The organism is Paenibacillus sp. N3.4, assembly GCF_008017805.1.
Lineage (GTDB): Bacteria > Bacillota > Bacilli > Paenibacillales > NBRC-103111 > Paenibacillus_E.
In genome coordinates this window covers 1-49,923 of record NZ_VRTT01000055.1, presented here as the reverse complement: position 1 = coordinate 49,923, position 49,923 = coordinate 1, and the positions used below count along the sequence as shown (strand labels likewise).

Annotated in this window: 43 protein-coding genes and 1 pseudogene; 40 read left to right on the top strand and 4 right to left on the bottom strand. The window is 45.1% G+C overall.

Going from position 1 to position 49,923, the window contains the following annotated elements; translation table 11 throughout:
• The 3 genes from FU659_RS23955 to FU659_RS23945 form a co-directional block, all read left to right on the top strand.
• Nucleotides 1-377: InlB B-repeat-containing protein (locus FU659_RS23955; protein WP_147949859.1), on the top strand; the 377-nt coding region annotated here is incomplete at its 5' end.
• Entirely contained in the window at nucleotides 374-1,339 is a 966-nt protein-coding gene (locus tag FU659_RS37545; RefSeq protein ID WP_147949858.1) for an InlB B-repeat-containing protein, read from the top strand. The genes FU659_RS23955 and FU659_RS37545, both read left to right, overlap by 4 nt.
• Nucleotides 1,288-2,940, top strand: coding sequence for an S-layer homology domain-containing protein (locus tag FU659_RS23945; RefSeq protein WP_261808009.1), 1,653 nt, complete (start codon nucleotides 1,288-1,290; stop codon nucleotides 2,938-2,940). Before FU659_RS37545 ends, FU659_RS23945 begins: the two co-directional genes overlap by 52 nt.
• Nucleotides 2,941-3,138: 198 nt before the next feature.
• Here the strand turns inward: FU659_RS23945 and FU659_RS23940 are convergent.
• Nucleotides 3,139-3,630 (bottom strand): annotated as a pseudogene (locus tag FU659_RS23940) (IS256 family transposase); the annotation flags it as partial.
• Between the two features lie 4 nt (nucleotides 3,631-3,634).
• Between FU659_RS23940 and FU659_RS23935 the strand changes: the two are divergent.
• The 8 genes from FU659_RS23935 to FU659_RS37525 all read left to right on the top strand — a co-directional run bounded on the left by FU659_RS23935 (nucleotide 3,635) and on the right by FU659_RS37525 (nucleotide 11,075).
• The gene (locus FU659_RS23935; protein WP_147949857.1) at nucleotides 3,635-3,880 is read left to right on the top strand and encodes a LytR/AlgR family response regulator transcription factor; all 246 of its coding nucleotides are present in this window, start codon (nucleotides 3,635-3,637) and stop codon (nucleotides 3,878-3,880) included.
• Nucleotides 3,862-4,500 (top strand): AfsR/SARP family transcriptional regulator, encoded by a 639-nt coding sequence (locus tag FU659_RS23930; protein WP_187274358.1) that lies wholly within the window; start codon nucleotides 3,862-3,864, stop codon nucleotides 4,498-4,500. The genes FU659_RS23935 and FU659_RS23930 overlap by 19 nt, the downstream gene beginning before the upstream one ends.
• Nucleotides 4,501-4,514: 14 nt before the next feature.
• The gene (locus tag FU659_RS23925; protein WP_222708616.1) at nucleotides 4,515-4,724 is read left to right on the top strand and encodes a bacterial transcriptional activator domain-containing protein; all 210 of its coding nucleotides are present in this window, start codon (nucleotides 4,515-4,517) and stop codon (nucleotides 4,722-4,724) included.
• A 305-nt stretch (nucleotides 4,725-5,029) separates the two neighbouring features.
• Nucleotides 5,030-5,131 (top strand): hypothetical protein, encoded by a 102-nt coding sequence (locus FU659_RS23920; RefSeq protein ID WP_261808008.1) that lies wholly within the window; start codon nucleotides 5,030-5,032, stop codon nucleotides 5,129-5,131.
• 596 nt (nucleotides 5,132-5,727) lie between these two features.
• A complete protein-coding gene (locus FU659_RS37540) occupies nucleotides 5,728-5,856 on the top strand; it encodes a hypothetical protein (RefSeq protein WP_261808007.1) in 129 nt (42 codons plus the stop codon).
• A 9-nt stretch (nucleotides 5,857-5,865) separates the two neighbouring features.
• A complete protein-coding gene (locus tag FU659_RS37535; RefSeq protein WP_261808006.1) occupies nucleotides 5,866-10,194 on the top strand; it encodes a beta strand repeat-containing protein in 4,329 nt (1,442 codons plus the stop codon).
• Nucleotides 10,191-10,802 (top strand): S-layer homology domain-containing protein, encoded by a 612-nt coding sequence (locus tag FU659_RS37530; protein ID WP_261808005.1) that lies wholly within the window; start codon nucleotides 10,191-10,193, stop codon nucleotides 10,800-10,802. The genes FU659_RS37535 and FU659_RS37530 overlap by 4 nt, the downstream gene beginning before the upstream one ends.
• A 147-nt stretch (nucleotides 10,803-10,949) precedes the next feature.
• A complete protein-coding gene (locus tag FU659_RS37525) occupies nucleotides 10,950-11,075 on the top strand; it encodes a hypothetical protein (protein WP_261808004.1) in 126 nt (41 codons plus the stop codon).
• Nucleotides 11,076-11,608: 533 nt separating this feature from the next.
• Here FU659_RS37525 and FU659_RS23905 read toward each other — a convergent pair.
• Nucleotides 11,609-12,199, bottom strand: coding sequence for a TetR/AcrR family transcriptional regulator (locus FU659_RS23905; protein WP_187274356.1), 591 nt, complete (start codon nucleotides 12,197-12,199; stop codon nucleotides 11,609-11,611).
• Nucleotides 12,200-12,429: 230 nt separating this feature from the next.
• Here FU659_RS23905 and FU659_RS23900 point away from each other — a divergent pair, with 230 nt between their 5' ends.
• The 18 genes from FU659_RS23900 to FU659_RS23815 all read left to right on the top strand — a co-directional run bounded on the left by FU659_RS23900 (nucleotide 12,430) and on the right by FU659_RS23815 (nucleotide 37,271).
• Nucleotides 12,430-13,920 (top strand): DHA2 family efflux MFS transporter permease subunit, encoded by a 1,491-nt coding sequence (locus FU659_RS23900; protein WP_147949853.1) that lies wholly within the window; start codon nucleotides 12,430-12,432, stop codon nucleotides 13,918-13,920.
• Between the two features lie 190 nt (nucleotides 13,921-14,110).
• Entirely contained in the window at nucleotides 14,111-15,067 is a 957-nt protein-coding gene (locus FU659_RS23895; RefSeq protein ID WP_261808003.1) for an ABC transporter permease, read from the top strand.
• 15 nt (nucleotides 15,068-15,082) lie between these two features.
• Nucleotides 15,083-15,964, top strand: coding sequence for a carbohydrate ABC transporter permease (locus FU659_RS23890; protein WP_147949852.1), 882 nt, complete (start codon nucleotides 15,083-15,085; stop codon nucleotides 15,962-15,964).
• Nucleotides 15,965-16,087: 123 nt separating this feature from the next.
• Nucleotides 16,088-17,653: an extracellular solute-binding protein gene (locus FU659_RS23885; RefSeq protein WP_147949851.1), complete on the top strand. Its 1,566-nt coding sequence runs from the start codon at nucleotides 16,088-16,090 to the stop codon at nucleotides 17,651-17,653.
• Nucleotides 17,654-17,763: 110 nt separating this feature from the next.
• Entirely contained in the window at nucleotides 17,764-24,006 is a 6,243-nt protein-coding gene (locus tag FU659_RS23880; RefSeq protein WP_222708615.1) for a fibronectin type III domain-containing protein, read from the top strand.
• 185 nt (nucleotides 24,007-24,191) lie between these two features.
• Nucleotides 24,192-25,982, top strand: coding sequence for a sensor histidine kinase (locus FU659_RS23875; protein ID WP_147949849.1), 1,791 nt, complete (start codon nucleotides 24,192-24,194; stop codon nucleotides 25,980-25,982).
• Nucleotides 25,983-26,009: 27 nt separating this feature from the next.
• On the top strand, nucleotides 26,010-27,089 hold the full coding sequence (locus tag FU659_RS23870; RefSeq protein WP_261808010.1) for a response regulator: 1,080 nt from the start codon (nucleotides 26,010-26,012) through the stop codon (nucleotides 27,087-27,089).
• 132 nt (nucleotides 27,090-27,221) lie between these two features.
• Nucleotides 27,222-28,562: a glycoside hydrolase gene (locus FU659_RS23865; protein WP_147949847.1), complete on the top strand. Its 1,341-nt coding sequence runs from the start codon at nucleotides 27,222-27,224 to the stop codon at nucleotides 28,560-28,562.
• Nucleotides 28,563-28,972: 410 nt separating this feature from the next.
• Nucleotides 28,973-29,164 carry a helix-turn-helix domain-containing protein gene (locus FU659_RS23860; protein WP_147949846.1) on the top strand — a complete coding sequence of 64 codons (192 nt, stop codon included), beginning with the start codon at nucleotides 28,973-28,975 and terminating at the stop codon, nucleotides 29,162-29,164.
• Between the two features lie 209 nt (nucleotides 29,165-29,373).
• Entirely contained in the window at nucleotides 29,374-30,570 is a 1,197-nt protein-coding gene (locus FU659_RS23855) for a helix-turn-helix domain-containing protein (protein ID WP_147949845.1), read from the top strand.
• Nucleotides 30,462-30,977 carry an ABC transporter substrate-binding protein gene (locus FU659_RS23850; protein ID WP_147949844.1) on the top strand — a complete coding sequence of 172 codons (516 nt, stop codon included), beginning with the start codon at nucleotides 30,462-30,464 and terminating at the stop codon, nucleotides 30,975-30,977. Before FU659_RS23855 ends, FU659_RS23850 begins: the two co-directional genes overlap by 109 nt.
• A 149-nt stretch (nucleotides 30,978-31,126) precedes the next feature.
• Entirely contained in the window at nucleotides 31,127-32,122 is a 996-nt protein-coding gene (locus FU659_RS23845) for an ABC transporter substrate-binding protein (protein ID WP_147949843.1), read from the top strand.
• Nucleotides 32,123-32,145: 23 nt separating this feature from the next.
• The gene (locus FU659_RS23840; RefSeq protein ID WP_147949842.1) at nucleotides 32,146-33,165 is read left to right on the top strand and encodes a FecCD family ABC transporter permease; all 1,020 of its coding nucleotides are present in this window, start codon (nucleotides 32,146-32,148) and stop codon (nucleotides 33,163-33,165) included.
• Nucleotides 33,166-34,152 (top strand): FecCD family ABC transporter permease, encoded by a 987-nt coding sequence (locus tag FU659_RS23835; protein WP_147949841.1) that lies wholly within the window; start codon nucleotides 33,166-33,168, stop codon nucleotides 34,150-34,152.
• Nucleotides 34,153-34,405: 253 nt separating this feature from the next.
• Complete coding sequence (locus tag FU659_RS23830) at nucleotides 34,406-35,245, top strand: hypothetical protein (RefSeq protein WP_147949840.1); 840 nt, start codon at nucleotides 34,406-34,408, stop codon at nucleotides 35,243-35,245.
• A gap of 342 nt (nucleotides 35,246-35,587) precedes the next feature.
• Entirely contained in the window at nucleotides 35,588-36,151 is a 564-nt protein-coding gene (locus tag FU659_RS23825; RefSeq protein WP_147949839.1) for an LOG family protein, read from the top strand.
• Nucleotides 36,152-36,209: 58 nt separating this feature from the next.
• On the top strand, nucleotides 36,210-36,764 hold the full coding sequence (locus tag FU659_RS23820) for a hypothetical protein (RefSeq protein ID WP_147949838.1): 555 nt from the start codon (nucleotides 36,210-36,212) through the stop codon (nucleotides 36,762-36,764).
• Between the two features lie 48 nt (nucleotides 36,765-36,812).
• Nucleotides 36,813-37,271, top strand: a complete 459-nt coding sequence (locus FU659_RS23815) for a RidA family protein (RefSeq protein WP_147949837.1) — start codon at nucleotides 36,813-36,815, stop codon at nucleotides 37,269-37,271.
• 461 nt (nucleotides 37,272-37,732) lie between these two features.
• Here FU659_RS23815 and FU659_RS38965 read toward each other — a convergent pair whose 3' ends face one another.
• Nucleotides 37,733-37,963: a response regulator gene (locus FU659_RS38965; RefSeq protein WP_397356404.1), complete on the bottom strand. Its 231-nt coding sequence runs from the start codon at nucleotides 37,961-37,963 to the stop codon at nucleotides 37,733-37,735.
• 340 nt (nucleotides 37,964-38,303) lie between these two features.
• On the opposite strand from FU659_RS38965, the gene FU659_RS23805 reads away from it, so the two are divergent.
• From FU659_RS23805 to FU659_RS23770, 8 genes are all read left to right on the top strand, one after another.
• Nucleotides 38,304-38,978: a response regulator transcription factor gene (locus FU659_RS23805; RefSeq protein ID WP_147949836.1), complete on the top strand. Its 675-nt coding sequence runs from the start codon at nucleotides 38,304-38,306 to the stop codon at nucleotides 38,976-38,978.
• The gene (locus tag FU659_RS23800) at nucleotides 38,975-40,342 is read left to right on the top strand and encodes a sensor histidine kinase (protein ID WP_147949835.1); all 1,368 of its coding nucleotides are present in this window, start codon (nucleotides 38,975-38,977) and stop codon (nucleotides 40,340-40,342) included. The genes FU659_RS23805 and FU659_RS23800 overlap by 4 nt, the downstream gene beginning before the upstream one ends.
• A gap of 181 nt (nucleotides 40,343-40,523) precedes the next feature.
• Nucleotides 40,524-41,495, top strand: coding sequence for an alpha/beta fold hydrolase (locus FU659_RS23795; protein ID WP_397356391.1), 972 nt, complete (start codon nucleotides 40,524-40,526; stop codon nucleotides 41,493-41,495).
• A gap of 1,169 nt (nucleotides 41,496-42,664) precedes the next feature.
• Nucleotides 42,665-43,189, top strand: coding sequence for a GNAT family N-acetyltransferase (locus FU659_RS23790; RefSeq protein ID WP_147949833.1), 525 nt, complete (start codon nucleotides 42,665-42,667; stop codon nucleotides 43,187-43,189).
• Between the two features lie 182 nt (nucleotides 43,190-43,371).
• On the top strand, nucleotides 43,372-43,971 hold the full coding sequence (locus tag FU659_RS23785) for a hypothetical protein (protein WP_147949832.1): 600 nt from the start codon (nucleotides 43,372-43,374) through the stop codon (nucleotides 43,969-43,971).
• A gap of 403 nt (nucleotides 43,972-44,374) precedes the next feature.
• Entirely contained in the window at nucleotides 44,375-45,706 is a 1,332-nt protein-coding gene (gene murD / locus FU659_RS23780) for a UDP-N-acetylmuramoyl-L-alanine--D-glutamate ligase (RefSeq protein ID WP_147949831.1), read from the top strand.
• 630 nt (nucleotides 45,707-46,336) lie between these two features.
• Nucleotides 46,337-46,789, top strand: a complete 453-nt coding sequence (locus FU659_RS23775) for a YoqH family protein (RefSeq protein ID WP_147949830.1) — start codon at nucleotides 46,337-46,339, stop codon at nucleotides 46,787-46,789.
• A gap of 104 nt (nucleotides 46,790-46,893) precedes the next feature.
• The gene (locus tag FU659_RS23770) at nucleotides 46,894-47,190 is read left to right on the top strand and encodes an immunity 53 family protein (RefSeq protein WP_147949829.1); all 297 of its coding nucleotides are present in this window, start codon (nucleotides 46,894-46,896) and stop codon (nucleotides 47,188-47,190) included.
• Nucleotides 47,191-47,293: 103 nt separating this feature from the next.
• Here the strand turns inward: FU659_RS23770 and FU659_RS23765 are convergent, their stop codons facing one another.
• A complete protein-coding gene (locus FU659_RS23765; protein ID WP_147949828.1) occupies nucleotides 47,294-47,704 on the bottom strand; it encodes a hypothetical protein in 411 nt (136 codons plus the stop codon).
• A gap of 368 nt (nucleotides 47,705-48,072) precedes the next feature.
• Between FU659_RS23765 and FU659_RS23760 the strand changes: the two genes are divergently transcribed.
• The 3 genes from FU659_RS23760 to FU659_RS23750 all read left to right on the top strand — a co-directional run bounded on the left by FU659_RS23760 (nucleotide 48,073) and on the right by FU659_RS23750 (nucleotide 49,729).
• Complete coding sequence (locus FU659_RS23760; RefSeq protein ID WP_147949827.1) at nucleotides 48,073-48,477, top strand: GNAT family N-acetyltransferase; 405 nt, start codon at nucleotides 48,073-48,075, stop codon at nucleotides 48,475-48,477.
• A gap of 35 nt (nucleotides 48,478-48,512) precedes the next feature.
• The gene (locus FU659_RS38960; RefSeq protein WP_187274352.1) at nucleotides 48,513-48,758 is read left to right on the top strand and encodes a hypothetical protein; all 246 of its coding nucleotides are present in this window, start codon (nucleotides 48,513-48,515) and stop codon (nucleotides 48,756-48,758) included.
• Between the two features lie 617 nt (nucleotides 48,759-49,375).
• Nucleotides 49,376-49,729, top strand: a complete 354-nt coding sequence (locus FU659_RS23750; RefSeq protein ID WP_187274351.1) for a DUF2019 domain-containing protein — start codon at nucleotides 49,376-49,378, stop codon at nucleotides 49,727-49,729.
• Nucleotides 49,730-49,923 lie beyond the last annotated feature (194 nt).

The window sequence follows — 49,923 nt, the reverse complement described above, 5'->3', positions numbered from 1 at the left end:
TAACCCGCCTTCGTTGGGTATGTTGCCGGTTTAACGGCAATGTCGTTATACACCACCGTTTGGTTGGCTGGTATACGGATGTTACGTATGCCACACCTTATAACTTTGCAAGTCCTATTATTGGAATTACAACAATCTATGCCAAATGGAACGTGAACAGCTACACAGTTAGCTTTGATGTGGGTGATGGTTCGGCAGTGAGTGGCCAAACTATAGCGTATAACGGTAAAGCAGTTAAATCTGCACCGGACCCAACGAAGGCGGGTTACACGTTCGGTGGCTGGTACTGGTACGGGTATGATGGGGATTCTTATGCACCATTTGATTTACGAATACGATTATTCGAGATACAAAGATCTATGCCAAATGGAACATGAACAGCTACACGGTTAGCTTTAATGTGGGTGGCGGTTCGGCTGTAGCTGACCAAACGGTGGTGTATAACAGCAAGGCAGTTAAACCGGCACCGGACCCAACGAAGGCGGGTTACACGTTCGGTGGCTGGTATACGGATGGTACGTATGCTACAGCGTATAATTTTACGAGCGCTATTACTGGAAATACAACAGTTTATGGGAAATGGAACGTGAACAGCTACACGGTTAGCTTTGATGTGGGTAGCGGTTCAGAAGTCGCCAGTCAAAGTGTAGAGGAAAATGGCAAAGCAGTTAAACCGGCAACGAACCCAACGAAAGCGGGTCACATGTTCGAAGGCTGGTATACGGATGTTACGTATGCCACACCGTATAATTTTACGAGCGCCGCCATTACAGGAACTACAACGATCTATGCCAAATGGACGATGAACCCTCCTGGTGTGCCTGCAATTCAATCCGTCGTCGCGAGTGATTCGAGTGTAGCGATCAATTGGACAAGTAGTGTTAACTCAACTGGCTATCATATTTATCAAAGTACAACTGCCGGTTCATACGGCGATCCAATAACGACAGTGGATGGTTCTGTTTATCACTATCAGGCAACGGGTTTAACGAATGGAACACCATACTATTTTATCGTAAAAGCAGTTAACGCCGATGGAATGAATGCTCCTTCCAATGAAGTGAGCGTAACGCCACAAGTCCCTTCACCGGGTGTACCCGTTCTGCAGTCAGCATTAGCAGGCAATACACTAGTAAGCCTTGCTTGGAATGCAGTGGACGGTTCGACGGATTACAAAATATTCAAAAGCGTGACCTCTGCGACTTTTGGGGCTGAAGTAGCCACGGTGAGCGGTTCGGTATACAGCTACAATGTTACGGGACTGACCAATGGCAGACTTACTATTTTGTGGTTAAAGCCATTAATCCTGGAGGAAGCAGTGCTGCCTCCAATGAAGTGAGCGCGACACCGACGGCTCCAGCTACAGTTCCAGGTGTTCCAACAGGCGTAACGGCAGCAGCAGGCGATGGAAAAGCAACCATCAGCTTCACCCTCCCTATGGATAATGGAGGAAGCGCGATAACCCGGTACGAGGTTACGGCCTCGCCAGGCAATATCACGGTCCCGGGAGCAGCAAGCCCGATCACGGTAACGGGTTTGTCCAATGGAACGGCGTATACGTTTACGATGAAAGCTGTTAATAGCGTTGGCAAAAGTGCGGCTTCCACTGTATCCAACATCGTGACGCCGAGATCTTCATCCAGTGAAGACCCTACTCCGACGCAACCTGCACCACCGAGCACACCAAACGCGGGGGTAGAGGTGCTGGTCAATGGCAGGGCTGAGAGCGCAGGCACGGCAACAACAACCACATTGAATGGGCAAACGGTAACCACCGTTGCAGTCGATTCGAAAAAGCTGGAGGACAAGCTGGCGGCGGAAGGAAATCATGCCTTAATTACAATTCCAGTGAATACGAAATCCGATGTTGTGATCGGAGAGCTTGACGGCCAGATGGTCAAAAACATGGAACAAAAGCAGGCGGTCATTCAAATCCAAACGGGGAATGCAGCGTATGCGTTGCCCGCACAGCAGATCAACATTAGTGCACTTTCGGATCAGCTCGGCAAGAGTGTGCAGCTTCATGATATCAAGTTACGGATTGAAATTTCCAAACCAAACACGGACACGGTTAAGGTTGTGGAAAACTCGGCGGTTGAAGGAGAGTTCACCCTTGTCGTTCCGCCGCTTAACTTTACGGTAAAAGCCAATTATGGGGATACAACGATTGAAGTATCCAAGTTCAACGCCTACGTAGAAAGAACCATAGCAATTCCAGACGGTGTAGACACGAGCAAAATCACAACCGGGGTCGTTGTTGAACCGGACGGAACGGTACGTCACGTGCCGACCAAGATTGTCGTTATTAACGGTAAGTACTACGCGAAAGTGAACAGCTTGACGAACAGTACGTATTCTATCGTATGGCATCCTTTAGCGTTTACAGATGTCGCGCAGCACTGGGCTAAGGATGCAGTGAACGACATGGGATCGCGGATGGTCATCAGCGGAATTGGTAATGACATGTTCAATCCTGATCAAGATATTACACGCGCGGAGTTTGCAGCGATTATGGTTCGGGGATTGGGATTGAAGCTGGAGAACGGTTCAAGTTCATTTGCGGACGTGAAGACAACGGACTGGTTCAACAGTGCGATTAAAACTGCCTACGGTTACCAGTTGATCAGCGGGTTTGAAGATGGCAGCTTCCGCCCGATGGACAAAATCACACGGGAGCAGGCGATGACGATCATCGCGAAAGCGATGAAAATAACCGCTCTTAAGACAAGCCTTCCGGCCAAAGCAGCAGATGAGCTGCTGAAACCCTTCACTGATGCGAGCCATGCATCAGGGTGGGCGAAGAACAGTCTAGCCGACTGCTTGCAGGCAGGCATCGTTACCGGCAGAAACAGTACACAGCTTGCGCCAAAAGCATATATCTCCAGGGCAGAGGTTGCAGCCATCGTGCAGCGACTTCTACAAAAGTCGAAACTGATTTAATCGCTGTGAATCCAATTCCCCGCAGCTTGCTGAGAGGAAATTTAATACACGGGTATAAATTTATGGGTTATTGTGCAAGCAGTCAAGTGGACTGCTTGTGGAATAGCCCTTATTTCTCGTCTACATAGAGAAGAAGTCTATCCTCGGAAATGTTGTATACACAGGAGCACTTTGATGGGGTTGCCAAAGCCAGAGTGCCGTGTAAATGAGTTTGCCGATCTCTGGTGGATACTTAAAAAAAGTAGCCAGCTCATCCCAGTTACTACGCCAAGAGCGAAGGATCAACCAGGCTTCTTCGAATCGATCGAGTTCGATAAGAGCTATTTCTTCGGATGCGGCTTTGTAAATGGGCTTCAGATCCGCTGTTACCTTCTTCAAATCCTTGTAAGAGACATAGCGGGTGGTGGAATTACGTATTTGGTGAATGATGCATTTCTGGATTTCTGTCTTTGGATAGCAAGCAGTGATGGCTTGTGTGAAGCCGTTTAAATTGTCTACACAGGTGATGAGGATGTCCTGTACGCCACGATTCATCAGGTCGTTTAGGACGCTTAACCAGAACTTCGCGGACTCATTTTCACCGATCCACATCCCCAGTACATCCTTGCTTCCATCAAGGTCAATGCCGATCACCATATAGGCTGCTTTGTTCACAATGGCTCCATCTTGCTTGACTTTGAAGTGAATCGCATGTGTGATTCTGGTTGATGACGAAGAGCCTGTATTGGATCTAATGGAAAGAATGCTTAAGTCAAATGGAAATATCGAGATTGCTGGGAAGTTTACTCGGCCCGAAGAGGCGATCGGTAGGATTCAGACGGAACAGGTTGATGTCGTGTTTCTCGATATCCAGATGCCTGGGATGAACGGCATCGAAGCTGCAGAATACTTGATGGAGGCCGCTCCGGAAATAGATATTTGTTGCAGAGATGGGAAGTAAGGAATCAGGAAGGACGGAAGGATTGGAGGGAGTCAGGCGGGACTGGAAATCGCAAGGACAAAAAAACAAACGAAGAGTTAAATACGAGGATAGGCGCGGGATTCAACTGCTTCGGTCACTTTGAATGGATCATAGATGCGCAGACGGGGGAAGCGGTGAAATGGAGGAGACTCAAGGATCGTGAGTTGATGGCGTACCTGGTACATAAACGGAACCGATTTGTGTTGAAGGGAAGCATCCTTGAAGACCTTTGGCCGGGTGCAAATCCGGAACAAGCTACTGCTTTTTTGCATACATGTGTATATAACATCAGAAAAATGATGAACACCCTTAGCTGCAAGGAAAAGTTAGAGTACCGGGATAACAGCTACCGGCTGGAGCTGCTGGAGATGTGGTGCGACACGGACGAATTTGAACGAATAGCTAGTGGCATGGAGGTGGATGCCAGTAACATTGATAGGTGTGAAGTGGTAGCGAAATTGTACAAAGGTAATTATATGGATAAAGAGGGATTTATATGGGCTTATGAATCGGAGGAAGCGTTGAAAGAAATTTTTATCACTTTAATGCATCAAATGGCCGACTTCTATGTCTCCATACGAAATTATGAGTCGGCGTGAAATGCCTGCAAACTGTGCATAAGTTGCATCCATTTCACGACGAGATCAATGAATCGATCCTGTTAGGATATGCGCGGATGGGCGATCGGCAGTCCATGATCCGTCACTATGAACGATTTACAAGGTTGTTGAAAGAAGAATTGGGAATCGAACCGATGGAAACCACGGTTCGATTGTACCAGCGATTGTGCAGCGGCAGCGCCAAGGATATTTCCATGGCGTGAGCCGCTTTTTTTTATGGATTAAAAAGTGGTTAGAATTTGATCAGAGTCGTATGTTAGGGTGAATAATGTTGAAAATTGTGGTATTTACTCGAATTGGGGCGAATTAGACCTATAGCCTCTCGGCATTCGAAGGGGGATTAAAGTGGGGAATAGCTGAAAACTAGTTGGATTAAACTGTGCCTGCGCAGAAAGAACGATTGCGATAAGTGAACAGTTTGACGAACAGTACGTATTCCGTCGTATAGCATCCTTTAGCGTTTAAAGGTGACGCGCAGCACTGGGCGAAGAACAGTATTGTCGACTGCTTGCAGGCAGGAATCGTTGCCGGCAGAAACGGCACACAGCTTGCGCCAAAAGCGTCTTTCTCAAGAGCGGAGGTCGCAGCCATCATGCAGAGGCTTCTGTAAAAGTCTGAACTGATTTAAATTAAAAAATCCACCTATAAAAGTAGGAGTGTAGTAATTTTGATGGGGTGAGCAAAGCTTTGTCCCATCTACCACGGCGAAAGCCGAGGGGCTATTCACATATGAGGAGGAATTTGAATGCAAGGAAATGTAGAATCAATATTCATATATTCTTATCGATTATTATTGCTCTTGCGATATCCAGAACGTCAATGCATACCATGAGCGCTTCAAAAGCTTTCTAGGTCATTTTCGTGGCATTTCTGCGAAGTATCTAAATCACTATGTCGCGTGGCATCGGTTTATGGACAAAACGACGACGCTTCAGCCCTTACCTCGGGTGAAAGAACTCTTTGCTCAAGCACTTATGCAACCTATGAAAACCGATGGTACGGGTCTCTCGGCCTATTGTGAGGAACAGGTTCGAAAAATGATAAGCTAAGCAACAATTATTTTAAACTCAGCCTTCTTTTTTTGAAATAGCCTCTTAAAGTAGGACAAGCGTAGTAAAAATCTTCAAGTTAGGAGTGGAGAATTCCGATATTTGTCGTCAGTTGTAATCAAATGTCGCTACATCCGGCTATTAAGGGGGAATCCCTGTGAAGCTGTCGGATGCGGTGACCGTGAAGAGCCAATGGGTCAAAGGCTCCAATTCAGGGCTGAAAGAGCTGTCATTGTTCAGCGGATGCTTGAAGCGGCTAAATTCGAACTTTAGGAAAGGCGAGTGAAAGAAAACAATGATCAAACGTTGGATCTCGATGTTAACGGTATTATTTCTTATTGCGGTAAGTATCCCTCAGTATTCTTTTGCTGCCGCAATGAGCTGGCAGCTTGCAGGCAGTGCAGGCTTCTCAGCAGGCGCGGCTAATTATACATCCATAGCGATAGACAGCAGCGGAACCCCTTATGTTGTATATGAGGATTATGGGAACTCCTATAAAGCGACCGTGAAGAAATACAATGGGAGCAGTTGGGTGACCGTAGGCAGTGCAGGCTTCTCAGCAGGCACGGCTAATTTTACATCCATAGCGATAGACAGCAGCAGCGGAACCCCTTACCCTTATGTTGTATATCAGGATAGTGGGAACTCCAATAAAGCGACCGTGATGAAATACAATGGGAGCAGTTGGGTGACCGTAGGCAGTGCAGGCTTTTCGGCAGGTTCGGCTCATTATACATCGATAGCGATAGACAGCAGCGGAACCCCTTATGTTGTATCTCAGGATGCTGGGAACTCCTTTAAAGCGACCGTGATGAAATTGATATCGACATACACCGTAAGCTATAGCGGCAACGGCAGCACGGGAGGAAGCGTGCCGACCGACAGCGGCACGTATGAGCAGGGAACTTCGGTGACGGTACTGGGGAACACGGGAAGTTTGTCGAAGACGGGCTACACGTTCGCTGGATGGAACACAGCGTTGGACGGAAGCGGAACGAATTATGCGGCAAGCGCTGCGTTCAACATGGGAACGGCCAATGTGACGCTGTACGCGCAGTGGACGGCTCCTGCGCCAGCGCAGACCGTCAGCGCATCCGCTGCTTCGTTGACCCCTGGAGTCGGGGTGGACGATGCGATCACGCTGACCGTGAAGAACGCACTGGGGAACACGGATACGACGTTTACCGGGGCGCATAATGTGACCCTATCCGGCTACGCGCAAGCGCCGGATAATACTTACGGCAGCTTTAACGGGACTGCCTTGACGGCATCGCCGAACACGATCAGCGTCACGTTTGCGAGCGGCATAGCCACGGCGAACCTGAAGCTGAACAAAGCGGCGGCGCAGACGATTGGCTTGAGCATGGCGGATGTGGCTACGCCTGCGGCGAATACGCTGAGCATCACGCCAGCAGCGGGGGTCGCGGCTTCGCTTGCGCTGATCGCGAACATTACGGCGCCTGCCAGCAACGGAGGCGCGTTTGCGCAGCAGCCGGTCGTGACGCTTCGCGACGCTTATGGAAATACGAGCGTGAAGGACAGCGCCACCATCGTGACGGTATCGAAGAAGGATTCAGGTATGTGGACGCTGACAGGAACTTCGACTTCTACGGCAAGCTCGGGCGTGGCGACCTTTACCGATCTTGGCGCGACTAATGTGGCTGGGGTGACGGGAGCGCAACTGGCATTCGACGCGAGCGGCCTGACGCAGATTGCAAGCGCGAGCGTATCGCTTCCGGCTCCTGCGCCAGCGCAGACTGTTAGTGCATCTGCCGCCTCGTTGACCCCCGGAGCTGGGGTGGACGATGCGATCACGCTGACCGTGAAGAACGCACTGGGGAACACGGATACGACGTTTACCGGAGCGCATAATGTGACCCTATCCGGCTACGCGCAAGCGCCGGATAATACTTACGGCAGCTTTAACGGGACTGCCTTGACGGCATCGCCGAACACGATCAGCGTCACGTTTGCGAGCGGCATAGCCACGGCGAACCTGAAGCTGAACAAAGCGGCGGCGCAGACGATTGGCTTGAGCATGGCGGATGTGGCTACGCCTGCGGCGAATACGCTGAGCGTCACGCCAGCAGCAGGAAGCGCGGCAACGTTTGCGCTGAGCACGAACATTACGACTTCTGCCAGCAACGGAGGCGCGTTTGCGCAGCAGCCGGTCGTGACGCTTCATGATGCTTATGGAAATACGAGCGTGAATGACAGCACCACCGTCGTGACGGTATCGAAGAAGGATTCGGGTACGTGGACGCTGACAGGAACTGCGACGGCTACGGCAAGTTCGGGCGTGGCGACCTTTACCGATCTTGGCGCGACTAATGTGGCTGGGGTGACGGGAGCGCAACTGGCATTCGACGCGACAGGGCTGACGCAGATTACAAGCGCGGCTGTGACGCTTCCTGCGCCAGCGCCAGCACAAACCGTTAGCGCATCTGCCGCCTCGTTGACCCCCGGAGTTGGGATAGACGATGCGATCACGCTGACCGTGAAGGACTCGCTGGGGAACACAGATACGACGTTTACCGGAGCGTATAATGTGACCCTATCCGGCTACACGCAAGCACCGGATACCTCTTACGGCAGCTTTAACGGGACTTCGCTGACGGCAACGCCGAACACGATCAGTGTCACGTTTGCGAGCGGCGTAGGCACGGCGAACCTGAAGCTGAACAAAGCGGCGTCGCAGACGATTGGCTTGAGCATGGCGGATGTGGCAACGCCTGGGGCGAATACGCTGAGCGTCACGCCAGCAGCGGGGGTCGCGGCTTCGCTTGCGCTGACCGCGAACATTACGGCGCCTGCCAGCAACGGAGGCGCGTTTGCGCAGCAGCCGGTCGTGACGCTTCGCGACGCTTATGGAAATACGAGCGTGAATGACAGCACCACCATCGTGACGGTATCGAAGAAGGATTCGGGTACGTGGACACTGACGGGAACGGCGACGGCGACGGCGACGGCGACGGCAAGCTCGGGCGTGGCGACCTTTACCGATCTTGGCGCAACGAACGCAGCCGAAGTGACGGGAGCGAAGCTCGCCTTCGACGCGGGAAGCATGGCGCAGATTACGAGTACGGCTGTGACGCTTCCTTGGCCGGGCGCAGCTGCGCCGAGCGAGGAGTCCGTTACAGCCGGTGATGGCCATGTCCTTCTGACCTGGAGTGAGGTGTACGGGTCAGTAAGCTACGCCGTATATCAGCGAACAGCTTCCGGTACTTATGGAGCGGCAGTGGCTACGGTGACTGGATTGGTGTATGATATCGCAGGATTGACCAATGGCGCGACCTACTATTTTGTCGTCAAAGCCATGAATCCATCCGGAATAAGCGCAGCTTCCAATGAAGTAAGCGCAACGCCGCAAGTTCCATCGCCTGGAGTGCCGGTACTGCAGCCTGCCAAAGCAGTCAATGCACAAGTAAGCCTTACTTGGAATCCGGTGATCGGTTCCACCGGGTACAAAATATTCAAAAGTACGACTTCCGGAGCTTATGGATTAGAAGCAACCACGGTAAGCGGTTCTGTATACAGCTATGATGTAACAGGATTGACGAATGGCACAACGTATTATTTTGTCGTTAAAGCCATTAATCCTGGAGGAAGCAGTGCTGCCTCCAATGAAGTGAGCGCGACGCCGACCGCTCGAGCTACAGTGCCCGGCGCTCCAGCAGGCGTAACTGCAGCAGCAGGAGATGGACAGGCAACCATCAGCTTCACCCTCCCTATGGATAATGGAGGAAGTGCGATAACACGGTACGAGGTTACGGCATCGCCAGGCAATATCACGGTCGCGGGAGCAGCAAGCCCGATCACGGTAACGGGTTTGTCCAATGGTACGGCGTATACGTTTACGGTGAAAGCTGTTAATAGCGTTGGCAAAAGTGCGGCTTCCACTGTATCCAACATCGTGACGCCGAGATCTTCATCCAGTGAAGACCCTGCTCCGACGCAACCTGCACCACCGAGCACACCAAACACGGGGGTAGAGGTGCTGGTCAATGGCAGGGCTGAGAACGCAGGCACGGCAACAACAACCACACTGAATGGGCAAACGGTAACCATCGTTGCAGTCGATTCGAAAAAGCTGGAGGACAAGCTGGCGGCGGAAGGAAATCATGCCGTGATTACGATTCCAGTGAATACGAAATCCGATGTTGTGATCGGAGAGCTTGACGGCCAGATGGTCAAAAATATGGAACAAAAGCAGGCAGTCGTTCAAATCCAAACGGGGAATGCGACGTATACGTTGCCCGCACAGCAGATCAATATCAGTGCACTTTCGGATCAGCTCGGCAAGAGCGTGCGGCTTCAGGATATCAAGTTACGGATCGAAATATCCAAACCGACCACAGACACGGTGAAAATCGTGGAAAACTTGGCTGCTAAAGGGGCGTTCGTCCTTGTCGTTCCACCGCTTAACTTTACAGTAAAAGCCAATTACGGGGATATCAACATTGAAGTGTCCAAGTTTAACGTCTACGTAGAAAGAACCATTGCGATTCCAGATGGTGCAGACACGAGCAAAATCACAACCGGGGTCGTTGTTGAACCGGACGGAACGGTACGCCATGTGCCGACCAAGATTGTCGTTATTAACGAGAAGTACTATGCGAAGTGAACAGCTTGACGAACAGTACGTATTCCATCGTATGGCATCCTTTAGCGTTTACAGATGTCGCGCAGCACTGGGCGAAGGATGCGGTGAACGATATGGGATCGCGGATGGTCATCAGCGGAATTGGCAATGACATGTTCAATCCTGATCAAGATATTACACGCGCGGAGTTTGCAGCGATTATGGTTCGGGGATTGGGGCTGAAGCTAGAGGACGGTTCAAGTTCATTTGCGGACGTGAAGACAACGGACTGGTTCAACAGTGCGATTAAAACTGCCTACGGTTACCAGTTGATCAGCGGGTTTGAAGATGGCAGCTTCCGTCCGATGGACAAAATCACACGGGAGCAGGCGATGACGATCATCGCGAAAGCGATGAAAATAACCGCTCTTAAGGCGAGCCTTCCAGCCAAAGCAGCAGCTGAGCTGCTGAATCCCTTCACCGATGCGAGCCATGCATCAGAGTGGGCGAAGAACAGTCTGGCCGACTGCTTGCAGGCAGGCATCGTTACCGGCAGAAGCAGTACACAGCTTGCGCCAAAAGCGTATATCTCCAGAGCAGAGGTTGCAGCCATCGTGCAGCGACTTCTACAAAAGTCGAAACTGATTTAATCGCTGCGAACCTATTTCCCCGCAGCTTGCTGCGAGGATTAAATACACGGGTATAAATTTATGGGTTATTGTGCAAGCAGTCAAGTGGACTGCTTGTGGAATAACCCTTATTTCTCGTCTACATAGAGAAGAAGTCTATCCACGGAAATGTTGTATACAAAGGTGCACTTTGATGGGGTTGCCAAAGCCAGAGTGCAAATCCCGCGTAAAGTCCCTTTTATCGGCGGTCAGGCTTTGTACAAAGCAACCGTAGGGGAAACGAAGATCGAATAAAGGCAAGCCTTAGCGTTATTGGCATCGGCGTTAAAGTGACGTATCCGTTTAAAACGGAAAAAGTGGCTAATGACGTAGATATCCCTTATCATCGGGGATTATTATCTCGTAGAAGGCTTGTCCTCGACTGCTCGGTCACGGGCAGGGAGCCCTTCTGACATGGCAGTGGGAATGGACGAAGAATGGATTGAGTACAGAAGTTGGGGATCAAACTTTCTGGGACAGATCTAAACTTTATGCACTAAGAGGAGTATTTGCAGCATGCGAGCCTGATTTGGCATTGCAGTATCGGGTTTTAGTATAAAAGCTTTTCAAACAACATTTGATTTGGAAGTATATCGGAGCGGAGACGAGAAGCGGCTTAAAGTTTATGAGAAAGGTAGTCCAAATTCCGATCAAATTGTTAACTATCCGAAGAATAATCTACAAAATAGCATCCAATTGTTGTATAGATCGTTACTAAAAAATAAAGAAACCTTGGTTCCTATGTAAGGAATCAAGGGCAAGGGCTTATACGAACACTATGAAAGAGGTCATTTCTCGGGATTATGCTTGGAATCACTTTGAGACATATGAAGCATTTCTGAAAGTTGAGTAGCTAGAAAAAGCGGTGTGTAAGGTAAATCATTGCGAAGCCAGCAGACAATCGTACCGATGATGGCCGATGAGCCGTACCAGATCGCGATATCTTTTTGAATGTTCAACGTTGAAGATGCCTCTAGCTTGTCCATTCGATTGGTGATGAAATCAGCAATAAGCTTCATGAGTCGTTCCGTAAATATGGGTATCCGCTTCGAAGCGAGCAGAACCTTGTAAAATTTGGAGTTTTCGGCGATGTGATCAAGCATTTTGACCATGATCTGCATGTTAAAACCGGGTGGGTTCGGAATTTCTTTCAAGATGGCATGGATATTGTTAACCATATCGTCTGCTAACCTCTCGAGCATATGGGGGATATCTCGATAATGCAGATAGAAAGTAACTCGATTGATGGTCGCTCGCTCCGCAATACGATTCACCGTTATTCTCTCCAGTTCGATCTCCTGGAGTAATTCAATAAAGGCATCTCGAATCAATTGGCGCGTACGCAGTACACGCGGGTCAATACGTTGTGATGATGACATAGTGATCATTTCCCTTCTACTGAAGTTTACTATGCGACAAATTCTGCAAATTTTGTGGATTATGTGTTAGATAGACGACAGATATTACTCGAATGTAAACTATTAAACAAGAATAAGAAAGTTGTTGCTTGTGAACATTAGAATGGATGACTATAATACTATTTACATAAAGCTAATTATACAACACGGTGTCAATTAGCTTGAAATTGAATTTGAAAGGAATTAGTAAAATGAGTAAAGTTGCAGCATTTGATAGTAGTTCCATTAAGAAAGGGCCTTTGTTGTTTGTTATGATTTTAGGGGCGTTCATTGCCGTTCTAAATCAGACGATTATGAGTGTCGCCTTACCGAAACTCATGGTCGAGTTTGATATTGCCGCTTCGACAGGCCAATGGCTGACAACGGGCTATATGTTGGTTAACGGTGTTTTAATTCCGATAACAGCTTTCCTTATGCAACGGTTTACGACGCGTGAGCTGTTCCAAGCTTCCATGATTATTTTTCTCATTGGTTCCATAGTTTCAGCAGTGGCGCCAGGCTTTGAGTTGTTGTTGGCTGGCCGACTGATTCAAGCAGCTGGGGCAGGTATTCTAATGCCGCTTCTCATGAATGTTATTTTGACGATCTATCCGCCGGATAAGCGTGGTGCAGCTATGGGCATGGTTGGGTTGGCTATCATTTTTGCCCCTGCTGTTGGACCTGCTATTGCTGGTTATATTTTGGAGCATTATTCATGGCGTACCCTTTTCTATGGCATTATTCCATTTGCTATCGTCGTTATTGTAGTTGCTTTTATCTATTTAAAAAATGTCTCTGAACGTCAATATCCCAAAATTGATATGTGGGGTGCCGTTCTTTCAACAATCGGATTTGGTTTCCTTCTTTACGGCTTCAGTAGTGCTGGTGGCAAAGGCTGGTCAAGCGTTGAGGTTATTCTATCTATTATTGTAGGTGTAGTAGCTTTAATTTTGTTTACATGGCGCCAACTGGTTATCAAAGAACCACTGCTAGATCTAAGAGCTTTCAAATACAACATGTTTACATTAACAACGTTAATTAACATTGCAGTTACGATGGTTATGTATGCGGATATGATGCTGCTTCCTTTGTATTTGCAAAATGCTCGCGGATATACCGCGTTAGAGTCCGGTATTCTTATGCTCCCTGGAGCTCTGCTCATGGGTATCATGATGCCAGTGGCTGGTAAGCTGTTCGATAGGTTCGGAGCGAAGTGGTTGTCCGTTGTGGGTATGGCCATTACAATCGTAACCACACTAGGATTCATCAATTTGACGGATTCTACAAGTTATACGTATTTAGTTCTTATGTCCACAGGACGACGCTTCGGGATGGCGCTCTTCTTAATGCCAATCACCACGGCGGGACTTAATCAATTGCCTTCAAGACTGAATGCGCATGGTACCGCTATTTCAAATACCATTAAGCAAGTGGCAGGCGGCGTAGGTACGGCACTACTGGTCACGGTTATGACAACCAGAACCAAATCTCACCTCGTAGAGATGATGACGGCAAACAAAACAGCAACTGCTACCAAAGAACTTATCAAAGAGGCGTCTATTCAAGGAATTAATGATTCCTATCTTGTCATTATTGGGATTGGTATTGTTGGTTTGCTTCTCTCCTTCTTCATTAAACGTGTAGGTCAAGCTGAGGAGAAAAAGGAAGTTGTTGTAAACCGGAAATCCGTTAATGCAACTTAGGAATAACAGATAAGAAGTAAAGTGAGAGCTTCTCCGTTAATTGGGAGAGGCTCTCTTTGTATTACGCACATCGCCGCCCCCATCAAAAGACTTTTACTGCAGTAAATCGACATCTGCCCTCATTGTTGCCCTCTCTCTCACAACCCTATAATTAACACAGAAGACAAATAGATAATGTAGGTGAGAGCGAATGAAATCCGCTACTGTGAATGAGGTTGTCCAGCGGTCAACCATCAGATCGAAGAAATCAGGATGGAGGTACATCGTACAGCATCGGGCTTTTTATATCATGCTAATTCCGGGTCTGCTGTATTTTCTCGTGTTTAAGTATTTGCCGTTAACGGCGAGTTTTATCGCGTTTCAGGATTACAACATTTTCAAAGGCTTCACAGGCAGCGAATGGGTAGGGTTCAAATGGTTTCATCAGTTGTTCACGTACGATAAATTCGGCAGACTTCTCCGGAATACGCTCGTGATCAGTTTGTATCAAATTGTATTTGCTTTCCCGCTTCCGATTCTACTGGCCATCATGCTCAATGAAATCCGAACGATGGCGTTCAAGCGAATTACGCAAACGGTGCTCTATTTACCGCATTTTTTATCATGGACCATCGTTTTCGGACTTACGTATATGATGCTTTCCCCGGCACAAGGGCTGGTCAATCATATTATTTCTTCGTTTAATGGCGAAACGATCGCTTATCTCCAGAAGCCGCAATACTTCCGCTCCATCATTATCATATCGGGGATTTGGAAGGAAATGGGCTGGAACGCGATCATATTCATCGCAGCGCTGGCGGGCATTAACCCCTCTTTATACGAAGCAGCACGAATGGATGGGGCTAATCGTTGGAAGCAGTTTTTACACATCTCCGTGCCTGGATTGCTGCCGGCGATCATGATCCTATTGATGCTCAAAATCGGACATATTATGGATTCGGGCTTTGAGCAAATCTATCAATTCCTCAACCCAGCTACGTTTGAGACGGGGGATGTGCTGGATACGTACACCTATCGGGCGGGTATTCTGCAAGGTCAATACAGCATTACGACGGCAATCGGATTATTTAAATCGGTGATTGGCTTTCTCTTATTAATCATCGCAAACCGAGTAAGTAAATGGACTACTGGCGAAGGGCTATACTAAAGGGGCGATACGACTATGAAAATCAAACGATCATCAGGAGAAGTCGCATTTGATGCGGTGAATGTAGGACTATTGCTGCTCTTTTGTATAGCAGTCGCCATTCCATTAATGAATGTGATTGCGGGATCACTTAGCTCCAATGAAGCTATTATTCATGCCAAGGTATTCCTTTGGCCCGTAGGTTTTAATCTGCACAACTATGATTTTGTCATCCGCAATGCCGTGTTTTGGAAGTCCTTCTTGGTTACGATCCAAATTGTACTTATCGGAACTGCGATCAATATGGTCTTGACGATCCTTACGTCCTATCCGTTATCCAAAGGATGGCTGGGCGGCCGCAAAATAATTCTGCTCTTTATTATTTTTACGATGATTTTTCAGGCGCCGATGGTACCGATGTATATCCTTGTCAAAAGCCTTGGCCTGCTGAATAGTATCTGGTCATTAATTATTCCAGGTGCCCTCAGTGCATTCAATATGATGCTCTGCATCACCTTCATGAGGTCTATTCCAGAGGAACTGTATGAAGCCGCGAGGGTGGACGGGATGTCGGAGTACCGCATTGTTTGGCGTATTGTTGCACCGCTATCCATGCCGATCAATGTTACGTTGATTTTGTTCTATGCCGTGGGACACTGGAATAATTACCTTGGGCCCTTACTGTATATCACCGATCGGGAGCTGCAGCCTCTGCAATTATATTTATACAAGCTGATTTCGCAATTTGATATGGATTCAGCGGGAGGGCAGTCGGTCCTGGAGTTATCCACAGCGGTTACACCCCAAGGGCTGCAAATGGCGACGATTGTGATCGCGACCATTCCGATTATCATTATCTACCCGTTTTTACAAAAGCATTTCATCAAAGGCGCACTCCTGGGCTCGGTCAAGGAATAAGGAAGAATAAAGCGGATCATTACCAGAGTCTAATAAGGAGGTGGTGCGATTTACCAGCAGTGCCCAGATGATGAAAGTAAACGCTTTATTTTATAATGAAGATAATTAGGGAGGGTCTATTCAATGAAAGTGAAATTTACAAGGTTGGTTACGTTAATATGCGTGGTAGGTCTTACAGGTGCAACGGTCGCGTGCTCCTCGGATAAAGGAGCAACAACAACGACGCAAGCTTCTTCAGCTCCTGCTGCTAATCAAAGCTCGAAGCCCGCTGCACCGGAGAAAATTAGTATATTCGTCTCCAATAACGCGCAGCAGATTCCAGCAGGTAAATCGATGGATCTGGCTACGGTTAAATATCTGGCACAAAAAACAAACACAGATTTGGATATCACGTTCCTGCCGCATGAAAATTATATGGATCAGCTCAAATTGAAGTTCGCTTCAGGCGATATTCCGAATGTACATATGGTGTGGGGGATTGAGACATCTGATCTCGTCATCAATGGTTTGGCCATGGATTTGAAGCCATATATCGATAAATACGGTCCGAATTTGAAGAAAAATATCCCGCAATCCGCTTGGGACGCCGTTACGCTTAACGGTAAAATTCTGGCGATTCCACAATTGGCGCAAGGGAATGCACCAGCGGAGCGTGTGATTTACGTGCGTAAGGATTGGATGGATAAGTTAGGAATCAAGGAGCCTAAGACCTCGAATGAGTTCCTCGATATGCTGCGCGCTTTCCGTGACAAGGATCCGAACGGCAATGGCAAGAAGGACGAGATTCCATTCTCCTCCCGTGAGAAATTCGAGTGGGCCGATAACATTTTCGGTATGTTCGGGGTCAATCTCGATTCCAACAGCCTGTACAATAATGAAGTTATGCCTGGCTTCGTGAATCCGAATATGAAAAAAGCGCTGGGTATGCTCAGAACGATGTATGCCGAGAAGCTGATTGATACGGAATTTTTGACAAATACACGTGCGATTTGGGACCAAAAAATTAAGTCCGACCTTGTTGGCTCATGGGACCATGTGGTATTCGGCGCCTGGGATCCTTGGCAGAAAGAGCTTAGCAAGCTGCTCCCTGACAAGAAGCCAAACGTAGTGGCCATCCCAACACCAAGAGGTGAAGGCTATGAGGGTCAATTAGGTCGTGTTGAGAAGCCGGTATTAAAAACATTCGTCGTACATAAAGACGCGAAAAATCCGGAAGCTGTCGTTAGAATGTTCGATTGGCTTGTCTCGGATGAAGGACAGATGTTTACGGAGCTAGGGATTGAAGGGCAATCCTTCACTAAAGAAGGCAGTACGATTAAGTATCTGGCGGACAAGGACCCGGATGTGAAGTGGCGTTCCGCTGTGTTCCAAATGCATGGCTTCAACGAGCCTGCTCAGAAGGTGCTGATTAATAACGATGAGGCTTACAATAAACTCATTCAAACCATTGAAACTTCCCGCAAAGAAGGCATTGCGAACCCGACAGCAGGTATGCCGCCTTCAGAAACGTTGACGAAGAATGCGGATCTTGGCTATAAAGGCTCCTTCCAGGAGGCAGCTGCCAAAATTATTCTCGGCGAAAAGCCGTTAGACTATTTTGATGAGTATGTAGCTTCTTGGAAAAAACAAGGCGGCGACAAGGCGATCAAGGAATTAACCGACTGGTATAACGCAAACCGTAAAAAGTAAGTTTGTTGATAAAAACTCGCCCATCTGAAGCCAGGATTAACTAGCTCAGGTGGGCAGTCTTTTCTGCATGTGAATTTGTACTAGGAAGGATGAGGCTCGTGTTGATAAAAATGGGTAGAATGCTGTCTATGCTATTAATTTGTGCGCTGCTGACGTTACCATTGCAATCGTATATCGTCATGGCGCAGGTTCCTCTGACAGAAGATGAGCTAGGCCGAGTGGTCGGAAGCGAATTGCTTATTTCAGATCTTAAAAAGACGGGAGCAGCCCTCAATCCGGAGGCTCAGGCTTATGGGACTATGGCAGATGCAGTGGTCGAGGGACAATCTTTCTCAGAAGCATTGCGCTTTACGACAAATGTGGAGCCTTCAGGCACTTATCTTTTACAATATGTACTTCCCATTGAGGCTCGTATAGAGAAAGATGATGTGATTCTTGCTACCTTCTATGCGAGAACGATTAGCTCGACGGTGGAAACGGCAGAGGGTACAGCTGCTTTGGTTATGGAGAAAAGGGGGACTTGGGAGAAATCGGTCACGGAAACGATCGCGATCCCAGCGCAATGGAAGAAATTCCTTGTGCCGATTAAAGCTGCCCTGTTAATGGAGGAGAATACGCCACAGATTACATTTCGTCTTGGTTACAAACCGCAGGTTATCGAAATCGCCAATTTGAAAGTTGTCAACTATAAGAAAGCGGTTACATTTGACAGCCTGCCGAGCACTCCCGTTGCCTATGAAGGGATGGAGGATGATGCGCCTTGGCGGGCAGAAGCCAACCGACGGATTGAGCAGATTCGCAAAGGAGATCTAGTCGTTGAAGTAAAGGATGCAGCTGGCAATCCGATCAAGGATGCGGATGTGCATGTTCAAATGACGAAGCACGACTTCAAATTCGGTACAGCTGTCAATAGCACGATGATCATGGGAACAGATCAGAACGCGGCAACGTATCGGGCGAAGCTGAAAGAAAATTTCAATTCCGTGGTCATGGAAAATGAGATGAAATGGCCTTGGTGGGAAGCGGATAAAAGCAGAACCGTCAAGCTGTACAATTGGTTAGGCGAAAACAAATTCGACATGCGAGGCCATGCGCTGTTGTGGGATGGTTCCACGCGTTTACCAGCTGATATTCCTGGTCTGCTGAGCAATAAAAGCACACTGGAGAAGCGGATTCAAGATCATTTTCATGAGCTCGCAGGATACTTCCGCGGACGATTGTATAACTGGGATGTGCTGAATGAGCCGGTATTGAACAGCCTGATTCGCGGTACGTACGATGACCCCGGCGCTGTGATGGCAAATTGGTTTAAAAGTGCCAAAGAAGCTGATCCTTCTGCGAAATTATACGTGAATGAAACGCAAATTTTGGGCACGGATGCACCTGTTATCCAGAACTTTTCCAACATCTTGAAATCTATGAAGGACAACGGTGCCCCGATTGACGGGATAGGCATCCAGGCACATTTCGGCAGTACGCCAGTTAGTCCAATGGCTTTTTATGATCAACTTACACACTTTACACAGTATGCGCCAGAAATCGCGATTACTGAATATGATATGAATACCCCGAGAGAAGATGTACAGGGTAAATTTACACATGATTTGCTGCTGGCTACGTTCAGCCATCCGAATGTACAATCGTTTACGATGTGGGGGTTTTGGGATGGTGCGCATTGGCAAAACAATGCACCGCTGTTCCGTAATGACTGGTCTTTGAAGCCTTCCGGCGAGGAATGGCGAAAGCTTATTTACAAAACATGGTGGACGGATATAACCGGTAAAACAGATGGGGCTGGAAGCTATCAGACACGTGGATTTTATGGCGACTATGATATTACAGTAACGTACAATGGCACGAGTCAGACAGTCAAGGCTTCTTTGCTCAAAGGAAAAGACAATAAGGTATCGATGGTTTGGGGAGCGCCATCACAGGTAGAAACACTTAGTTTTGTCCCGCTGCCAATTCCGGCACAGAATGCAGAAATTACGGCGCCAGTATGGCCGTATGGAAGTTCATTCCGTATTTCAGAGGCATCACCAACCTCAGTGACGTTCAATTGGCCAGCGGCCCATGATAATCAGCAGGTTGCTGGATATTTGCTCTATAAGGATGGTAGTCTGCTAACGCAAACAACAGCCAATGTGACGAGCTATGACATTACAGGGCTAACACCAGGCCAGTCTTACGTGCTGCGCGTTCAAGCCGTGGACAAGCAAGGTAATCTATCACTTCTTAGCCCAGACGTCCAGGCAACGGCCTCCCCGGGAACCGATCGGACCAGACCTGGTTGGTCCAAAGGTTCATTCATTCAATTGACAGGTTTGAGTGAAACAGGCGTATCGCTTTCCTGGCCTTCGGGTGTGGGTAACGAGGGAGCAGCCGGCTATCGGATTTATGTGAATGGGCAAATCGTAGGTGATAGCGTAAAACCAAGCTATGCATTGACCCATTTAAATGAGAATAGTCAATACACGGTACGTGTTGAAGCCAAGGACGCGGAAGGCAATCTATCCCTTGGCGGTCCGATTGTGACCTTCCGAACGTTAGGGGTGGAGGATAGGACACCGCCGACTTGGGCTTCTTCCAATCTTGCTGCAGATGACATCGGCGCAACTAGTGTGAACCTGAGCTGGAGTGCTACACAGGATGCCAGAGGGGTAACGGCCTACCGTGTGTTTCAAGGGAATACAGAGCTGACAACCTTGCCATCCGGAACGAACTTTTTCCATGTAGAGGGGTTATCACAAAATACGACCTACAACTTTAAGGTTGAAGCTGGCGATGGCAGCAATAATTGGTCCGTGACTGGTCCGTCCCGCACGATAAAAACCATCATTGGTACGGATGATTCGGCACCGCAATGGCCTGCGACAAGAATGCTGACGTATAGCGGATTGAGTGATAAGGGGGTCACTTTAAACTGGACAGCGGCTGAAGATAACTTCGGTGTTACAGGTTATCGGGTGTATCGAAATAACGCGGTACTTGCCAATGTGTATGGTGATGTACAGACTTTAGCGGTCACCGATTTAACGGCTGGTCAGCCTTACACCTTCCGCGTGGAGGCTCGTGATGAGATTGGAAATTGGTCATCGAATGGTCCCTCTGTCAGCATCAACACCTTTGCAGGTGTCGTGAGAACGCAGCATGTGCTGTATCCAAGCGACGATGCTTTCATTCAAGCTCCGGCAACATTTGGAGGAGCAGGGACGACGAATAATATCGCTTATCTCCGATATAAGAATGCGGCGGGTGTGACGCCTAGCGAAACGAACAAGAACACAGGGAATAACAGAAGAGCTTATTTGAAATTCCCGTTAACTTCCGTTACAGGAAATGTGTACGATGCTTCTTTAAATTTGTATGTATTTGCTGTACAAACAGCCAATATGGATATTCCTATGGATCTTTACCAGACTGGCAATACTTGGTCTGAGACATCGGTTAATTGGTTAAACAAACCCGTGGATGGATCGAAGATCGGCACGACAACGATTAGAAACGCAGGATATTGGAAGAAATTCACGGTAACGAATCAGGTTGCAACAGAGATAACTGGGGAGCGAGTAATTAGCTTTAAGCTGCAGGATGATTCATGGCTGGATCAGAATGTGGACATCCATTCCAAAGAGGCTACAGGAGCGAATGCCATTTATAAGCCCTACTTATCTGTCGGTACGGAAGAAGCTCCAACAGATACGATTGCTCCATCATGGACGAACGCCACAGTGAATGTTACGCATCTGCAGCCCCAAGCGGCAACGTTGACATGGTCCAGCGCCCAAGATAATAGCGGGATTAACCGTTATGTCATTTATCAAAATGGAGCGCCGATTGCAACAGTGGGTTCCGATGTATACAGTTATAACGTAACCGGCTTGACGCCATCGACGAGCTATTCATTTAAAGTGGAAGCACGGGACACAGGACTAGAATCGTCCACGGGACCCGCAGTCGTTCTAACGACACCGACTGCAGACCTGCTGGCACCTGTCTGGTCACCAACTGCTTCGTTAACAGCGAAGGATGTTACTCGCTTTTCCGCTGCTTTACAATGGCCAGCGGCTGTAGATCAGTATGGCGTGACGGCGTATGACATCTATAACGGTAATACGATTGTGGCTTCCGTCTACGGAGATGTTCTTTCCTATTCGGTCTCAGGTCTTACTGCCGGAACAACTTATGATTTCCATGTAACCGCGCGTGATGCGGCAGGGAATGCAGCAGTCGGCCCTTCCATTCATGTGACCACTCTTGCACCAGATACAAGTATTCCTACTTGGAGCAATGGTAGCCAACTTGCAGCATCGGTGATTACTTCATCTGGTCTAGGGTTGAACTGGCCAGAGGCATTGGACGATACAGGCATTCACCAGTATCGCATCGAGCGAAATGGTTCACTTGTTGCCGAATTAGGTAAAGGTTTGAGAACCTATTATGTCAATGGTTTGAATGACGATACGCTGTTTACGTTCTCGGTAATTGGCGTGGACGAAGCAGGTAATCGCTCGCTGCCCCTTGAACTTGCTGTTCGAACGTTAAAGCAGGATACCATTACGCCGCAATGGCCGACAGGGTCCCGTATTACTTCCACACGTGAGTCGGATCGTGAAATCCTGCAATGGGACGCCGCCGTGGACAATGTGGGAATTAAGCAGTATGTGCTCTATCGCGATGGTGTGCAAGCAGCTGTTGTAGACGGCAGCATGACGAGCTATACCATCCTGGGAACACCAGGCACAGCAGCTGTGTATAAAGTCGAAGCTCAGGATTTTGTGGGCAATGCAACTGTCTTTGGCCCAAGTACGAATGATCCTGAAATTCCAGTTCCAAATGACACAACACCGCCGGGATGGCCTGCCGGAAGTATGCTCAACCAAGGAGCTGTTACGACGACTACGGTGCAATTGTCATGGAGCGAAGCCATTGACCGTATGGGTGTAAAGGAATATAAGTTACTAATGAATGGAAACATCGTAACGATAACATCAGGCACTTCATGGCTGGTAACTGGGCTAACGCCGAATACGACCTACCACTTCACAGTTGAAGCCGCAGATGAGGCGAACAATTGGTCGAGCGATGGGCCAAGCTTGACGGTCACAACGTTAACGGTTCCATCCTCCGTTGTTGATCCACCTGTTGTGACACAACCAGATCTTAACAAACCAAGCATCGTTGTAAGCAATGGGGAAGCACACATTAACTTCCCTTCACAGGGTCTGACGACCAACAGTGGGAAGGTAAGCGCAGCTTTGGATAAAGCCACACTGGAGGAAGCCTTTAAGAAAGCGGAAGGGATAAACCACGTCACGGTGAAGCTCCCAGAGGTTGTGGGGGCGAAATCATTCCTACTAGAGATCCCTACGGAATATTTGACAAAGAAAAATGCGACATACGGCGTAGAGGTTTCAACGCAGTTAGGTTCGCTATACCTACCTAGCAATCTATTTGCGACGAATATCGAGGCGGCTCAGCATGCAAGTATAACTGTAATTATCACGTTAGATAAGCTGCCTGAGCAAGCCGTTATAAAAGGCAAAACAGGAGTTGTCATGGATCTGCAGTTCGCAGCATCGGGACAACCGCTGCAATTCGAAAGCAAGGATGTTCACGTTCAGGTGCGCATTCCTTATGTGCTCTCAGCAGACGAGAAAAGCCATATTGAGCTGCTGAATGTCTGGTATGTGAACGCGAAGGGTGAGGTTCAGCTCGTGCCTTCGGGACACTATGATCCTGCTTCAGGAACCATACAGTTCCAGACCAACCATTTCAGTAAGTATGCGGTAACTTATGCAATGCCTTCGTTCGGGGATTTGGCTTCTACGCCATGGGCGCAGACATCCATCCATGCTCTGGCTGCCAAGGGCATTATTCAAGGCGTAAGTGATCGTGAATTCAGCCCGACGGCTGCGATTTCCCGAGCGGATTTCACGAAACTGTTGGTCGAGACCTTTGGTTTGCACGCAGCTGCCGACAACCACTTCGTGGACGTTGCGAAGGGGTCCTATTACGAGCAGGCGGTTGGCATCGCTAATCAATTAGGTGTCGTCAACGGTGTTGACGATCGCCACTTTAATCCACAGGCTACCATCACTCGCCAAGACATGTTCGTCATGATTGCCAGAGCCTTGGCGCAGGTCAATAGACCGCTCGCACAGAACGAAGGCAAGTCAACTTTTACAGATGGGTCTGACATTGCCTCCTATGCGGTCAATGCGATCAACGCTCTTGCCAAAGAAGGCTTAGTGCAAGGAAACGCTGGCAAAATTAATCCGCTCGGCCATACGACGAGAGCCGAAACTTCGGTTATGCTATACAGATTATTCCAGTACATCTATCAATCATAAACAGGTTCCAGACCGTGCCTATTCTGTAGGTACGGTCTTTTCTTGAAATCGTACGATCCCTGCAGTGAATCCAACCTTTACCTCATTGCTTCCTGTTACGAATCAGCCTATTATTTAAATATTATACTTAAAAAGTTTAACGCCATATACTTGCTGGCACCGTTATTTACGGGAGGAAAATCACTTTGTTTACCTATCTGGTTAAGCATGTAAAACGTTCGCTGAAATGGAAGCTCATCTCTATTATCGCTACGATATTGATTTTTACGGTATCTACGATTGGCATATCGAGCTACATCCAAACCAAAAGCTCTGTGCGCAAAGATATTGACCATCTCAGTATGCAAGTGTTGAAGCAAGCTAATATGAACTTAAATCGTTACTATTCGGAATACGAATTGGCTTTTCTTATGCTAAGCAACAGCCTAGAAGTCCGCGATTGGATGCGGATTTCATCACCAATTGTATCCTCTGAACAGATTCGGAATTACGAGAGAATCAAGGAAAATTACTTAAATCGCTTATTTTTACAATATCCAGAGGTTTTATCGGTTTCTTTGTACAATACAACCGGGTTCGAGCAGCATTTCGTCAATACGTTCGCCCTTCCTTTGAATTACACGATCCGAAATGAGCCCTATTTCTCTAAAAGTGGAAACTTCGAGAAGGTGAAATTTATAACCGGCATTTCTGAAAACTATGTAGACGCTACCAATCAAAAGATGAAGATACCTGTCTTGACGCTCTTCAAGCAGCTCTATAACGGATATCTCAAAATCGATATTTCACTGACAGCCTCTCAAAAGGTTATGGATCAAATTAATATCACCGATTCTGGCGTTGCTGTCGTTATGGATGATTATGGTACCATTATCCACCATTCTCACGCTGCAGAGGTTATGGGACATCTGGATGATCGCATCGTGCAAACGGTTAAAGGGCAGCAGGAAGGCTCCATTTTCGATAAGTCGGGGAAAGAACTGATTATTTTCCAAACGATCCAGATGACTGGCTGGAAGATTGTCGCGATCCTTCCCTATCAGGAAATCGCCAAAAGTATTAATTATACACGAAACGTAACCATCGTTATTGCGATCTCCGCTTTGATTATTTCAGTTCTGCTCACCTATTTTGCAGCGTCCTCGATAACAAGACGTATTCTAGGCCTCCGTAAAATGATGAAAGCCATGCAGATGACGAGTAGTTTCCACTCTCGAGCGGACGTCGAAGGTAGTGATGAGGTAGCTGATTTAAGCAAATCTTTTAATAATTTGCTCGGTCATCTGGAGCAATCCATTCACGATCACGCTGAGACGCGTGTTCTGCAGCATCGAGCGGTTGTTTCTGCCTTGCAGTCTCAGATTAATTCACACTTTTTGTACAATACATTGGAAACGATTAACTCAATGGCGGTTATTGCAAAACAATCCCATATCGGGTCCGTCGCCGTAACCCTTTCCAATATGCTGAGGTACACCTCGGATTACAAAAATGTTCAGGTCACCCTCAAGGAAGAAATTAGGCATCTGGAAAATTATTTAAGCATTATGAAAGTCCGATTTAAAGATGAAGTCACGTATGACATCGAGATTCCTGAGGAGCTCATGCAGTCGGCATGTACCAAAGCGCTTTTGCAGCCCTTGGTGGAGAACAGCATCAAACACGCAAGGGAAACGACAGGGGAGCCCGTACATATTCGGATCTTTGGCGAATCGCTAGATGGAGACAAACTAAAGTTGACGGTTGCGGATAATGGACCTGGCTTCACAGCGGACACCTTGGCCAGATTGACAAGGGAACAGGCGGACTCGCATGCCCATTCGTATCATTTTAAACAAGTCGGACTGTCGAATCTGATCTATCGCTTGCATATGTTTTATTTGGCTGAGGCTGATATTATCTTCACGAATGATCTTGTTACGGGCGGAGCCGTTGTTGAAGTGTTCTTGCCCTTACAAGGGAAGCTGGAGAAATAGAAAGGAGATGACGTAAGGTTGAATAGAATGATCATCGTAGATGATGAAGATTTAATCCGGGAGAGTCTGGCTATCCAAGTTTCAGAGATGGAAGGGATCACCGTATCGGCCGGTCTTCCCAATGGCAGTAAGGCGCTGGATTGGTTGAAGGATCATTTTGCTGACATTTGCATGACGGATGTGCGGATGCCCCTTGTTGACGGCCTTCAGTTAATAGAGGAGATCAATCGTCAGTATCCTTGGATGACTTGCATCGTAATTTCAAGCTATGATGATTTTCATTATGCGAAAAAGAGTATTGCGCTAGGCGCCGTCGAGTATGTCCTTAAGCCATTGGACAGCACTCTTCTCTATGAGGCTGTGCAAAAGGCTTGCACACGCATTCAGAGCACTCGCCGCAATGAAGCCAACCAGCTATTACTGTATAAGCTGCCAGTGTACAAGCCGATGCTGGACCGCTGGTTGGAGATGGTTTTGTCTGTGTATTTGCATGGGCAGCCGCTGCTTATTGTAGATACCTTGGCTATGTTGGAAACGTGGGTTAATGGTCGCTATGAGATATTGAACGAGCTCTCCATGGCTTGGACAGCGCTTGTCATCGAAGAATTGAAAAAGCAAGATATCCACGTCAACTATGAGGAGGGCGAGGATTTCGAGCTAGGTGAACAAAGTCTGCAGCACTCGGAAGTGCGGCAGTATTTCCGTTTATGTGCGGTAAGAAGACTGGAGCAAGCAGCGAATATCTTGATGGACAGGGCGCGGAAGGCGAAAAACTTGCAAAAGGAAAGCGCCGTTGATCAAGTCAAACGGTATATCGAGGCGCATTACGCTGAGAGCTGGGGACTTCAGGAACTGGCGGATCACGTAGCGATGAGTCGTTCGCATTTAGCAAAGCTTTTTAAAGAGCAGGCGGGTATGACGATCTGGACGTATTGTGTCAATGTCAGAATGAGAAAAGCTCGTGATTTGCTGCTCACCTCCTCCTTGAAGAGCTACGAAATTGCCCTGCAGGTGGGCTACGAAAACAGCATTCACTTCTCACGTATTTTCAAACAGTATCATGGATTAAATCCGATGGAATATAAGGATCGGTTTGGAGGTGATTAAGGCATGTTCATTGCATGTTCATTGCATTTGTGCAGTAAAAAACCTTATTACCTCAGTGTTTTGTAAGCGATTGCAGATTATGGTAGAGGGAGGTTGATGATCAACCAATTTGATAAAAGAGGTGCATGTAGAATGATTTCAAAACGAAAGAAGGTTTATTGTGTAATGGGGTTGGCCGTTTCCATGTTGGTGAGCATAGCTCCCACAGCTTTGGCGGCAAGTACAGTGACGCTTTACAAAGACACGACGTACCAAACGATTTGGGGGTTCGGTGCGGCAGCCAATCACCCTGTAAACGAATTGAAAACGAATTATAATACGACCGTGCAAGGAGAAATTCTGGATAAACTATTCCGTGCAGATGCATCAAATGCCGGATTGTCGATCGTCAGAATGGAGATTAATCCGTATACCGCTGCGCAGGATGCTGTGCAAACGACGTTTATGCCTTCTTCAGGTGTTCTGGATTGGAATACAGACCTCCATCAAAGATGGTTTGCTCAGGAGGCAAAGAATCGCGGGATGAATCAATTCTACGCGCTCCCTTGGAGTCCGCCCGGCTGGATGAAAGCGAATGGTTCGCCGAATAACGGGGGTCATCTGAGTACTTCGCAATACGACAATTTTGCCAACTATATGAAGACCTATGTGGATCACTATCGCAATGTGTTCGGATTCAATATCAAATGGGTCAGTGTGCAGAATGAACCAGATTTATCGACGCCGTATGCTTCAGCACAATATACGAATAGTGAACTCGATCAAGTATCGGCGAAGGTAGCAGACGCTATTCACAGCTTAAATCAGGGAGTGTTGGTCGGTGCTCCAGAGGGATCTAATCGAACAGCCTCTAACACCTATATGACAAGCTTCAGTAAAACTACAAGAGATAAATTAGATTTCGTCTCTGTGCATGATTACAGCGCGTATGCGGATGTGAATCATTTTGGGAAACCGCTGATCGCTACGGAGGTTAGTGATTTCCAGAACGCAAACGATCCTTCCATCACGGATGGATTGAAATGGGCGAATATGATTGCCGCCGATTTGAAGCGCGGCGAACGGGGCTGGCTCTACTGGTGGGCAGTGAATCCTGTGTCAAACACGACGGGTGAGGGGCTCATCAATTTAGGAGCGAATAATACCTACACGGTGAATAAAAGGCTCTACGTCTTGGGTCAATTCAGCCGGTATTTACGGCCGGATGATACCCGTATTCTCGCTTCCTCGAATGATACGAACCTCGTTTCCATCGCAGGGAAAAATAGCACTGGCAGGGCATCTGTCATCATGATTAACAATAGTTCCTCTGCGATCACGACAACGATCAACGGCCTTACATTGGCAAATGTATCAGCCAGACGAACGAGCGCCACAGAGGAGCTGACCAAGTTAACGGATATCGCTGTAACTAGCGGTGCGATTACCGCTACACTGCCTGGCAAATCCGTCACGAGCTATGTGGAGTATTAAGCGATCAGCGATATTCTTCTGAATCTGATTCAGAAGAATATGTTGGATATGGAAACAGGGATGCGCGGCTATAAATTGTAATCATGAGTATAGTGAAGTCACCAAGACAAAAGGCAACCGCCAAACAGCTTCAGACAAGTTAAATATGGAAAAACATCCCTGCAATTAAAAATAATCATGTCTATACGGTAAGCAACATATGGGGACTAGGGGACGCCACGTCTATGAAAGGGCAGTTGGATGAAGTGAGGAAGAAGTTCATCAAATAAAGCTGAGTGACAATAGGGGGAAGAAGTCCTGCAAAGAAAGTTGCAGGTCTTCTTTTTTTAGTATACGATGAGATTAGTGATAACCATTCTCATTAAAGGCGGTGCCATCCATATGCCTATTCCCCATAAGAATATTTTGGATTGAATAGCGAAGGGATCCTGCTGCTATCGAAAGATCGTCGGGTAGATGTAGCTGCGCAATTAGGTTATCCTGACGAATACTATTTCAACAGACGCTTTAAGCAAACCGTCGGTGTAACCCCGAGACAATATGTCAGGAACCGAAAGAAACCTTTAATGAATTACAGGCAAGTCCGACATGGAAGTCACTAACCGCCGTGCAAGCAAATCAAGTGTATTACCCTGACCACCATTGGACGCTCGAAGGCACGATTGCGCTAGAGTGGCAGCTGAACGGAATCGGCAAACTTTTGCAAGGTTGAAAATTACTAAACAGCCGCTTCTTGGTTTATACCAGAGAGTGGCTATTCTTTCTCCCCCTATGGAAGCTCTGGGGATGTAAGGAGGATTGGGAAATAACGATGTTAAAACAGTTAAATGAGATGATCTTTCATGTTTCCGAAGTCGAGTACATCGTCAGTTCAGATCAATGGCGACTGGACTCTCATTTTGTACCGACCTATCAGATTGTATTCGTTAGTAAGGGCAAAGGCAGCATTGAAATTAATGGAGAAATGCATGTAGCCGGGGCTGGAAAAACGTTCTTTCTCCAAAAAGGGAAAAAAGTTCGGATCACATCCAATTCGCTAGAAACTATGGAGGTTTATAAAATTTCCTATTCATATAGCAGCCGCTATCAAATCAATGGGAAATGGCAATTATACAAAGAAGAAGGGATTCAATTTCCGATTGAAGGAGAGGTGTATGTCGGAAATCAATCGCAAGCGCTGCGTTTATTTGAACAATTGTATGAAAGTATCCGTGAACAGGACGAGCTGCGGCAATATCGGCAAACAAGCCTATTTATGGAATTCATCTATATGGTCATGAAAGAGACTCAGGAGCAGACGCATGATGCCGAAAGAGGCATGGAGCGGACATTCGACTATTTGAAACTTCATTATATGAAAATGATTTCGCTGGAGCTTTTGTCTCATATGGCAGGCTTTAGCCCGAGTTACTACTCTCGTTTGTTTAAGAGAATCAAAGGAGTAAGTCCGACAACCTATATTACAAAGCTGCGGATTGACCGAGCCAAAGAATTGTTGGTGCTGTCCCATAGTTCATTTCAGGATATTGCGCAGTCGGTCGGATATAACGAGGAATCGTATTTTAGCCGAATGTTTAAAAAGGAAACGGGGCATTCGCCCGCTAATTACTTGAAATTACATCGGAAAAAGATCGCCATCATGCGGCATACGTTTAACGGTGATTTGCTGGCTTTGGGGGTGACACCTCATGTATCTGTACGCCTAGCCGATTGGAAAAACTTTCACTTCAAGGATCAACTGAAGGATTCACGCCTCATAATGACGTATGATCCACACGGTTTGGATGAATTAATTCGATTTCAGCCTGACATCATTGTCAGCGACCGGGAGTGGGGGGAGCAAAATAAAGATCTTTCGTTGATTGCTCCAACGGTTGTTATTTCGTATTGGGAGTTGGAATGGCGGCAGCGATTTTGCAGATTGCGAACATTATCGGCAAACAGAAGGAAGCGCAAGCTTGGCTGTCCCGATACGATAAAAAAGCGATGCAGGCCAGAGCAAGCATAGGCACACTAATTGGTGATAAAACTTTGCTTATCTTAAGAATTGTAGGCGGTAAGCTAAGAGTATATGGAACAGATCGCAATATAGGCTGCGTGTTATATCAAGATCTTCAAATCAACCTACCAGAGGAAGTAAAAGGAATTAAGTGGAGAAAGAACATAGAAATGGAGGAGTTAGCGAAGTACGAGGCTGATTTTATTTTGATCATGTGTTCATCCCAAAAAAACGATCAGCAGCTTTGGCAGCATCTACAAACAAGTCCGGTGTGGCAGAATTGTCTGGCTGTGCGAAATCACCAATGGTACCCCATTGACGTATTTCCGTGGATTGATTATTCCGCATTAAGTCACGAGCTGATGATTGATCATGTCGTGAACTTGTTTGTTCCCTCAACAAAAGCACCAATGTAACAAGAAACTTCAAAAAACGGAACAAAATTCTTCATGGTTTATTTGAAAGCTACCGTATATAATCCTGTTAGGTAAGTAAATGAGAATGATACTCAGTCTTATTTGCAAACAGCCTAAGAATACAGAAGCTTTTAGGAGGAGTCTAAACCATGTTACGTGCTAAAACATCCATCATATCTGTGGTGATGATCTTAAGTCTTTTATTACTGGCCGGTTGCGGTGGTAATAGCAAGGAAAGTACAGGCAGTTCAAATAAATCCAGCGGGACCGCAGCGACGCCTGCGGCTATAAACGCGGGGACTGCTTCCAAGGAGAAAGTGATCAAGCATGCTTGGGGTGAAACTACGATTAAAGGTACACCAACTAAGATCGTTGCACTCGACTATGCATTTATCGATATGTTAAGTGTTCTTGACATCAAACCAATTGCCTCTGTGGGAATTGGAGAGTCTGGCTTTCCTGAGTACCTCGTTGATAAAGTAGATGCTAAAAGTATTACGAATGTAGGGCAAGCCAAGCAGCCGAACCTGGAAGTGCTGAAATCCGTGAAGCCCGATCTCATCATTGCCAATCCGGATCGACATGAATTGATTAAGAAGCAGCTCTCGGATATCGCGCCTACCCTTGCGTTCGATGACGATAACTATGAGATGGTACTCGCTAATTTGGGTCTTCTTGCTGATGTTGTAGGGAAAAAGGAACAAGGCGATAAGGTAAAGCAAACGATAGAGGACAAAATCAAGCAAAGCAAGGATAAAATAAAGACAGCTCCGAGTACGTTAGTTGTTGGTGCATTCGAAGACGATTCGACAGTATGGCTTAAAAACTCATTTGTTGGTTCCTTGCTAAGTGGAATTGGTACCAATTATTTGTATGACGGTAAAAAAGATCATACAGCTGCTGAAAGCAAGACGGATATCGCTAAGCTTAGCTTGGAGCGGTTGGGCGAGTATAATCCGGACTATCTGTTTGTTTACGGTGATCCGGGAAAATGGGCGGCCAATCCGATCTATAAAAATTTGAAGTCGGTTAAAGCAAACAAAGCGATTACGGTCAGTCGGGATCTCTGGTCCAAAGGACGCGGGCCACGTGCCGCAGAACTGATTATTGATCAGGCTTTGAAAACAGTGGCAGGCGAGAAATAATCATATACCCGGGAGGTGGAGCAGTGAATCAACTGCATTCGGGCATGCGGGGGCAGACAAAGTCTGCTCCCTATCTGTTCGTAGGATTGTTTATGCTCGTCGTTGTTTTAGCGGTTGTTGGTACGTTCGCGGGTGTGAAAGGACTAGACAGGAGCCATCTCATGGACTTGTTGAATCAGGATGAGGCTAATTTATTAGCCTACAAGGTCTGGAGCGTCAGACTCCCGCGGGTTGTGTTGGCTATTATCCTTGGTGCCGGTTTAGCCGTTGCTGGTTGCTTACTACAAGGGATAACGAGGAACCCTCTATCTGATCCGGAGATCATTGGGATAAACCAAGGGGCTTGTTTTTTTGTTGTTTTGTCATTGATTGTGTTCGGACTGAAGGATGTATCGGTCACGATTCTAATAGCTGGGTTTGTAGGTGCCGCTGTAGGGGGAAGTCTTGTCTTTGTTTTATCTCAGAGTGGAGGTTATACCGGGACGCGTCTATTGCTGGCGGGTGTCTCTATAGCTTTGTTCATGGGTTCTCTAACAACAGGATTCTTGATCCTTCATGAAGATAACTTATCGGAAATTCTCTATTGGATGGCCGGCAAGCTGTCAGGAGCCAATTGGACGGATGTGAAGCTAAGTCTACTTTGTGTCGTTCCTGGCACGTTGATTGGATTATTATTTGCCGGATCGTTCAATATATTTTCGTTAGGTGAAGAGGTGGCTAGGGGACTCGGTCAAAATGTGGCTAGGCTCCGTAAAATCGCATTTGGCATTCTGATTGTTATTATCGGAGGAGCGGTAGCACTTGCTGGACCCATCGGATTCGTGGGATTAATGGTTCCTCATATGGTAAGGTCGTTAGTTGGAACTGACTATCGCATCGTGTTTCCTTTGTCCGCACTAGCTGGAGCTGATCTCCTCCTTGCTGCTGACATTAGCGGACAATGGGTTTTGTATCCTACGGATACACCTGTTGGTATCATCACAGCTCTTCTGGGAACCCCATTCTTTCTTTATTTGATGCGGCGGAAAATGGGGGGGAGCTAAATGAACACAAATAAACGGAGATATAAGATGACTCTGCTTGTAGGAAGCATGCTCTTGCTGATCTGCACGGTACTCAGCTTGCGTCTTGGAGCGGTTAATATTCCCTTTGTTCAGCTGATAGAAGAAATAACTCATCACGAAGGAATCATCTTTGATTATCGTCTGCCGCGGTTACTGATTGCTATATGTATTGGCATTAATATGTCGATAGCCGGGGCCATGCTGCAGGGCGTTACAAGAAATCCGCTGGCCGCGCCAGATGTTATTGGGATCACGGCAGGAGGGGGATTGGCCACGGTTATCCTCATTCTAGCTGTTCCTCGATATTCACAAGGGATGCTTCCATTCTTTGCGTTTGGTGGGTCCATATGCGCCGGACTGCTTGTTTTTTTATTAGCCTATAAAAAGGGTATCCGACCTGATCGTCTTGCACTCTGTGGCGTGGCTGTAAGCAGCGGCTTGCACGCCCTGATTACGTTATTTATTGTGAAATTCGCGCCTTCTGCCGCGCAAGCACTCGTTTGGCTCAAAGGCAGCTTATACGCCCGTACTTGGGAGCATGTCGAGCTGCTGTGGCCTTGGACAGTTGTAGGCACCCTATTAGCGCTATTGAGTTACCGCCAGCTAAATGTTCTTCTTTTAAGTGAAGAGACGGTACTTGGCTTGGGATCAAAAATTAATCAAATGAGGCTGCTGATGATTGTCATATCGGTTGCGTTAGCTGGTAGTGCAGTGGCGGCAGCGGGTACAATTGGTTTCATCGGTTTGGTGATTCCGCATCTTGCACGTTTGTTAGTAGGCTCTGATTTTCGACTGACCTTGCCCGTTTCAGCTTTACTTGGAGCTGTTTTAGTTATTCTTGCCGATACAGTTGGACGCATTGTGATGCCGCCGATAGAAATCCCCGTAGGCATTATTACCTCGTTAATAGGTGCGCCATATTTTGTCTTTTTGCTGCTCAAAGGCAGAATAACGGGCAAGTCTTAGGAACAGCAGGTGGTCATTATATGCAAAATGAGATAAAGGAGGACTAATGCCAGAATAAAAGTCCACCGAGAAATACTTCATAAAAATTATGGATCCAATGGCAACCCCCATATCCTTACATATGATCTATATTTTTTGGTAATAGTACCAAATGATGTTATACATATAAAACACGTAGTTATATAATTCTTTTGTTCAATAAATCAAGGGTTGCTTGTCGTGAGCAGCGAAATGAATGGAAGGTTAAACTAGGATGCAGCATACACTACTCTCAGAGCTAACGCAGCTTGTCGCCGCACTCAAACAAAAAGAAATAGAAACCGTTTATACGATTCCAGATGAGATCTTGGGTGCTGTTAAAAAGGCGAAAAACCTGGAAAGGTTCCTACATGAAATATTTCATGCGGTTAACGGCAGCGGCGGGGTTAACATCATCAGCATCATTCGCAGAGAATTTGGTATGCGATCGGAACTCGCTAATCATATTGATCAATGGGCGCCGTATAGTAGAGATCAACTCGAGGATGAGCTTCACGATGCGATAGACCGGGCTGAGATTCGTCCAGGGAAGCAAAGCTTGTTTTTTGAAGGTCATGCCGACAAAATAGAAGTGGCAGAAGCTCTTTCCTTGCTCAAAGGCATCGCTCATGCGGCAGTCAGGTGCCAGTTCAACCCGAAACGTGCTGGAAAGGAAGCATATATGGAGATACTGGATTATCTCATCCGGTTTTACGAGCTTCCTCATACGCATTCTGCAGGCAATATGATCAGCTATAGAAACCTGATCTCTTCAGATCGACTATACTTGATGTCGGGAAATAATGAGCTCATCACAACCGCATTAAAAGCTTATGTAAAAGAGTGGTATCAGCTTTCATCCTTTACGTTCCTGGAAGACAGGGAATGGTATTATACGTACGAAAACGTTCGAGAATATACGTATATTTTATCCGGAGAGCAGCTTGAGCGCTTGCAAAATGATTTTATCCAGTATATTCGTGATGAATTCATATTGTTAGAAGCCAAACCGGAACTTCACAAGGCAGAGCATTTGAAAACTATGCTGGAAACGGTAGTGAGCTGGATGGTTTAAATGCCCTGATTGATGTGGCTGTAGATTTAAGATGGCTTAAGATTGACCGGGGGAAGTTCGGTCATGCGCTTCGTCAATCTCGGTTATAGCGGAGGAGTCTGCATCGCGGCTCCTCTTTTTGCTCGTTCAATTGGAACATAGGTATATGAAGATATTTGTAGTTGTACATGAAGGGCAGCTTGTTTTGCTTAACGGAAACGATAATTTGATGAATAAGGATCAGTTAGCCGCGGCATCTGATCCTTATTTATTTTAATGCATAGACCAAGCCGTCCTTGAACAAAGAGATGTTGTAAGATAGTCTATTAATAGACAAAGATAGAGAGGAAAGTGGACGAAGATATGAAAACAATTGCTGTATACTGCGGATCCGGTTCTGGAAATGACCCTATCTATATGAATGAAGCAAGGAAATTAGGGAAAGCGTTAGTCGCGCATGGATTGGATCTTGTATACGGTGGAGCAACAGTGGGCTGTATGGGTGCGATTGCCGATGCGGTCATTGAGTCTGGCGGCAAGGTCATTGGAGTGATACCGAAAAAGCTGGCAAATGTAGAAATAGCTCACGATCATCTAACCGAACTTCATATCGTCGATACGATGCATGAAAGAAAGGCTCTAATGGCAGAGCGTGCTGATGCTTTTATTGCTCTTCCTGGTGGGACAGGAACTTTAGAAGAATGGTTTGAAGTCTTAACATGGGCTCAACTTGGATATCACAATAAACCATGTGCCTTGCTAAATATCAATAAATACTACACACCGATGTTATCGCTTTTTGATCATATGATCGAACAAGGATTTGTAAAAGAGGCGTATAAAAAGTTGATTGTAATAGACGATGATTCAACGAACTTAATCGAACAGCTAAAGAACTATAAAGCGGAATATATTCATAAATGGTGAGCTAGGCAGCAGTTTCAGCAGTTGTATAAAACAGTATTTTTCACGAGGGGAAATATGAATGGAGACAATATTGTATTCTTTCATGCAAGAGTTAATGGAGAAATATAAAGAGTTGGAAATACCCAATAAGTTTTCGCTGCAGGAAGCGGATAACATTCTAAAGAAAAAGTATTTAGCTACTGAACTTGATAAAAAGGAATTTGAGGATTTAAAAGGTGACATACATGTCCATTACGAAAAAATAAGTAAGTGTTATACAATTCAAAATGAAGAAGTCCTCAATAGTTTATATAGTGCCACCGAAAAGATATCCCGTTTTATCATGATGGAACATCTTAAAAAACAAGCTTTTAATAATGATGATATGGATATTAAAAAATTAGAAATGTGGCGGGAAGTTAATCAGGGAAGCAGGATAAACGTCATTCTTGAAAGCGAAAATCAATATATAAGTGGCTTTACGATTCAAGGAGGAAGCGACAAATTAGTTAATGAGCTTGTTGTATTTAAAGGGATTGATTCGGAAAAATGTGTATTAGAAAATCAAGAATTTCTATACTATCTTCAAGCCTTGTTAAAGGCAGGATACTTGACTAATTCCGAATTGGGATAGTATGATTTTTCCAATTTATAACTTTTGCTATTTACAGGGGGAGTCGTCATGTCTGAAGAAACAGTAACCAACAGATTAGAAGCGTTAGGAATTGTTCTGCCGAATGCAAGTGAACCAATGGCTAAATACGCAAACTTTGTTAAAGTGAACGGGCTATTGTTTGTTTCAGGGAAAGGACCATCTGGAAATCCAAAAGGAAAGCTAGGTAAAGATTATACAACCGAAGAGGGTTATCAATTTGCTCGGCAGGCTGGGATTGAAGTTCTGGCTGTGTTGAAATCAGCTTTAGGTTCACTGGAGAACGTAAAACGAGTGGTTAAGATTCAGGGATTCGTCAATGCAGACCCTAGTTTTGAAGAACATCATAAAGTGTTAAATGGATGTTCTGACCTAATGCTAGAAGTTTTCGGGGAAAGAGGCATTCATGCACGTTCAGTATTTGGGGCTGTTTCAGTAAGAGACAATCTTCCCATCATAGTTGATTCGATTTTTGAGGTTGAGGAGTAGGAAGAATGTTTTCTGTGGTTTAGATTATGAAGATTGCAGTAGCAACCCGATTAATCTTCTGTAAGAGATAGGATATGAAAAAAGCCAGTTCAGCCTAAATTGGGCATGACTGGCTTTCTTTGCGTCGAGACTTTTCTTATTTCTTTTTCACGTACATAATATTGTTTAAAAGTTTCGCAGCGTTATCCATTTTCACCGATGTCACGTCTTTATAATGTTCCATCAATAGGATTTGATAGCCGCCACTTTTTTTTCGTGATACCCTAACGGTTCCGTATTGTCTACGACTACGGGTTCCGATGGAAGTGATTTATGGGTATTCTGGAGCAACTCTCGATCTAATTCCTCCTTTATTCGGGTGAAAACTTCTACTAATTCCTCATATTTGGTGGGTTTTACGATATAGCTTTTAACTCCGTAGTCCAGTGCTTTTTGAGCGTATTCGAATTCCTTGTGGCCGGTTAAAAAACCATTTTCGCCTTGTTTTTTCGATGATACAGCTCTTGCGCCAGCTCAATACCTGACATGACGGGCATCTTGATATCACACAGAACCACATCGATAGGTTGCTTTACTATATATTCCAATGCTTGTTTCCCATGTTTGGCTTCCGCTACAACCTCGAAACCGATCTCCTTCCAGGGGAAGAAGTTGCACAAACCGTTTCTTATTTTAGTTTCATCATCAACAATTATTAATTAATACTGTGACTTGAACTATTTCTTTACCAAAGTTTGAGTCATTTTTTGCCTAAAATCAGTCGATTTTAGGCTATTTTCATTCAAACTAGTTCATATTTGAAGCATTTCTTTGCCGCCAGTACTAGTTGTAGAAAATTCGTCTTCGCTAAACTAACGGGCAGTTTAGTGATATTGCTTGAGTGCAATAAGTATGCACTTTTAGTACAGGTACTTACAAAAAGGTAAGTGCCAATGTGAAGGTGATGATAGGAAGAATAGGGGTAAATCAAATCCATTTATAGTATAATGATTACTTCAATATGGGATGGAATACAGCGAAAAGAGGGAACAGATGCCTACGATACTAGTTGCTGACGACGATGCGAACATTCGCGAACTCGTCTGTTTATTTCTACGCAATGACGGATTCGCAACAGCCGAAGCCGCGGACGGCAAAGAAGCGCTGGCCGTCTACGCCTCAACGCATGTCGATCTTGTCGTGCTCGATATTATGATGCCGATCATGGATGGTTGGACGTTATGTAAGGAACTCCGGAGAGCGAATCCTGATCTTCCGTTACTTATGCTGACTGCGAGAGGCGAGACATGGGAGAAAGTGAAAGGGTTCGATCTTGGGACGGATGATTATTTGACGAAGCCATTCGACCCGTTGGAGCTTACGGTTCGTGTTCGGGCATTGCTGAAACGATACAAGATTGGCTCCACGCAGACGATCCAGTTCGGCAACGTCACGCTTGATCGACAGACGTATAAGGTGATGAGAGGGACGGAGTCGATCACGCTGCCGCTCAAGGAGTTCGAGTTACTGTATAAGCTGGCTGGTACACCCGGACAAGTCTATACGCGCGAGCAGTTGATCGATCAAATTTGGGGTATTGACTACGCCGGGGATGATCGAACCGTGGATGTACATATTAAACGCCTGCGTGAACGGTTCGCAACTACAGCCGATTTTCGGATTGAAACGGTGCGTGGGCTTGGGTACCGGCTTGAGGTTTACGAATGATTAAATCCTTATATATTCGAGTTGTCCTGACATTTCTAGTCTCCGTCATCGCGGGCACGGTCATTGCTTTTTATGTGTCTACTTGGATATTCGAAGAAAAATTGAACGTGAACGCGCAAATTAACTTACGTAACTTTGGTCAAGACGTCGTCCGGATTTACAAGACGCTTCCGTTACGCGAAGCGGACGCGTTCGTAAGTGAAATGAAGCAGCTCGATTCCTATTATATTCGCATTTACGAGGCAACGGGTCAGTTCCAATCTTACGGTAAACTTAACGGACACAAACCTGTTATGGTGACGATGGAGCAGCTAAAGAAAGTCATTGATGGAGGCGTTGTTCAAGAAACGCCGAACGGTATTGCTACAGTCCTCTTAGGGTTGCCGTTGAAAACGGAAATGGGAACGAAAGCGATGTTTTTGGAAACGCTCGCCCCTCCTTCTGCCTCTTTTGTCGCCAAGTGGGGATTGATCTTTGCAATCTGTTCGTTGATTGCAGGAAGCTTATTGATTCTCGTTGCCTCTGTATTCCTGGTCAGACCAATCAAAAAGCTGACAAAAGCGACCAAGCGTATTGCAGCTGGAGATTTCAACGTCAAGCTGAATATCAAGCAAACGAGTGAGTTGGGTACGTTGGCTCGCAGCTTCGAAGAAATGATGCACGATCTGCAGCAACTTGAGCAGATGCGCAGGGACTTCGTATCGAACGTGTCGCACGAAGTACAATCACCGCTCACCTCGATATCCGGTTATGCTCAAGCACTTAAGCAAGTAAACCTCGCAGATCACGAACGAAGCCGTTATCTGGATATTATCATTGCGGAAGCGAAGCGGATGTCCAAAATGAGTGATAGCCTGCTCAAGCTGAGTTTGCTTGAATCGCAGTCACAGCAACTCCGTCTAGCCACACTCAGCCTTGATGAACAGATCCGACGGGTCATCGTGGCGCTCCAGCCGCAATGGTCTGCCCGCAACATTCATTTTGAGCTTGATTTACAGACCGTTAAAGTAACGGCTGATCATGACCAGTTAAATCAGGTATGGACGAACATCCTCGCCAATAGCATCAAATTTTCCAAGGATGGCGGCGTGATTAACGTCAGTATCCTCCAAGATATCAAAAACGTGACCGTCCGAATATCCGACTCGGGCATCGGTATTCCCCTCGAAGATCAGAAACGTATATTCGAGCGTTTTTTCAAGGCCGATCGTTCCCACAGTCGCAAATATGAGGGGAGTGGTATGGGCCTTGCCATTGTTAAACAAATCGTATCGCTGCATCAAGGTGACATCCGAGTGGAAAGTGAACCTGGTCAAGGAACGACCTTCATTGTCACCTTGCCAATCACTACGCCAACAGATTAAATTGATTGCTACGGCTTCATGCGCAAGCTTCCTTGCGTGTGAAGCCTATTTTTTTTTTGCCAGTTCATATTCCGTTCATATTGTCGTCATAGGGAGTACATCTTCGTCGTATAAGCTTCTCTTAACGGCTCCTTATTCAAGGGCAGCCCAATAAAGAGATGAGGGACAGGAGAAGATGAACATGAAACCAAAAGAAGAGGTAATGAAAAATAGAATGCGTAAGCCGCTGCGCATTTTACTCAAAACCTTAGGAGCTATAGCCATAGCCATCGTGCTGTTTCTAGCTATTGTATTTATCGTGAATGTGTTCGCCACGAAATCGGAGCAAGGAAAAATAGAGCCCTACGGTCAGCACGTATCTGTAGACGGGAAAAATATGAATGTGTTAATTCAAGGCGAAGGCGAGGAAACGATCGTGCTCCTGCCTGGTTTTGGAACGGCTACGCCAGCGCTTGATTTTAAGCTGCTTATCGATCAATTATCTCCAATCTACAAAGTTGTAGCGGTTGAGCCTTTCGGTTATGGATTAAGTGATGGAACTGAAAAAGAACGAACCACGGAAAATATCGTAGGTGAAGTTCATGAAGCGCTGCAGCAGCTTAATATTAACCGATACATGCTCATGGGCCACTCCATTGCAGGCATTTACGGAATTGATTATGTGAGCAAATATCCAAACGAGGTGACTGCATTTGTCGGAATCGACAGCAGTGTTCCAACACAACCAGGTATGGATGTCAAATTACCAATCAAAAAGTTAGAATTTCTCAAAAAATCGGGTCTCTTAAGAATGATGATGAAACTAGGTGCTGACCCCTATGCTTCATTAGCATTTGACGATAAAACCGTAGAGCAAATGAAAATGATTTCGTATAAAAACATGAATAATGACACGACCTTGAATGAGATGGGCCATATTTCTTCTAATTTTAAAGGGGCTCACGATTTAACATTCCCTAAAGACCTTCCACTTCTTCTCTTTGTACAAGCGAATAATGAAGGGGTAACAGGATGGATACCTTTGCATGAAGGGCAGATCAAAGACTCGGTACATGGAAAAGTAATCACCCTGGATGGATCACATTATTTACACCATACCAAATTCAAAGAAATCGCTGAAAACGTTAGATTATTTATGAACGAAGCAAAGTAAGTGTACGGAGTAAGCTTCATCCACGATTTTGCAGACGGTAATAAGTGATGTGAAAAGCCGTCCTTTGGGACGGGTTTTCACAGTTTGTCCAATTCGGCCGGTGTCCTGACGCATACTTTATTTCCCAGGTTTCAACCGCTCACGCTTGAATTAGGAAATTCGGGACACTATAGCCTAATAACCACCAGGACGAGGCTGCCGGCAAAGTCGGCAGCCTTTTACTCACCTAACGGGCAGATTAATGGAGAAACTTCCATTAATTTGTATTAAGGGAATGCAACGTTTTTATACACGATACGTCTATATTGTAATACCTACCAAGAAGGGAGATACCCCAATTGTCTAAGAAATATTTCATTGTATTTGCGATATTGATGTTTGCTGTTCTATTGTTCTTTCTCGGGAACACCATAATAAATTCAAGGTTCTACTTACCTGATTTACCAGTCGAGGGCATAACGAAGAAGGAAGCGTACGAGAAGATATCAAATAGACATAATGATATCAGGTATCTTACTAATAATGACAATTTCAATTGGTATATTTATCAAGGAAGTCAAGAAACTTTTGGGAATGAACTCAAAAAACAGTTCAATACATTAGGTGGATTTACTTTTTAGAGCAAATCGGCTCTGGATATGTATTTGAATCAAAGGGAACAGGAGATAAGCTCATTATTGAATCACAAATGTGGACTGCTAATTACATTATTTTTAAGTTGCCTGTTGAAGTGAGGTTAGAGCATGTAGTATTAAAATGATATGATAGTTAAAAAACTCCATCTGTCTTTCATAATTGAACTAACGGCGAACTATAGTTGAATGAAGTATAGCATGACTAGAACTTTATTCTCACGTTTTGGACTGTCATTTTGTCGTTCAAGGCATTCAGTCTAAACATACTTTTCAAACGTAGAAGATAATAAATACATAAACCCTTTAAATACAGGATGATTCTACAACTTTATTTTCTACAAACGGAAATCCTCATCTATTTAATGGTGTTTTCAATAATTTCCTTAACGAAAAGCAATTCCCTTCCTTGTGATGTTTACATCGTAATGTCGTAGGTGATACTTCCAGGTTTGCCCATCTGCACCTTTATGATAGGATTACATTATCTAACTTAAAGTTACAATGTGGATTTTTTGAGCACAAGGGAGTGGTAGAATGTTTCCTGTATTAGAAACAGAAAGACTTATACTAAGTGAAATAACAGAAGAGGATGCAGAAGGTATTTTTGTTTGTCTTTCGAACAATGATGTAACACGTTATTATGGTCAAGAAAATTTAGAAAGCTTAGAACAAGCAATAAAAATTGTTGATTTGTTCGCAAATAACTATATGGAAAAAAGAGGTATTAGGTGGGGAATTGAGAGAAAAGGTACCAACGGAATAATTGGAACAATTGGATTTAATGCTTGGGCACCTAAACATAAACGGGCAGAAATAGGTTATGAAATCATTCCAGAGCATTGGCGAAAAGGATATGCATCGGAGGTAGTGTCAAAAATTGTATCCTACGGTTTTGAAGTCCTTGATTTAACTCGTATAGGTGCTATCGTTTTTACTGAGAATGAAGCATCTAATCAATTATTAACAAAAATGGGCTTTCAAAAAGAAGGGGTTTTAAAAGATTATATGTATCAGTATGGTGTGCCATATGATACAAATGTTTATTCAATCCTAAAATGAAATTAGAAAAACCTAGAAGACTAACGAAGACCGAGGGAGTTGAATAACCAGGGAGCAGATCGCCGCGGCAGCTGCTCTTTTTGTCATTAAGCTATTGGGCAGGATAACGCAATTGAGCAAATCTTCCAGTTAGCAAGCGAGTAAAAAGGCGAAAACATAACTTTATAGTGGGAGTGTGAAATATGAAAAAAATATTATTGGTTTGTATTATGATAATGTTGATGCTAGCATCGGCTTGTGGAAATGTTGAAATGACATCAAATCCAAATACTTCTAGTGAGCCTAAACCTGAAACGGATGAGTCTATTATTCCAAAAAACACATCCGAATATTGTACTGTAGAACGTATAAATTTGGATAGTGAAACTGAAAAATATTTCTATGGAACTTGGAAAGTTGAGAAGCTTTTAGGATTTGCAAACTCATATAATGATGCTTCTGAATATCCAACAGGGCAAAAATTTATTGGAGATGAAATTATAATCAAAAAAGACTTTTTTTCATCAAAAGGACTAAAAAACTATAAGAAATATCAATATGAACTAAAAAATCCATTATATGAGATTACAGCGACATGCTATAACTCTGACTCTTTTTATAGATCATATAAAATAGATATCCCAGACTTAAATATAAATGATGTAGTAAAAGCAATAGATATAAGTGACCCTTCTACAAAACTTAGAATACCTGTAGGTTTAAGTTTTTTTGTTGTTAATAACGATAGGCTTATCTTGTTATCTGAGGCAACTATTTTTGAGCTTAAAAAAATTACTGATTAAATGAATTAAGGTTATGTAATAAGTTCTGTGCTAATAGAATAGAAAATATCCAGGAAGGTAAGGATATCCTATAAGCGATTCTGAAAATGCCTGTGAATATAATTTTTTAAACAATTAAACTATAGTGTATATACTGGATATTTGTGAGTATACATACTGCCTTTACAGTGAGTAAAATCTTGAAATTCATGGTGGTCCATCTATCCGAACTAATAGAAAACTATTTATTAATGCATTGAAAAAAGAAATTATCAACGAGACAATACACTGGGAAGATTTTTGGGAACGATAGCATCATGACGGCAGGCTGACGGAATTATCGTCAGCCTGTTGAAGTAACGGGCAGGATAGTTCCAATATGTGGTATATTTTATTGAATAACATTTTCTAAGCGGAGGTGCTTATGAATCCTGCTTTTGACACCTACATCCAATCGCTGGCCGGTCGGGACGTGACCGTCATCGGCGCTGGCGTCAGCAATTCACCACTGATCCGCATGATGTGCTCTGCCGAGGCGCACGTCACCGTGTGCGACCGCAATCCGGCCTTGCCGCGGGAGGAGTGGGACAATCTAGGCGTCGGGTTGTGCCTGGGGGAGAATTATCTGGATCGCATTGGGGGGGACGTAGTGTTCCGCACTCCGGGTATGCGCCCAGACCATCCGTCGTTGGACTCGGCCCGTGCTGACGGCAGCCGAGTGACCAGTGAGATGGAGGAGTTCTTTGCGCTGTGTCCTTGTCCTATTTTCGGCGTGACCGGTTCGGACGGTAAGACCACCACCACGTCCTTGATTGCAGACATGTTGGCTGACGGGGGGCATACGGTTCATCTGGGCGGCAACATTGGCACGCCACTTCTGACGCGCGTGGGCGAGATGTCGCCGCTGGATGCATGCGCGGTTGAGTTGTCAAGCTTCCAGCTGATGGACATGACGCGCTCTCCCCATGTGGCGGTGATTACCAACCTCTCGCCCAATCACCTCGACTGGCACCGTGACATAGATGAATATGCCGCCGCTAAGCGCCGCCTGCTAGATTTTCAAAGTGCTAACGACTTTGCCGTCCTTAACGGCGACAATCCGGCGACCGCTGAACTGCGCGGGCGGGGACGGACCAAGTATTTCGGCGTGCACACTGTCCACGATGGCATAATTGACGGTCTATTACCCATCAGTGATATTCGTTTGCCGGGTTGGTATAACGTGGAGAACGTTATGGCTGCCATGACCGCCGTGCGGGGGACCGTGTCTGATGAAGCAATCCTAGAGACGGTGCGCAACTTCGTCGGCGTGGAGCACCGAAACCAGTGGGTAGCTACTGTGGGCGGCGTGCATTATTACAACAATTCAATCGGCTCCAGCCCCGCCCGTACCGTCGCTACGCTGCATGCGCATGTGGGCCGAGTGCTGCTGATCGCCGGTGGGCGAGATAAGAAAGTACCGTTTGACGAGATGGCTAGACTGCTGCCTGAACATGTCAAGGTGCTGCTGTTGATCGGAGAAGCGGCCAGTCAAATCGAGGCAGAGGCGCGCAGAGTGCCGAGTTGCCCGCCTATTGTCCGCTGCGAAGGCCTGGCCGAAGCAGTGGCGCAGGCGCACAAGCTGTCCGTACCGGGCGACACTGTGCTGCTGAGTCCTGCATGCACTGCTTTTGACCAATATCGTAACTTTGAAGAGCGCGGGCGTCACTTTGTAGACCTGGTCGGGTCGCTGCACCGGTCGGTCGGAGGGAAATGATTGACTACTTGACGGCAGCTGGCAATGAACGGCTGCTTTTTCGTTGAACTAAAGGGCAGGATAATAACAATCAATTATAGAAAATAGTGGACATTAGATGGATTACTGTGACCGATGGAATCAATGAACGATTATTAAACATTTGCTGAGATTTGGTTAGGTCGGATTTGAGAATTTTTTTATGTGAGGCAAGAAAACTATGTTTCCAAGAGAGATTAAACATTATAACTTCCTGAAGAGGTACTTTAATTTTAAAACAATTGTTAGCGAAATGTTATTTTTTGCTTTTGTATTTTGTTGTTATTATTTCTTTTTCAAAAAAGGAATTATTGAATCACTCATTATGTCTGTATTGATTTGCATTGTACTGATTATGTCTAACTACTTTAGTTTCAAGAAACATATGATGAAGTATCTTAAAAGATTTAAAGACAAGGATACGAAAAATTCGGGTAAGTGATGAGAAATAACATTGTTAAATCTAATTGAGCTAACGGCGAACGATAGCTTCATAAAGACACCCCCTGAGCAGGCGTCGCGGCGACCTGCTTTTTCTTTGTGTTAATGAGGAATTTAATACTATACAGTGAAGATGGAATAATAACCACAACAAATTGTGGAGGGGTCAAAGTGAAGCAAAATATTGTGGTTTTATTAGTTTTGGGAAGTGTCCTGCTTAGTCCTGAGATTGGAAAAGCTAATGTATCAATGCCTTGTAGCTCAGTCCTAGAACCCGTAATTACAGGCTATGCAAATACAAAAGGAGTCGCTCTGGTCTATAAAGTGAAATTAACACCAAGCTTTCCACGCACCAGTATAAGCATTCATGCTACCCATCTTCCTGCACCCTCCTCTTTTGGAGAATATGATGGTTTTGAGGGCTTTGCATTTATTCAAAATGAGATTAGTTGGAGATTCAAACTACATCCAACACCGGAAGAAGGTGGTCCGACTTGGGCAGGCAGATTTGACGATATAACAGCAGATTTAGCAAATAGTAAGTTAGAAGTGTGTCTTTCCGACTCAAAAACTGGAAAGCTGGGACCTGTGGTCTTAGCGAGTAGTATCAATACCTGTAAATAAAATAATTTATTGTGCTAACGAAGAACGTTAGTTCTAAAAAGCAGCAGATCCGCTGTGACGAATGCTCTATGGTTCCACATTAGCAATAGTAAGGGAGAGATAAAATGGCAAATAATTTACTGTGGTTACAGCAGTGGTTCTTTGATCAATGTGATGGTGACTGGGAGCATATGCAGCAAATAAAAATTGGTACATTGGATAATCCTGGTTGGACCATTAGAATTGATTTACTTGAGACGAGTCTCGAAAACGAAATTTTTAATCGCATACGAATAGAACGTACAGAAACTGACTGGTTAATATGTAGAGTTGAAGACCACACTTTTATGGGAAGTGGAGGAGTGTTCAATCTAGATGAAATAATTGATATTTTTAAAAATTGGGCAGTTTCAGTGAAGTGATTTTCTTTTCACACACTTACGCCTAACAAGCGTAGTGATTAAGCTAACGAGGATACGATAGCTGATGAGGAAGCTGCATCAACCGTCATTTGGCAAAAAAGCATTAAGGAGATATTTTTGAGCATTGGAACCCCTTAGGTACTGCGTCATTTTTAATACTAACAAGAGCATATGTTATGGCTGTTTTCTCGTTACTTAATTTGAGATGGACTAGCTTATCGCCTGCAGTATCTTTCTTTCGAAGTTCGACGGTTATCTCAAACGCTTTCCCCCCTTCTAAATACTCAGTCCCTGATGGAAGATAGATCATTCTTATTTCACTAATATGCTCACAGTCATACTGAATAAGATTTTCTTGAAAATGCTCTTTCAAGCTTGATTGAATTTGTGAATGGAGTTGCATTATTAATGCTTCTTCCAGGAGTTTTTCTCGTGGGGATGCTACTGCGTAGCCTTCAGTAGGAATTAGCAAAGAAACGAAAAGACTTAGTAAAGTAAAATGTTTATTGATCATTTATTGTCCTCCAGCTTTTTTTGTATTGTTTGCAATAGCTGAAATTCCATTTATTGGGACATTAATATTGTCACAAAATCGGAAATTTAATTTAGCGTATTACACTAACGGAGAACGTTCAATACGAACTCCGCGGCAGTCGGCCAGAATGATCGGCTGCTTTTTCGTTGAACTAAAGGGCAGTTTAATGCTATAAGCTCTAGGGATTAGTATGATTAAATAAAAGTATTCTCATGAATCTCTAATGTAAATAAATACAAATTCTACTTCAGTTAATCCATTTTCTAAACATATTTTTATTGGTATATTGAGATAGATAAAGTGATTATTAACTTTGAGAAAGCCAAAATTGAAAGGAAGGTATAGGGGTGAATATTTATTACTCTACAAGCAAAGAGGATCTCAGTAAGGATGCACTCCAAGAGTTATTTCTTTCGGTAGAATGGGAGTCTGGAAAGTTTCCAAACGAGCTTTTACAAGCAATCAGGGGGTCTCATTCAATTGTTACAGCATGGGAAGAAGGAAAGCTTGTCGGTTTAATAAATGCTTTGTCAGATGGTGTTTTAACGGTATATTTTCATTATATTCTTATTAATCCGAGTTATCAGAATAAAGGTATAGGTAAAGAAATAATGAACATAATGCTTGATAGATATAAAGGGTGTAAAACAAAAGTATTAATTTCTTATCCTCATGCGGTGGATTTCTATAATAAACTTGGCTTTAATACAGAGGATGGAGCTACACCTATGTTTATTTCAGAGCTGGTATGATTTAACTAACGGCGAACTATAGCTCAATATACATCATGAGAAGGCTGCCGACAGCATTTGAACGGCAGCCTTCTCAGCAGTTTAACGTGGTTTTGACAATAAGAAATACCAGGTATGGTATACTAGGAGAAGGAAAAATAAGGAAATATGGTGACAAGATGCAGAAGGAAGTCATTTCAAACTATGAAGATTTGTTAGTAATGTTAGACAATTTGTTAAGAGACCCGAAAGAATTCTGGGAAAATTTTTATGTTGATAGAGAAAAGGAAATCCCTTTTTAAACGATAACTAAATAAACACCCCAGGACAAGGCTGCCAGCACGAACGGCAGTCTCGTTAAGCGATTGGGTAGGATTACGCACAACACAAATTTGCATCGCAACAAATACAAGCTACAAAGCGTCTTATTATTAAAGGATTTCGGTTGCAAAGGATGGTGGCTAATGACCTTAATATACATTTTATTCATATGTGTTGTAATTGCTGTAGTTTTATCATTGATGATTAATACTCTTTTGAAGCGAAGGTCGCTTAGTGAGGTGCTAATGGTATCTTTCTTATTTGTACTCACTGGTGGATTTTTGTTAATTGACCAGCACATTAGCGATAACGGAATCTACTTGTCAATTAATTATGGACTTTTATTTACTGGGTTTTTCACAGGAATACTTAGCTTTATCTTTAAAAAAGACTGATACCAAGAAAATAGATAGACATTAAACTAACGGTGAACGATAGTGAAGGAGCTCTCCTCGTGGGAGCTCTTTTTTTGTTCAATCAAGTAACGGGCAGGTTAGTTCTAATAAAGAAAGGGAAAAAGCTACAACTTGAAGAATAAAAAAAGGACTGTGTAGACTACAATTGGAAGATCGCTCAGCATATGATAGGAGTTGTCGACTTGTTCAAAAAAATAGATTTGGACACTCGCTTTATTAAAGCTTGCGTTAATCATGGAGACGGGACTGAAAGTGGAAATTTCAAAAAGGCAAATAAAGCAGCAAATCAAATCTATGATGTTGTAACTGAACTGAAAAACCAGAACAATCTTCAATATCTTGTTCAATTTCTACAACACGAAAATGACTCCGTCAAACTTTGGAGTGCTGGTTATTTATTAAATTTACAGCCAGAAATAGCTTTAAGTGCTTTACAGACCATTATGGGAAGACCAAAATCCTTGGTTTCATTTTCTGCAGAAGTAACTTTTTCTGAATGGCAAAAAGGAACTCTTAAAATGTATTTTAAAGACTGACAAAAGTCATTATAGCACTACACTTTATTAAACTGATATGAACGAGGCGGTCAATACCTCTTCTAATAATTAAATGTTTTTTTATTTTTGTCAGGAAAAAATCCATTTTTAACCATTAATGGAGACAATGGTTGTTACCTTGAAATCTTGGCACGAAGGCAAAGACGTTGACGGTGGTTAACAGTCTGATATGC

Bases quoted from the DNA above. Each gene is read 5' to 3' on its own strand.
- FU659_RS23880 (WP_222708615.1), top strand. From the start codon at position 17,764: ATGGGTAGAATGCTGTCTATGCTATTAATTTGTGCGCTGCTGACGTTA.
- FU659_RS23805 (WP_147949836.1), top strand. From the start codon at position 38,304: ATGCCTACGATACTAGTTGCTGACGACGATGCGAACATTCGCGAACTC.
- FU659_RS23800 (WP_147949835.1), top strand. From the start codon at position 38,975: ATGATTAAATCCTTATATATTCGAGTTGTCCTGACATTTCTAGTCTCC.
- FU659_RS23885 (WP_147949851.1), top strand. From the start codon at position 16,088: ATGAAAGTGAAATTTACAAGGTTGGTTACGTTAATATGCGTGGTAGGT.
- FU659_RS23815 (WP_147949837.1), top strand. From the start codon at position 36,813: ATGTCTGAAGAAACAGTAACCAACAGATTAGAAGCGTTAGGAATTGTT.
- FU659_RS38960 (WP_187274352.1), top strand. From the start codon at position 48,513: ATGAGAAGGCTGCCGACAGCATTTGAACGGCAGCCTTCTCAGCAGTTT.
- murD (WP_147949831.1), top strand. From the start codon at position 44,375: ATGAATCCTGCTTTTGACACCTACATCCAATCGCTGGCCGGTCGGGAC.
- FU659_RS23820 (WP_147949838.1), top strand. From the start codon at position 36,210: ATGGAGACAATATTGTATTCTTTCATGCAAGAGTTAATGGAGAAATAT.
- FU659_RS23905 (WP_187274356.1), bottom strand. From the start codon at position 12,199: ATGTCATCATCACAACGTATTGACCCGCGTGTACTGCGTACGCGCCAA.
- FU659_RS23850 (WP_147949844.1), top strand. From the start codon at position 30,462: ATGGCGGCAGCGATTTTGCAGATTGCGAACATTATCGGCAAACAGAAG.
- FU659_RS23790 (WP_147949833.1), top strand. From the start codon at position 42,665: ATGTTTCCTGTATTAGAAACAGAAAGACTTATACTAAGTGAAATAACA.
- FU659_RS23900 (WP_147949853.1), top strand. From the start codon at position 12,430: ATGAGTAAAGTTGCAGCATTTGATAGTAGTTCCATTAAGAAAGGGCCT.
- FU659_RS23765 (WP_147949828.1), bottom strand. From the start codon at position 47,704: ATGATCAATAAACATTTTACTTTACTAAGTCTTTTCGTTTCTTTGCTA.
- FU659_RS23825 (WP_147949839.1), top strand. From the start codon at position 35,588: ATGAAAACAATTGCTGTATACTGCGGATCCGGTTCTGGAAATGACCCT.
- FU659_RS23895 (WP_261808003.1), top strand. From the start codon at position 14,111: ATGAAATCCGCTACTGTGAATGAGGTTGTCCAGCGGTCAACCATCAGA.
- FU659_RS23865 (WP_147949847.1), top strand. From the start codon at position 27,222: ATGATTTCAAAACGAAAGAAGGTTTATTGTGTAATGGGGTTGGCCGTT.
- FU659_RS23870 (WP_261808010.1), top strand. From the start codon at position 26,010: ATGATCATCGTAGATGATGAAGATTTAATCCGGGAGAGTCTGGCTATC.
- FU659_RS37545 (WP_147949858.1), top strand. From the start codon at position 374: ATGAACAGCTACACGGTTAGCTTTAATGTGGGTGGCGGTTCGGCTGTA.
- FU659_RS23795 (WP_397356391.1), top strand. From the start codon at position 40,524: ATGAAACCAAAAGAAGAGGTAATGAAAAATAGAATGCGTAAGCCGCTG.
- FU659_RS23835 (WP_147949841.1), top strand. From the start codon at position 33,166: ATGAACACAAATAAACGGAGATATAAGATGACTCTGCTTGTAGGAAGC.
- FU659_RS23890 (WP_147949852.1), top strand. From the start codon at position 15,083: ATGAAAATCAAACGATCATCAGGAGAAGTCGCATTTGATGCGGTGAAT.
- FU659_RS37525 (WP_261808004.1), top strand. From the start codon at position 10,950: ATGTTGTATACAAAGGTGCACTTTGATGGGGTTGCCAAAGCCAGAGTG.
- FU659_RS23830 (WP_147949840.1), top strand. From the start codon at position 34,406: ATGCAGCATACACTACTCTCAGAGCTAACGCAGCTTGTCGCCGCACTC.
- FU659_RS37535 (WP_261808006.1), top strand. From the start codon at position 5,866: ATGATCAAACGTTGGATCTCGATGTTAACGGTATTATTTCTTATTGCG.
- FU659_RS23855 (WP_147949845.1), top strand. From the start codon at position 29,374: ATGTTAAAACAGTTAAATGAGATGATCTTTCATGTTTCCGAAGTCGAG.
- FU659_RS23770 (WP_147949829.1), top strand. From the start codon at position 46,894: ATGGCAAATAATTTACTGTGGTTACAGCAGTGGTTCTTTGATCAATGT.
- FU659_RS23845 (WP_147949843.1), top strand. From the start codon at position 31,127: ATGTTACGTGCTAAAACATCCATCATATCTGTGGTGATGATCTTAAGT.
- FU659_RS23785 (WP_147949832.1), top strand. From the start codon at position 43,372: ATGAAAAAAATATTATTGGTTTGTATTATGATAATGTTGATGCTAGCA.